This window comes from Caballeronia udeis (assembly GCF_044909315.1).
Lineage (GTDB): Bacteria > Pseudomonadota > Gammaproteobacteria > Burkholderiales > Burkholderiaceae > Caballeronia > Caballeronia udeis_A.
Genome location: NZ_JBIYEB010000032.1, coordinates 55078 through 112748, shown reverse-complemented (window position 1 = coordinate 112748; position 57671 = coordinate 55078). Strand labels below are relative to the sequence as shown.

Sequence of the window (57671 nt, the reverse complement as noted above, 5' to 3'; positions counted from 1 at the left end):
CTGTGAACGTCCTCGCGAAGACAGACCCCAAACCCGTGCCCCTACTGCATACAAAGTGGCGACCTAAATCGCCACGTTGACGCCACTAGTCTAACGTACGCCGACTGTCCGCTGCGCAGCACGGTGACCATGGCCGCTGATGGGTCGGCTAGGTCGAGCCCGGACTATTGATCATTGTGATCATGCCGCCACCATGGCCAACATGCTTATACCCGCTTCTTACTACCCGTCGTTCACCTGCCGAATCTTGGTTTGAGCAAGCTGGATTTCAGGTCGCCGCTTTTGTGGCACGAGTCGAATCAAGCGACGCTCCGCGCGACTACCCTCTTCAGCGGTCTTCGCCTGGTTGACGCCTGCTGTCGCGCCGTTGATACCGCATATGACCAACGCTCTATTAGTGACGATAGTCCTACGGGGGGCAGATGTTTTTCAGCGCCCCATTCAGCCACGAGTCGGCTCTGACAGGCCCCCAGCTCGAACCATCAAACTGTTGTGTTGCTACGACCTCACCGGTAACGTCGAGATACCTCGTTTCTATGCGCGTCATTGTCAAAAGCTTGCAATTCAAAATCTGCAGTGAAACAGCTTGATTGAAGGAGATCTGTTGCTGATACGTAGGTGGCAGCCTTGTGCTAACTCGGCTTGGAAAGGCTTCCTTTTCCAGGAAACTAACGAGTCCGTCCTTATATCGTAGCGAATCGAAATCCATGTAGATCAGATGTGGCGTATCAACCTGCTTTACCCAGTTCTCAGCATGGCCGACACCGGCGTCGCATAGCAAGCACAGGCTAATGATTATCTTCTTCACGTTCTCACTCCAAACTTACAAGGGCAGCAAGCGCGACGCTCGGATCCCCGCAATCAAACGCACAACAGTTTACTTCTTGGTCAGAAGCTGAGCTTTCGCCTCCTCGGTCAGATCCGCAATCCAAGGAGGAGTTTTGCCACTACCAACTCTCGTCGGCAATGGTCAAGAGTTCGATGGACGCGATCGCCGCGCGGTCGTCGGTTACCGAGGTGCATGCGACGTTCGAACGTTTGTCTGAAAGCCCGAGGCAACGTCCCTTTGTGGCCACTATGCGCCTGCGCGGTAAGAGCCTACCTCCAGCGCATCGCTGCACCGCTGCCAGATGTGCCCGATCATCGGGCTTTGATAATTCAGTCCCAATTCATCCGTGAACAGCGCGAGGGCATCCGATTGACGTACTGTGTTCGAAGCGGACAGGTGCTCGCGAGACAACTTCAGCGCTAGTTGACCAAGCATCAGCCGATCAAGCCAGCTGGCCGACGTCTTGTTTCTAGCCAACCAGATGCGTGCCGATTCGACGACGTGTTCAACTCGCCACGTTTTCGTCAATGCGTGGGATGCAAGCGCACTCGCCACCAGATAACAAAGCAAATGGGTTCGCGCCGCTGGGCTAATCGATTGTCTTGAGTGTGGCATGTTTGATTCATACTCCGGCGAAGGTGACGCAATGACGTAGACGCATATTATCGACACTCGCGCGCGCGATCCACGACGACCCGCGCAACAATGACGGCCAGGAACTGAATTTATCGTCGCTCGTCCCGACACTTCCCATTCGGCGGGCTTCTCGCGAAAATGCCTAGCTGCGGTCGACCCGAGGGTGAAGAGTACAGGCAAGGCCATGAGCGTCCGTAGACGACCGACTGCCGTCGACCGAAGTCGTTCGGCGCCAGACTCCACCAATGTTTCGTACGCGACCGCTTCCAAGTAATATCATAGGGACCGAATTCCCGACAGCGGCGACTCGCAAAAAGGCTCAATGATGATATCGGAGTCCCACTACTGGAAAAAGCCCCTGCTACGTGCTGCCACGTGGCTGGAACGCTTGCGCATAGAAGGCACGAATGAAGAGCGCATCCTCGTGCGCGTCGAGCGTGAGCTATTTGTTGGCTTCTACGCAATCCGCAAACTTCTGGACACCTTCAAAATGTCGCCAAGTACACGAACGATGATGCTTGAGATGGTTTGGTCCCCGTGCATCAAAACGGTTGACTACATGAATGCGCATCGGATTGGTGAGCTGTTCGATCTGGACGTTACGCATACAGAGCAACGAGACCTTGCGTTCGTCTGCAATCAGTTTATTCACAGCTACATCTTTGTACCTGTTCAGCATGCAGACGGGGCTCTGGCAGGAGCGTACGTGGCCTCGGACAAAGCGAGAAATGAAAAACTATATTTTGTTGAACTCGCTCAAATTCTCGCGGCTTTCCGAACTGTGGGTAGAGATTACCCCACCCAGCAACACATGCGGCGGAATGAAAGAACGGAACAATGGGAAGAGGTAGCAGAGTGAACCGAATACGAGGACGAACGGCATCGATATATTCGCGGTCGAGGAGGGATCGATGATCACCACGCCTTGCGTTGTACTGCAGGAATTGTTGCTCCTTCGGCGAAGCCCGTCGCAGGTTACCGATAGTTTCCGAGAACTGAAACACGACAAAGATCTGGTGCCGCGAGTGCTAGAGCTGACACAAGAGATCTTGGACTATTTTTTGAAATACTGTGCCATTTCCAACCGGGTGCAGGGGATGCGCGACAAGGGCATTGACGTTCGTCTTCGGTACGATATGAATTTAGACGAGAAGGAAAATGATCGCTTTGTTGGTATCCAGATAAAGTCCTTCGATGACATCAGACGAGGCGACGTGCTGAAAGAGCTGAAAGCTCAGTACGTCGATGCGTGCAGCGAACATGAGGGAGCGCTAGAACGCTACTACATCCTGCTGTGCACTGACAGGAAGACTCATGGAGTGCAGATTGCTAATGTAGCGTCAGAACTCGGAAAACTTCCCCGGGTTCGAGTAATCGAGCCCGAGCATTGTCATGCCTTTCTAAGACTCCGAAGCGACACCGTGTCTGCGACCGTCGAGCGTCTCGTTCGTGAAGAGGATATTGTGCGCAAGCTTGCACGAAACGAGGTCGCCGACCTGTCGCCGGCAAAGCTTGTGTTCGTCCTGGATATGCTCGTGCGTTTTTACAATACTGGAGAACCCGCCGTAACCCCAGAAGAACTAATTGACAGTGTCACAGATAGGATTGAGTCGCTCAACGGCGAAGGTTTCCATACGATTGATAGTCCGCACATTGATGTCATTTACCATGGAATGGAGGAGACCGATTTCATAAGAGAGAGCGCATACGATTCGCAAGTGCGCTTTGACTTCGAGTCGTATCGAGCGGTCAACGCTTTGTTGACCGATGCTACGCTCCGATATCAGTATGAAGGCGACGATTTATTTCATTATCTATTCGAGACGCTGTCACCAAGTGCACTCGGTAAGTCCGTAGAAGATTGAACTATGTGAGGGGTGCAGTGCAAGTTCTGATGGCGGAACTTTGCAACTCGCACTCGGCTATGGAACTACGGTATCGCGCGAGAACAGTATAGTACGGACACGCTAACGATTTCGAAGGCGGCAACGGATGAACTATTGGCGGTCGGTAACGAGCTGCCCGAGCTCTCGGCTCTGCCCCGTCATGTTCCTTCGCCAGTCCATGAGCTGATTCTCCTTCCGCGAGCTTCGTCCGTATCATCGCCTTTTGCTCCGGAGTTGGCCCGTCCCTGAGTCCTAACTTCTTCTCCACTGCCTTTGCCCCTGCAAGGCCCGCAGGCGTGCGCTCGATGATCAAATCCCGCTCGAACTTAGCGACCATCGCCAGCATCGTCATGTGTATTCGATTATAAATTTTTCTTATACAGTTATTCCGGCTCTTCGAAAGTCGCCGCACGCCCTGGCAGATTCATCTACCGCGTCATCGATCCTAGCGTAGCTCACACGGGTACACCGTAGCGAGCCATGGCTCGGAGCCGCGCGGACTGGCTCAACAGAATTAATCGTTGTTGAGCCATGTGGTAATATTGAGCTACTAACTCAAAAGATCCATATAAAACCATGCACAAACGCTACTACGGGCGAATTTCGACCACTGATGGACAGTCGTCAGCGAGCCAGTACGAGGACGCCAGACAGCACGGCGTACACGAGAAGGACATCTTCATTGACGAGGGCATTAGCGGCTACCACGTTGCACCAGAAGATCGGGAGCAGTGGCGTAGGGTCGAGCATGATCTCCGGCACGGCGGTGTCCTGGTCGTCCGCTGGCTAGATCGCATCAGCCGCCGATACGACGAACTACACCGAACGATGCGCCGACTCATGGAACAGGGCATCCGCGTTGAATGCACGCTCAACGGGATGTCGTTCGACGGACGGGAGAAGGACGCGATTCAGAAAGCCATGCGCGACGCCGTGCTGGCATTCATGGCGGCACAGGGCGAAGCGGACTACACGAACCGGGTGGAGATGCAACGGCGCGGCGTGGCGATTGCGAAGGCTGCGGGAAAGTACGTGGGCCGTACGCGGGCGCATGACTATGCTGCGATCAAAGCGTGGCGCGCTGAGAACGGCGCGAGCATTAGGGTGACGGCCGAACAGTTTGGCGTTGGGATCGCGACGATAAAGCGAGCTTGCGCGGAGAGCGCATAAATTAGTGCGGCATGCTCGACTATATTCTCAACAGGTTCAACCGGTTTCGGTATCCCGCAGGCCTGTTAAAAGCGTTCCTTTGCGGCCGTCTCCCTCGGATTGCGCATGCTCATGGACCAGCACCAACCTTAGAACGCCGTCGACATGCGATTCAGTGATCGAATGCGAACTCTGAAAAACTGAGACAACTTGCGGCTTACCCGCTTGGCGTAGCTGTTACTGCATAATTGTGGTCTTATTCGTGACATCACGAAAAGAAGAATGCATGCTCCTCTTCAGAAAACATATGCTGCGGAGTTATGACACACTGGCGCCTTTCCTCAAGAAGAATTCGATCAAACTCATTTTCTCGTGAATCATCCTCTCCATTTACCGTCACCGCCTCCCAATGGGGCCTAAAATAAAGTTTCCCTATGATCAACGCGAATGCGCGTGGCGTAAGCTGCCGTTGGAAAGCCCATCGATCGTCGCCGAACGTACCAATGTGCAAATGCGAAGCAGGATGCAGTCCCAGTTTGTATTGACCGACGTTGTACTCGTAGCGAAGAAGTGGTCTGCCGTAGTTGAGCGGCACCTCTTCAGCAAAGGTGTGATATGCCTCTTCATCAATGTCTCCGCGCAATAACAACTGATGTAGCAGGTCCAGTCGCGCTTGGGCCTTTGCGCCGAACGGAGCTGGATAAAATGCATAGCGAACGTCATCGCTGGTCGCGAAGCTAAACTGAAAATAAGAAAAATCTGAAAGCTGGAAATTGAACTGCCCAAGCCGAAGGCCTGCAAAGTAGACGTCTCCGTAAGGCAGTTCTGTATCAAGCGCAAACTTGTTGAAGCTCGGATTCACCGGAAGGGATCGCGGAGCAACCATTGGTCTAGCGATTCCCAAGTCTTTAAAAAACGCATGAGCGCCAATCAGCGATTGATGAAATTCGCGCTCATTCACTTTTTTCCACTCCCTCGCTCCAGGTTTGCGCGTCGTCTTCCGTGAACCCAAGCTCTGTCATCTGCTTTACGTAATCAGAGTGAAGTCGCTTGGCTTTCGCTTGGCGTCCGCTCAGGTCTCGCTGTATCGTTTCGACGTTCGCGACGTCTGGCCACGAAAAATGCAAACGAGGCGACAGATTAATGGCAGTCTCAATTTCATTGAATAGCCCGTCGGCAGTTGGAATCAATCCACTGACGCGCAACCAGCACTTGGTTCGTGTGAAAGCTGTGAACAACCGATTCCGGGCGCGACGGCCTCGCAGGTCCGGAGCAACCGCGTCAATGCCAGCTACGAACACCGCCGCCGCCTCGTTGCCCTTTGCACGGTGGACCGTACTTAGCGTGATGCGGCCTTCAGAACGGAACGTAGAAGCCGCAAATGGATTATTTAAGACGTCGTGCGTGCCAACGCCGTGTGCACTAAAGCGCTCCGCCAAGGCACCGTGGTATGTCTTTGCGTTCATGTCATCGAGACAGATGATCAATATGTCGTCCGCCCGAAGTCCTTGGCTCATCAGCGAACCAGCTTCCGCGACGATCCAGTCAAGCTCTTCCGAAAATTTCGTTGCCTTACAAAGCTTAATTATTTCCGCGGGATTCTCATATTGAAGCACGGCTAATGGGCTATTTTCTTGAGGCCTTACTAATACCGTGTCCGACCCTGTAGAAAAATCACCCTGTTCGACAACGTATCCGACATCTTCGCAATGCTCGCGGTCTTGCAGCATTTGGACAATCTGAGGTCCATAAATCCCTAGCCCAATGGCGTGACTGCAGACCAATACATTTAATGGATTCCGATACGACTTGTAGAGAACGAGATCGTTGCTGAGGTACTCGCCCAAACCAAGTTTCTGGGCCGAACGATCAAGGTCAACGCGAGGAGCTCCATCATCATCAATACCAAAAAGCTCCTTGGGTGTTCGCATGCGAGGCGCAAAAATCGACTGGAACTCATCGTACGCCCAAATTATGGTTTTTTCATCTCGATTGCCCTTGGTGATTTGAAAAAGAATATGAAAAAAGCTGTCAGGCAGGTCCTGAGCCTCGTCCACCAACACAACGTCGTATTTGTGCATGAGAGCGGCTCTACCAACGAGGTCCGCACAGATGGCATCAAAGCTCATTGGTGCTGCGCGATTAAACGTCCTCGCTGTTATCCCGTGATCAAGGCACGCATTGTAGTAAACGCCCGGTTCGCGACGGCCGCCCCAAGCATGCAAGACATGCAGTTGCTCCCAATTCGGATCGGAATCACGGAAGTGACGATAAAAACGCGTAATTTGTTTGCGTATGATCTCGTACAAACTGCGCGTGTAAAAGGTGAACAGAATCTTCTTATCGGGGTTTGTCAGCAAAATATGGGCGGCTTTCCACGCGAGAATTATCGTCTTGCCCGAACCAGCAAGACCGCGAATCCGTTGCGGACCCAATGCGACCGTTAAGGCAGCCCTTCGCTGATGCGCGTCGAAGTTAGCGATTTCGTCCTCAAGCTTTCGAAGGACTAAGGCTTTCGGCTTTGAATCATCGAGATCGGTCTCTCTAGCCGGTGCCTTCGATAGCGCCTTTACACCTTCGATAACAGAGCGTGCTTCGAGAAAATCATCGTTCGCTAATGGGCGTATTTCAATGGACGCTATAGCTGCACGAAGGCCGTCTAAAGATCCGACTGCGATGTTTTCACCAGAGTAATTTTCAACGCCGAAGTCGTGCGGCAAAAACAAAATACTTGTTATATTGAGCTTTAACGCGTTTTTCCCACTTCTGAGGCGCCGACTGGCCAACAGCTTCGCAAACAATAAATTATGGAATTCATCTAGCAAATAATCTTGCTTTGCAATATCAAATGCGGTATCGGGAACCGATACTACCACTGCACCTTTTTCCGGATGTAAGATAAACACCGCCGGTTGGTACAACTCTTCCTCGTAGTCTCTGAAAAGCGGAAAATCATAGTAAAGAACGGCGTTTTCCAGCCGCAACGCCTCCGCATTCCTTTGCAAATCGTCAATGAGTAGCCGCCCAACAGGGTCGGACTTGAGACGAGCAGTTGATACGACCTTTTCCATGGGTTTCCTCGTGCAACTAGGTGACTTGCTCGCCAAGCTAACTCGACCACCAAGCATTTGTACTGTTGCAAATATCTCGCTGAATGCGACGCTCAGTTATTTTACCTACCATGCCCCGTAATTCGGAAGCTAAGATGCGCGCGAAGCATAAAATGGTTGCCCCCTTGATCCGGAATCCATTGCGCAGCGAACCCCAGGCACGCAGCACTCTGTCCGCACGACGCTTACGCGCATACGCTCCTAATCGCCCCGAACCCCCGCAGTCCACTCGCACAGGGTTTGGGCCGACGTCGCGAAAAAATTGGACACCTGCAGGACTGCCTCCGCTGCCTCCATTCAGTTTCTGACGGGCGTGAGCCAGAGACACGCATAGATGGCCCTGGTCGCCGTCGACTCGTGCTTAAACGACCGGCCGATGACAGACAGATTTGCCCGGTGCCCGCGCGCCCATCAATAAATTGCGAATCGTGCTACCCGGGTCGGCGACTCAGTTTCCTCGAAGACGCGGGTATGCAGCCTACAAATTCCCGACTTCCTTGAGGTAAATAAACATGGGAATGAACAGACCGACGTTCCGGCCGACAAGAAATCGGACGATTGACTATCTCGATCCTCGACTTGCGATCCCACGCCGAGCGAACACGACAGAGTGTCTTGCAGTCGGCTTCATGCGAACTTGTCCGAAGCAACGCAAGACAACTAAAGAAATTCCACGTCGCACCGATAACTAATTCGTTGTGCGAGCAGTCCGGAGCGGGCGGAATTCGTCGTAGCCAGGACCTACAAGTCTAGAAAGAGCGGAAAGAAAAAGGGAGCCGAATGGAATATAGGAAGTTTATTTCCGGGGAAGCCGTAAAGGGGGTCACCGCAGCATGCGCGGGTGCTGCACTCTTTTGGATTGGACAACAGTGGTTGACGAGTGATCTCGAATATCACCAGCAAGCGCGAAACAGCTATCTTTCCGCATCGCTTGGGCAGCAAGGGCTGTCAATGGCGTACGCGGGCAAACCGCTAAGCAATGCCAGCATCGTCGATTTTTCGATATACAACCGTACCTCAAAGCAATTCAACAACGTGGATTTAATGTTCTCGATCATCGATCCGAAAACTCCCTTCACGTTAATCTCCAGCGGGATCATTACACCGTCGGGAATTCCCCAGCCCGAAATTATTGAGGAAATCCCAACGAAGGAACCATGGATTAAAAATTTTAAGATCAAGGCGTTTCCAAAGCAAAGCGCGGGCGAATCCTACGACGCCGTCTTTGTATTCGACGGGGACAAGGCACCGCAGATGTCTGTAGTTAGCCTTTCGAATGATGTATCTATCGGACATTATCGCGACTGGAAGGACGCAATCGAGTTTGTTCTTCTTTTCGGGCTACCTACCATTATTCTCATTTTCACGATCTCAAGCCTAATAGATTATTTTACCGAGCCAAGTCGGCATCGAAAGCTAGTTAAGCGGTTTGCGCACCACGCCGTCGAACTTTCGGAAGCTGGAGCGCTACGAAATAGCGATCCAGATGCTATCGCAGACGCCGGGGAGATTTATGCTTCATTTGCCCGCCCGAAACCAAGCAAGGTATGGTCAAAAATATTTCCGGCCCGTAAATTCGATTACTGAAGGCGATCAGCGGCAAAGCCGCATGCAAGGTTGTCGTGTGAACAGAGTGCCTTGGGTTGGTCGGCCGCGATCACCAACCCTTCGCCATACGGCTCGTGCGCGTTGCCCGCGCGGCCGCATGCATTTCCTTTGGAGTATGCGACGCCAGCCCTCTGCCGTCGACGTTTCTAGAAACCTATGCAAGATCGGACGGCGCGATATAATGCCTTCGCGCCGTCATCTGCGTCGGCGTAAAGGGGTCGAACGTGCAAACGTTTTTGATCATGCGGTGAATGATTCTAAAAACTCTGGATCACCACTCCATCCGCACAGCGCGTAGACAGGCAAACGCGCACCTGACTGGATTCTGCAGAAATGCAGGTGGTTTAGCAGTCGCTCCATACGCGAGGACGCTGCGCTTTGCGCTATTTAGTCCGCCCGGTAGCATGCACCTACCCGAAGCCCGGCCAGCCTGATCCTGCGCCGGGTTTTCGTCACTTTAGCACTGCTTCCCGTTCACCGGTCAGCGCCCAAATACGGTAAGCGGTACAGCAGCGTCGTGCGCACTGCTTCTGGAACTCAGCCACAAATTTCGCATGGCAATTCAGGAGGAGCATTCACGCATACAAAGCACCCGCTACAATTGTCCTATTCTCCGAGGCCAGTAACGAACGTTCGTTTGACGTATTACATTCCAGAATAGGCACACCTCTCGTATCGGGACAATTAATGTTCGACGTATTCAATGAAGAAATTGAAGTCCTGATCAAAGATGGACTGGCAAATCTTTACTGGTATAAGAGCGACCTGCACAAGGCATGGCAGCGCTCTGGGGTGACGGTACCCGTCATTGAGCGCATCAAGACACTCCGGGATGAAGCCGGAAAAGCATTGACCAAACGCGGCCAAATGGACGCGCTGTATCAGCATCTGCGCAATGACGAGTACAACCGCCGCCTCGAAGTCTCCCGAAACTTTGTTCGTCTCCTCATCGAGCAAGAAACCTTCACGCCGCAGGACAGTGGTCACCAAGTCCAGAAAGCGCAGCTTGCAGCACTGCGGCTCAAGGACTTGCAGGCAAAGCAGAACAAGGAGCAAGAAGCAAAACAGGCAGCGCGCAGTACTTCGGCCAAGGTCGCCATAGACAACTATGAAAGCAAGCTAGCTCGCCTTCAGCATCGATTTCTGGCCGCGCATAGCCTCGCGGCTCAAGAAAAGGGCTACGAGCTTGAGAAGATCTTCACCGAATTGATGAAAGTCAGCGACATCCCGGTTGTCGAGCCGTTCCGAATTACCGGTGAGCAATTCGACGGTGCGATCAAGTACGAGGGGCGATTCTATCTAGTCGAGTTGAAATGGACCGCAGCGCAGACCGATCCTGCGCAAGTAGCCCACTTCCATTACAAACTGTCTGGCAAGATGGACGGCCGTGGCCTGTTCATTTCCATGTCTGGCTTTACAAGCGGCGTTCTCGCTACGCTTCCCACGGGGAAGGGCCTTACGATGATGTTGCTCGACGGCGTGCACTTGGCAAACGTATTGACCGGCCACTATCGCTTTCAACAGCTTCTCGACCATGCTATCCAAAACATCACACTAAAGGGCAACGTCTACTGTAGCCGAGACCTGCAATAGTTAACCGCAATCTACGGCGACGCATAAAGTCTCGCCTGCCCGAGATCGAGCTTTTTATCCTTCAACGTTTTGATAGTTGTTTTGCGAGTTCAAAAAACAAAAGCCGCCGAATCCTTTAAGATTCAACGGCTTACATGAATTTCTGGCGGAAAGGGTGAGATTCGAACTCACGGTACGCCTAAACGTACACTGGATTTCGAGTCCAGCGCATTCGACCACTCTGCCACCTTTCCATTTACTGCAACCGCTTTGCTGCGTGTTACCAGCTCTTTGCGGCCTTCGCTGAGCGGGTCGATGCTCAGCGAAGAGAAAGATTATAGACGACTCGGAATCGATTTCCAACCCCTTTTCGTGAGCCTGTTACAACACGACGGCTCAGTGCGCCTTCGGTACTTCCAGTTTTTCTACGCCGCGCATGTACGGCCGCAATACCGCCGGAACCGTCACCGATCCATCCGCGTTCTGGAAGTTCTCGAGCACCGCAACGAGCGTGCGCCCGACCGCCAGCCCCGACCCGTTCAACGTATGAACAAATTCGGGCTTGCCCTGCGCATTGCGGAACCGCGCCTGCATCCGGCGGGCCTGGAACGCCTCAGTGTTCGAACAGCTCGAGATCTCGCGATAGGTGTTCTGCGCCGGCAGCCAGACTTCAAGGTCGAATGTCTTCGACGCCGAAAACCCCATGTCGCCCGTGCACAGCGTAATCACGCGATACGGCAGTTCAAGTTTCTGCAGGATTGCTTCGGCGTGTCCAACCATTTCGTCGAGCGTCTCGTAGGATTTCTCGGGCGACACGACCTGCACCATTTCCACTTTATCGAACTGATGCTGGCGGATCAGGCCACGTGTATCGCGGCCATACGAGCCTGCTTCCGAGCGAAAGCAGGGTGAGTGCGCAGTGAGCTTCACCGGCAGCGCAGCGGCTTCGAGAATGCTTTCCCGGACCGTGTTCGTCAGCGAAATCTCAGACGTCGAAATCAGGTATTGCGTGACCGTGTTTTCTTCTCCGCCCTTCTCCACCCGAAACATGTCGTCAGCGAATTTGGGTAGCTGCCCCGTGCCGACCAGAATCTCCGGATTCACGATATACGGCGTGTACGCTTCCGTGTAGCCGTGCTGCTCCGTGTGAGTGTCGATCATGAACTGGGCAAGCGCGCGGTGCAGCCGCGCGATCTGACCGCGCAGCAGCGTGAAACGCGCGCCGGAAAGCTTGGCGCCGGTCTCGAAGTCGAGGCCGAGCGGCGCACCGACATCGACGTGATCCTTCACTTCGAAATCGAACGAACGCGGCGTGCCCCAGCGGCGCAACTCCACGTTTTCCGTCTCGTCGCGGCCAACCGGCACGCTTTCGTGCGGCAGGTTCGGCACGCCGAGCATCAGGTCCGCAAGGCGCTTCTGGATGTCGTCGAGCTGCGCCGACGACGCCTTCATGGTGTCGCCGATACCGCCCACTTCCGCCATCACGGCAGCGGTGTCTTCGCCACGGCCTTTCATTGCACCGATCTGCTTGGACAACGTATTGCGCCGCATCTGCAGTTCTTCGGTCCGCGTCTGGATCTCGCGACGTTCGGTTTCCAGTGCCGCGAACGCAGCGACGTCGAGGGTATAGCCGCGTTGGGCCAGGCGCTGGGCGACAGCGTCGGGGTCTTTGCGCAGAAGTTGAATGTCGAGCATGGCAGGGCCGGTTCTTAGTAGGTGCGAATCCGCGATTTTAGCTCAGCACCGAAGGGTTATTGGCGTGCTGTGGCCGCGTTAGCCGTTCGGACTGAAGTTCGGGGCGTTTTCCGTTCCAGAAAACCCTGTCTTGAAATTAGTCGCCACTCTATTCATCAACAATGCCGCTACACGCGGCCGCGATCATTTCTTCCCGCCTTTGTTTTCGCGCCGCCATTGCGCATCCATCTCGGCCAGCCTCGCCATCTTCTCGCCGATCTTGCCTTCCAGCCCGCGCGGCGTCGGCTCGTACCAGTGCGGATCGCGCATGCCGTCCGGCAGGTACGTTTCCCCTGCCGCGTACGCGTCAGGTTCATCGTGGGCGTAACGGTATTCGTGCCCGTAGCCCAACTCCTTCATCAGCTTCGTCGGCGCGTTGCGCAAGTGCACGGGCACGCCGCGCGACTGATCCTTGCCCACAAACTGCCGTGCCTCGTTGTAGGCCTTGTAGCCCGCATTCGATTTCGGCGCGACCGCCAGATAAATCAGCGCCTGCGCCAGCGCCAGTTCGCCCTCCGGCGTACCCAGCCGTTCATAGGTTTCAGCGGCGTCGAGCGCAATGCGCCCGGCACGCGGATCGGCGAGACCAATGTCTTCCCATGCCATGCGCACGATGCGCCGCGCCAGATAACGCGGATCAGCACCGCCATCCAGCATTCGACAAAACCAGTAAAGCGTCGCGTCCGGATTACTCCCGCGCACCGACTTGTGCAACGCGCTGATCTGGTCGTAGAACGCGTCGCCGCCCTTATCGAAACGACGCAGATTCTCGGCAAGCGCGCTGCCCAGCAACGGCCCGTCGATATTCGTCGACTTCTGCTGCGCCGCCGCCCGCGCAACGATCTCGAGGTTATTGAGCAGCTTGCGGCCGTCGCCGTCGGCGGAACCGATCAGCGCATCGCGGGCGTCGTCGGTAAAAGTCAGGCCGCCCAGTTCACCCTGCGCCCGGTCCAGCAACTCGGTGAGTTCGCTTGCGTCGAGGCTTTTCAGCACATAAACGGCCGCCCGCGACAGCAACGCGCTGTTCACCTCGAACGATGGATTTTCGGTCGTCGCGCCCACGAATACGAACAAGCCCGATTCCACATGCGGCAAGAATGCATCTTGCTGACTTTTGTTGAAGCGATGCACTTCGTCGACAAACACCAGCGTCTGATGCCCGTTCGCCCGATGAATCTGCGCCAGTTCGACCGCCTCGCGAATGTCCTTCACGCCTGACAGCACCGCTGACAGCGAGATGAATTCAGCGTGAAACGCCGCCGCCATCAGCCGCGCGAGCGTGGTCTTGCCCACGCCCGGCGGCCCCCAGAGGATCATGGAATGTGCTTCGCCGGATTCGAACGCGACACGCAGCGGCTTGCTGGCGCCAAGCAGGTGTTTCTGGCCGATAACCTCGTCGATAGTGCGAGGACGCAGACGCTCGGCGAGCGGAACATTGGCACGGTTTTCTTCGAACATGGCGCTCTGGAGGGTTTCCGAATAAGTCTGGGTAAAACTTGGATAGTGCGCAGCAAGAGCCAAGACAGCGATAATCGTGCGCTTTTCGAGACAGACGCCGTCACTGCTTCAAAATCGACGTTTCGCCTCGACGAAACGCAAATCGAGCCGTAACGGGTGACGCAATGGGTGATTATGACAGCCGCGGCAAACTCGAAGAAACGCGCATGAACCGGGCCAAGCCCTACAGATAAGGACGAAACGCGAATGGGACAAGGGAATACTAAGGGGAATACTCCGGAGAACATTGCGGGCACGGCCGGCGAAACCGGCGCAGCGACCTATGCGCCGCTCCTGCCGGTCCCCGCCGCGCGCCGCGCGTTCGGCACGTCGGACGCCTTCGCATTGTGGTTTTCACTCGGCATCGGCTTGCTGGTGGCGCAGGCCGGCGCGCTGCTCGTGCCGGGCATGTCGTTGCCGCATGCACTCGCGGCCATCGTGATCGGCACGGTGATCGGCGTGGTCTTGCTGGCGCTCGCGGGCGTGGTCGGCACGGACACTGGCCTTGCGGCCATGTCGTCGCTGCGCCCCACGCTGGGGCTGCGCGGCGCGTCCGTGCCCGCGGTGATCAACGCGGTGCAACTGGTCGGCTGGGGCTCGTTCGAAATCATCGTGATGCGCGATTCCGCCGATGCCCTCGCCAAACAGTCATTCGGCCTCTCCATGCCGCTGATCTGGACACTGATCTTCGGCGTGCTGGCAACAACACTCGCAATCACCGGCCCGCTCTCCTTCGTCCGGCGCTTCTTGCGCACATGGGGGATCTGGCTGCTGCTCGGCGGAGCGGGCTGGCTGACCTGGAATCTGCTGGCGAAACAAGACTTTGGCGCGCTGATGAACCGGCCCGGCACGGGCGACATGCCGTTCGGGGCCGGTATCGACCTCGTGGTTGCCATGCCGCTCTCATGGTTGCCGCTGATCGCGGATTACACGCGTTTCGGCCGCAGCGCGGGCGGTACGTTTCGCGGCACGCTGTTCGGCTACGGAATCGCGAACATCTGGTTTTATGCGCTGGGTGCGTTCTACGGTCTGGCGGCCGGTGGCGGTGACGCGCTGCTGACCGTTGCACTGGCTCAGGCGGCGGGCGGGATTGCGCTGCTGCTGATTCTCATGGATGAGATCGACAACGCGTTCGCCGATATCCATTCGGCCGCCGTTTCCACCGGTACTTTCTGGGCACGGGCGAGCGTGCCGTTGCTGTCGGCGGCATTCGGCGCGTTATGCACGCTGGTCGCGCTGCTCGTGCAGATGGGCAAGTACCAGAACTTCCTGCTGCTGATCGGCTCAGTGTTCGCGCCGCTATTTGGCGTGGTGCTGGTGGATCACTTTATCGTGAGAAAACGTCGTGTTGAAATCTCCGCGCTCACCGATCCGCGCGGTCCGTACGGCTTCTCGGGCGGTTGGCACGTGAGCGGTTTTATTGCGTGGGCGTTGGGAATCGCGGCGTATCACGCGATCAATCAGTGGCTGCCGAATCTGGGCGCAACGCTGCCGGCGCTCGTGGTGGGCGCACTGGCTTATCTGGCGTTGGTCGCGGGTCGCCGGGAGCAGCGACAATCGTCAGCGACTTAAGCGGCGCTCAGATGAGCGTCTGGGCGTGAGGACCGTCATCTCCTCACGCCGGCATAAGCAGCGTGTGCCGGGTTAGCCGTTAATGACATCCGCGCCCTTCGGCACGATGAACTTGAACTGATCGGCTTTCAGCGGCGGGTTCTTCTCGATATTCGAGAACGTCAGCAAGGTGACGTTGCCGAATACGTCATGCAATTCCATCGCTTCGAGATTGCCGTTCTTGAAGCCGATACCGACCTGCTGGAATTGGGTGTCTTGCGCTTTCGGCGTCAGTTCCAGCCAGTCGATGCCATCCTTCACGCCCGCGTCGCGCGACGTGAAATTCTTGTCGAGGTCGTTGCTGCCGAAGAGGATCGCGGCCGGACTCGCGCCCAGCGCGTTGCCCAGCGGCCGGATGGTGACCTGGTTCAGGTCTTTGTCGTAGACGTAGAGCTTGTCGCCGTCTGCCTGCAATACCTGCGAATAGGGTTTGTCGTACGACCAGATGAATTTGCCCGGCCGCGCGAACGTGAACGTGCCGCTCGACGTGCCGCCAAGCCGCGCGGCCATGCCCTGCGTAGCCGATGCCGCCTTGCTCGGCGCCTTCACCTCACGCTGGACGAAGTCGCCATGCGCTGAGTGAACCTGCGCGATAAACGCCTTCAACTGTTCGGTGCCGCTCGCGAAAGCCTGCGACGCCAACAACAGCGAAGCGCCAAAAACGACGGCTTTAACGGTGTTGCTACCCGACCTCAGCGTTGCTCTCAACGCCGATCTCAAAACTGACTGCATATAAAAAACTCTCCAGAAAGCCTTATTCAGCTTCACGCGCGGGCGTGAGGATTTCGCGATTGCCGTTCGATGACATCGCCGAAACGAGCCCCGAATTTTCCATTTGTTCGAGCAGCCGTGCTGCCCGGTTATAACCGATCCGCAGATGCCGCTGCACAAGCGAGATCGATGCACGCCGGTTCTTGATAACGATTTCGACAGCCTGGTCATAGAGCGGATCGGCTTCGCCTTCTCCACCGCCCGCACCTGCACCACCTGGCGCACCGTCCTCGCCATCGCCCAGCACGCCGCCTTCAAGAATGCCTTCAATGTAGTTCGGCTCGCCGTGTTCCTTCAGCTTGGCCACCACGCGGTGCACTTCTTCATCCGACACAAACGCGCCATGCACGCGCACGGGCAACCCTGAGCCAGGCGGCAGATAAAGCATGTCACCCATGCCCAGCAGCGATTCCGCGCCTTGCTGGTCGAGGATGGTCCGCGAATCGATCTTCGACGACACCTGGAACGCCATCCGCGTGGGCACGTTGGCCTTGATCAGACCGGTGATCACGTCGACCGACGGCCGCTGCGTGGCAAGAATCAGGTGAATGCCGGCCGCACGCGCTTTCTGCGCAATCCGCGCGATCAGCTCTTCCACCTTCTTGCCGACCACCATCATCAGGTCGGCGAGTTCGTCGATCACGACCACGATGGTCGGCAAGCGGTTGAGCGGTTCCGGTTCGTCCGGCGTCAGGCTGAACGGATTGGGGATCTTCTCGTCGCGCTTGGTGGCTTCGTCGATCTTGTTGTTGAAGCCCGCAAGATTACGCACGCCCATCTTGCTCATGAGCTTGTAGCGGCGTTCCATCTCGGCGACCGCCCAGTTGAGCGCGTTGCCGGCCTGCCGCATGTCAGTGACGACCGGACAGAGCAGATGCGGAATGCCTTCGTAGACACTCATTTCGAGCATCTTCGGGTCGATGAGGATCATGCGGACTTCGTCGGCGGTGGCTTTGTACAACAGCGACAGGATCATCGCGTTGATACCCACCGACTTGCCCGAGCCCGTGGTACCCGCCACCAGCAAGTGGGGCATCTTCGCGAGATCGGCGCAGATGGGCTTGCCGCCAATATCTTTGCCGAGACCCATGGTCAGGGGAGAAGCGGCATCGGCATAAACCTGCGAACCGAGGATCTCGGACAGACGCACGGTCTGGCGGCGCTGGTTAGGCAACTCCAGCGCCATGTAATTCTTGCCCGGAATGGTCTCGACCACACGAATGGAGACGAGTGACAGCGAGCGCGCCAGATCCTTCGCCAGCCCGACAATCTGCGAGCCCTTCACGCCCGTGGCCGGCTCGATTTCGTAGCGCGTCACGACCGGCCCGGGATACGCGGCCACCACCCCCACTTCCACACCGAAATCCTTCAGCTTTTTCTCGATCAGACGGGACGTGTATTCGAGCGTATCGGCGGAGATGGTTTCCTTCACTTCCGGCGCGGCGTCAAGCAAAGCCAGCGGCGGCAGCGTGGAGTCGCCGGGGAGATCGGTGAAAAGCGGCACCTGCTTTTCCTTCTCCACCCGCGCCGATTTGGCCGGCGCGACCGGCGGCACGATCATGACCGGCTCCTGCTCCTCGATCTTCACGCGCCCGCGCACCACCTTGCCTTCGCGCTTCTCGGCCGCGGCTTCACCGAGCTTGCGGTCGCGGCCGGCCTCGCGGCGCATTCTCGCGCCGGTGATGGTCGCCATGATGGCGTCGCCAGTTTTTTCGCAGACGGACAACCATGAGAAATTGAAATACAGCGACAAACCGATCGCCAGCGCGACCAGCAGGAACAGCGTCGCGCCGGTGAAACCGAGCGCGTGGGACACCCCGTGCGCGACCGCCTCGCCAACCACGCCGCCCGATGCATATTGACGCGGCATCTGCACCTTGAGCGACCACATGCGCAACGCCTCGAGACCGTCGCTGGCGGCCAGCACCAGCACGAACGCGAACGCCTCGGCCAGCCACGTGCGGTCCTTCGACGGCGCTTCGTCAGCGTCAGCCGCTTCGTGATTCGTAATACGCCGATAATTCGCGATGATCTGCCGCACCAGCAGCACGACCCACCAATAAGCCGAGAGCCCGAACAACAGCAGCAAGATGTCTGCTGTCCACGCGCCCACGCGGCCCGCCCAGTTAGCGATCTGGTCGACTTGCGCGGCGTGGGTCCAGCTTGGGTCGTGGCGGCTGTAGCTCACCAGCGCCATGAGCAGGAACACGCCGAGCGCGACCTGCAAGATCCATCGAATCTCGGTAAAAAGACGCGACATGCGGTGCGGCAATGCCTGCGCGCTTGGAGAATAGGTAGCTTTTGCCATTGATCCGTAAGGCTTTCTGACCCGCCACATGGGGTGCGCCGGGTCAACAGGTTTAATGACGCATTGTAAACGCTGCGTTGCGATGCTCGGGCAAAATTGGTCTGCGGTTTCACCCTGTAACACTCGTGTTGCAGGGTGCGGGCCCCGGAGCGTGCTATGGCGGCCATTGAAAGGATCACTCGGCGGGCCTTCTTCACGGCCTTTATAATGGCGAACTCGCACCTAACTACAGGTCACCGGCACCAGTGCGTGGCATGCGGTTCGCCGCCACAAGCGACTTTCACCCGTCCGCGCGCTCAAGCCGACATGAATCGTTAACAGATCAAAGCCGATCAACGCAGATCAAAGCGGATCAACGGTTCGGCCCTAACCACAACGGATTGCTCTCATGTCTTCGCCCAAACACGCAAAAGTGCTGATTCTTGGTTCCGGCCCCGCCGGCTACACCGCCGCTGTCTACGCGGCGCGTGCCAACCTGTCGCCGTTGCTTATCACGGGGCTGGCGCAGGGCGGTCAACTCATGACCACCACCGACGTCGAAAACTGGCCCGGCGACCCACTGGGTGTACAAGGTCCTGAGCTGATGCAGCGCTTGCTGGAACATGCCGAGCGCTTCAACACCGAAGTTGTGTTCGATCACATCCACACCGCCAAGCTGACCGAACGGCCTATCCGCCTGATCGGCGATTCGGGCGAGTACACCTGCGACTCGCTGATCATTGCGACGGGCGCATCGGCGCAATATCTGGGCGTGCCTTCGGAAGAAGCGTTCATGGGCAAGGGCGTGTCCGCTTGCGCCACGTGCGACGGATTCTTCTACAAGAACGGCGAAGTCGCGGTGATCGGCGGCGGCAACACGGCCGTGGAAGAAGCACTGTACCTGGCGGGTATCGCCAAGAAGGTGACGGTGGTTCATCGGCGCGACAAGTTCCGTGCCGAGCCGATCCTGATCGACCGCTTGCTCGCGAAGGAAAAGGAAGGCCTGGTCGACATCAAGTGGAACCACGTGCTCGACGAAGTCACGGGTGACGCTTCCGGCGTGACGGGCCTGCGCATCAAATGCACCGAAACAGGCACGACCAGCGACGTCCCGCTGCAAGGTGTGTTTGTCGCGATCGGCCACAAGCCGAATACGGACCTGTTCGTTGGCCAGCTCGAGATGAAAAACGGCTACATCATCACGACCGGTGGCCTGCAAGGCAATGCGACCAGCACGAGTATTCCGGGCGTGTTCGCCGCTGGCGACGTGCAGGATCACATCTATCGCCAGGCTGTGACCAGCGCCGGCACGGGCTGCATGGCCGCACTCGATGCCCAGCGTTATCTTGAAAGCATCAACGAAAATCCCGCCGTGCACTCGATGAGCGCCGAAGCGGAACGGTAGGCGGCTGGACGCGCGGCGCGGCGGGTCGAACGACGACACGAAGTTCCGCGCCGCCTGAATACGCCCCGGTTTGCCGGGGACAAAGAAACGCCGGTCGCGATCCTCTGGATCGGCCGGCGTTTTCGTTTTGAGGGGGGTGAAAACGGCTACGAAACTATCCTCCGCGCCGATTTTTCCTCTGCCCATGTTAAAAAGGGTTTCCGGAGCGGCGTGATTCGTGCGTGATTCGTATTTCGCCGCCGTGCATCTTCTTCTGCCGTGCAATGCCCAAGAACCTGCCCCATCCGAACGAACCCAAGCTGAAACGCCAGCGCGACGCCGCGTCGGCGCCCAATACCGCTGCCGCTGCGCCGAAGGCCGCTGCACCGACGGTGGAGGAAGTGTCGGCGGCCTTGAAACGCGACGGTCTTGCGGGGCTCGGCGCGTTGCGCAGCTCACTCGAGGCCGCTGCGGCCAAACGCAAGATACAGTGCGCCGCCGCGGTGGTGGCCGAGCGCGAAGCCGTTGCGGACGCGGATGTGTTCCGTCGTTCCATCGGTGAGGTGGAACCGCTGAAAGTGCCGCCCCGCGTGCCGCTGCCGCGCGTGCCACCGTCGCCGCTGCCGCTGCAGACGCGCCTTGACGAAGAAGCCGTGCTGCACGAAGCGCTCTCCGACGAATACGACCCCGAAAGCCTGCTCGATACCGACGACACCCTCTCCTATTGCCGCCACGGCGTGCGTCAGGAAGTGGTGCGCAAGCTCCGGCGCGGCGCGTGGATCGTGCAGGCGCAACTCGATCTGCACGGCATGCGGCGCGAGGAGGCACGCGAGGCGCTGTCGGAATTTATCCGTGAATCGGTGAAACGCGGGCTGCGCTGCCTGCGCGTGATCCACGGCAAGGGATTAGGGTCGATCGGACGCGAACCGGTGCTCAAGGGCAAGGTGCGCGCGTGGCTCGTGCAGAAAGAGGAAGTGATCGCGTTCTGTCAGGCGCGGCCGCATGACGGCGGCGCGGGCGCCGTGCTCGTGCTGCTGCAACCGGGCAGTTCGCCGCAGTATCACGGTCATCCGCAGGACCGGGGTCCCCGGTCCCACGGCGATCACGATCCGGACCACCGGCGCGACCAGCGAAAGGGGCCGTAACCGTGCATCCCAGGCTCACGCTGGCCATCTCCATCATGGAGGCGTTCGCGATCTTCGCGTATGCGATTTCCGGCCTGATTGAAGCGAGAAAGCGCCGGCTGGATGCCGTGGGAGCCTTTCTGGTGGCGCTCGCCACGGCTTTTGGCGGCGGCACGATGCGCGACGTGCTGCTGTCGCGCCGGCCGTTTTACTGGGTCCTGCATCAAGACTACGTGATCGTCATCTTCATCATGGCGATTTTTGCGCCGTTCCTGCTGCGCACGACCACGCGCCTGTTCGACCAGCGCGCGCTGCTGATTGCAGACGCCATCGGACTGGGCCTTTTCAGCATTTCCGGGACCTCGATTGCACTCGATGCAGACATGCCCGCGTTCACGGCAGCCATGATGGGCGTGGTGACGGGGGTGTTCGGCGGCATCATGCGCGACGTGCTGTGCAACGAAGTGCCGCTGATCCTGCGCGATTCGCGCCCCTACGCGGTATGCGCGTTCGCGGGTTGCTGGCTGTATCTCGGACTCGACTGGCTGGGGCTGGAAGGGGTGTACAACGTGCTGATATCGACCGCATTTGTCTTGATCGCACGGCTGGTCACGCTCAAACTTGACGTCCGCTTGCCGCACTGATCCGCGCTCGCGGCGGGATCGCGGCAGACGCCCGCCAACACGCGCCAGCGAAAGCCGCCGGCTATTTGCTACAATCTCTCCTCGATTTTCGCCTTATTTCGGGCATTGCATTTACGTCAACTCCACCCCAACGGTCGATCGACCCGCAGACTGAACATGAACATCGAGCAAGCGCGTTTCAACATGATCGAACAGCAGATCCGCCCCTGGGATGTGCTGGACCAGGACGTCCTGAACCTGCTGTCGATCGTCAAGCGTGAAAACTTCGTTCCGGCCGCGTACCGCAACATCGCGTTCGCGGATCTCGAAATTCCGCTGGCCGCCGGCCAACACATGCTGTTTCCGCGAGTCGAAGCGCGGGTGCTGCAGGAACTGGCCGTGAAAAAGCACGAAGTCGTGCTCGAGATCGGCGCCGGCTCGGGTTACATGGCGGCGTTGCTCGCCGCACGCGGCCGTTCGGTCACCAGCGTGGAAATCGAGCCCGAACTCGCGAAACTGGCCGAAGAAAACCTGGCGGCGAACGGCGTGTCGAATGCACAGGTCGTGCTCGGTGACGGCGCACTCGGCTGGAAAGAAGGCGAGCCCTACGACGTGATCTGCGTCTCGGGCGGCCTGCCGGTCATGCCCCAGGAATTCCTCGATCAGCTGAAGATCGGCGGCCGGCTGGCGGCGTTTGTCGGCAATGCGCCGGTCATGAAAGCGCAAATCATTACGCGCGTGGATGAAAAGCAATTCCGCGTCGCCGATATTTTTGAAACGCTGATCCCGCCGCTCAAGAACGCCGTGCAGCCGTCGCGCTTCAAGTTCTGACGCGACCCGGTTTCAGGTTCGGACTCGCGCTCACTTTTTAGCGGCGAGTCCGAAGCCGGATGCTTTATCAAGTTGCATCACGCTTCATCAGGTTTCATCACGTTGCAAGCTGCACGTTTGTTTGTGCGGGTAGCACCGGCGGGCCATCCGCTCGCTGTCGCTAACCACTTTCACCGGAATCCCATGCAAAATCTGTCCGCACCCGAACTGGCCGAATGGCTCGCCGATACATCGCGTCCCGCCCCTGTCCTGCTCGACGTCCGCGAACCGTGGGAAATCGAAACCGCCAAGCTCGCCAACATTGTCGCCATACCAATGCGCGATATCCCGGCGCGCAGTGAAGAATTGGACGACGAAGCGCAGATCGTCTGCATCTGCCACCACGGCGCCCGTAGCGCGCAAGTCGGCATGTTCCTTGAGTCCCGCGGCTTTACGCACGTGTTCAACCTGTTCGGCGGTATTGACGCATGGTCGCGTCAGGTCGACCCGGCCGTGCCCACCTACTGATCCGTCCGCGTTCGCGCCGCCGTTTTAGTCGTTCTACCCTTCCGCTTTCCCCTTCCGGACGAATCCCATGCGCCCGATGTTCACGCTCGCGCTATGCAGCATAGGTGCCGGGTTTGCATGCTCGCCAGCATCGGCCGTGAGTCTCAATCAGCTCTACGACGAAGCGCTTGAAACCGACGCGCAGCTCCAGAGCGCGCGTTCCGGCCTCACCGCCGACAGCGAGCAACTGCCTCAAGCGCGCGCGAAACTGTTGCCGCAACTCTCGGCCTCGGTGACCGCCACCGAGCAGCGAACGGAACTCGGCGGCGGTTTCCCTGCATCGACGGGCAACAGCAACGGTTACACCGTTTCGCTGACGCAACCCCTCATCAACGTCGCGAGCTGGCAAGGTTATCAACAAGGCCAGATCGCCCTGACATCCGCTCAGGCGCAGTTCGCGGCGGCCCGTCAGGACCTGATCGTGCGGCTCGGCCAGGCGTACTTCGACGCTCTTTCGGCGCAGGACAGCGTCGCGATCGTGCGCTCGCAAAAGGCGTCGATTGCCGAGCAGCTTGAATCGGCGAAACGCTCGTTCGATGTCGGCCAGTCGACCAACACCGATACCAACGAAGCCCAGGCCAAATACGATTCTGCGATCTCGCAGGAAATTGCGGCGCAGAACGATCTCGAGGTGAAGCTGGCGGCGCTGGAGCAGATCGTCGGGCATCCGGTGACGCGGGTGGATGGCCTCGCGCGGGGCGTAACGCTGCCACCGCCCGTTCCCGCCGACATGCAGCAATGGGTCGACCTGGCGCGCGACGCAAACTATCAGGTCGTGCTCAAGCAACTGGCGGTTGCGAACTCGCAGCGCGAGACATTGAAAGCGAAGGCCGGTCATTATCCGACACTAGATCTGGTCGCGAGCTACGCGAAGAGCAGTCTGGGCGCCGCGGGCGCCGGCAACTTCGGCGGGAATTTCGGCGGCGGTTTTGGCAGTGGCGCAAATACGCTTGTACCGGGCGTGCCGGCAGCCGCGGCCGAACTGGGCAATTACGGCGCGTATTACACCAATGCGACCGTCGGTGTACAGCTCACCATTCCGCTGTACGAAGGTGGCGCGACGCAAAGCCGCGTGCGCCAGACGCTGGCGCTGGAAGACAAGGCGGAAGCAGATCTGGACACAGCGCGGCGTTCGGCGGCGTTATCGGCGCGACAGGCGTTTTTGGGGGTATCGAGTGGACTTGCACAGGTTCGCGCACTGGAAACCGCTGAACAATCGGCGCGGACGTCGCTTGAATCGAATCTGCTGGGATATCAGGTTGGTGTGCGGATCAACATCGACGTACTCAACGCACAGGATCAGCTCTTTTCGGCACGGCGCGATCTGGCGAAGGCCCGCTATGACACGCTGATCAATTCGCTGAAGCTGAAGGCGTCCACGGCCAGCCTGACCGACAGCGACGTGCTCTCGCTCAACATGCTGCTCTCGCCTACCGACGATACCGCGCTGACCGCATTACCGGTGGTGCCGAGCGTGCCGCATCCGGGCGCAGCAACACGTAAAACGAACGCGGTTGGCCGCCGGCCAATGCCGCAATAAAAAACCGCGGGCTTCTTGCGCATCAGAAAGAAGCCCGCGGTTTATTCAAAGCCCGTAAAAAATCAAACCACGTTCATTGCCAGTGCGCTCTCGCGATAGTGCAGGCTCGCCTTTTCGCTATCGCCGAGTTGCTCGTGCAAACGGGCCAGCGCGCGATGCGTACGAATCTTCAACGGTTCGTTGTCCGCAAGCTTCAATGCCGACTCCAGGAACGCCTGCGCCTTGCCCCACAACTGCTGATGCAGGCACAAACGCCCAAGCGTGAACATCAGGTCCGCGTCTTCGGTGCGCTCCTTCTGCCATGCTTCGGCGCGCTGGATCAACGGCAATGCGTCGCCCGGCGATGCACAATCCGGATACCGCCGCAGCAGCCGCGCGTCCCAGTTGTGATTCAACGCTTCTTCAACAATCTTGCGCGCGTCGTTCCTTCTGTCCAGCGCAATCAGCAATTCGGCGGCAAGATCGGCCAAGCGCGGCGATTGCCGTTCGGTCGCCGATAACGACTGCCAGAACTCCAGCAACGCGTCCGGATTGTGACGCCGGTCACGCAGCAGATTTTCCGATGCGACCTGACGCAAACGCACCGCGACCGCCGGATGTAGCGCCTCGCGTTTCTCCAGCGTCTTGACCAGCTTCAGCACTTCGCCCCAGTTCTTCAACTGCTGCTGCGCGCGCAACGCAATCTGCTGCGCATGCAGCCGCCGGCCGCCTTGCGCCTGCATCTCGGTCAACGCGACCAGCGCGCCGTCGGCGTCACGGCCATCGGCACGCATGTCGGCGGTGGCCATCAAACGCGCGTCCTGCCAGTCGCTGTCCTGCACCTTGGCGAGCCATTCGTCGCGACGCGCGTATTCGTGCATCTCGTGCGCCGCCTTTGCACCGATCAGCCCGGCGGCACCGGTGTTTTCACCGACGCTCAGGGAATCGCGTGCCGACTTCTCCGCCTTCGAAAAACGTCCCGCATACAAATGGCCGATGGCGTCGCGCAACGCGGCATTCGCCTTCGCGAGCCGCGAGCGGGTCCGGTACGCCGACACCCGTTGCGGCATTTTCAGCACGCTGCGAATGGCGCGAAGCACGGCGTAGATCACGATGAACGATACGACCAGCGCCACCACGAACAGATTCAGCGATATATCCACCCGATAAGGCGGCATGACCAGCAGCACCTGCCCACCATCGAAGACGCCGACGAGCGCCAGGCCCGCGGCCGCCGCGAACAGCAGCACAAACCAGATGAGTCCGCGCATCGTCATCATCCGCCTCGCTTGAACTGGTGGACCGCCGCGAGACTCGCATTCAGGTCAGGCACGGTAACCGCGAGCGACGCCTGGTCGACTTGCTGCAGGAGCGTGCGAACCGCCTTGACCTTGCCCGACGACTGATCGAAATACCGGCCGAGCGCGGTGTCGGCGGCATGAAGATCCGACTTGAGCGAGGGTTCGCTGCGCGACAAAAGCGACAGGCGCGCCGACAACAAACGCAGCTTCACGTTTTCACGCACGAAATAACCCTGATCCGGCGATGCAAGCATCGCGTCGGCGTTATCGATACGACGCACCGTCACCAGGCTCGACAACTGCTGCCCAATACCGCCGGCAAGCTGCTGCAGCCAAACTTTCCAATACGGCTGGCCGGTCGCGGCTGCGATGGAGGCGGTGTCGCGCGGGGTATCGGCATGAGCCGTCGGCTGCGCGATCGGCGCTTCGCCCGCCAGCGGCAGGGAGTCGATCTGATCGATTGCGGTATCCAGCTTGATGGCAAGGCCGGTGAGATCGGTGGACGGGGTTGCGCGCAGCTTCTCCATGTCCTGCGCGATGGCCTTGCGGATTGTCACGATCTGCGGACCCGTGGTTGCAGCCAGGCGCGTGTCCGCGCTTTGCAGTGCGTACAACGCAAGCTGGACGTTACCGGTGAGCTGCAACTGCTGGCTCGCGCTCGAGAGGATCTGTTCGACTTCAGCCAGCGTCCAGTCGTCACGATTGCTCGCCAGATCCTGGTATTGCTGTTGCAGCGCCTGGCTTTGCGCCTGCGCGTCGGTGAGTTTGCCCTGGAACTGGATGATCTGCGTATTGAGCGCCTGCACGGAACTGGCGGCCTGATCGGCCTGGGCGCGCAAGGCGTCCGTTTGCGTGTCGTTCGCCTGCAGACGTTGCGCGAATTGCGCGTCGCGCTGATCGAATTTGCGGTTGAGCATGAAACCGCCCACACCAGCCACCACGACCACGATCAACAGCACCAGCCACAGCAGCGCGGTGCCCGCGCCGCCGCCGCGCTGTTTTGGCTGCGACTCGTAGGGCGTGAACGGCGTGTTCGGCGGCAACGGCGGGGTTGACGGGGTGGACTGCGGGGCGGTTTTACTCGAATCGATCGAATCAGTCATGCGTGATTGAGCCGGTTGGTGAGCCGGCGTTGAGGCCGGCCTGGAACCCGTCGGCGCGGACTCCTGGTTGGTTTGACTGGATTGGCTGAACGGCGCTGCCGTCGAGGCCTTGTATCCATGTTCTTGCGCTTTTGCAACCTGCGCGTCCGGTTCTTGTTGTTTCGCTGTGTGTTCCGTTGCTTCCGTTGCCGAGGCGAAGATGCCGCTGAGTGCCTGCACGATACGCTCGTCGCCGGCGCCGGACACCGTAATCCTATCAAAACCCGCTTGCCGCGCGGCTTCGGCAATACGCGGATGCGGGCTCACGAGCGGCACATGCTTGAGCGTCAGGGTTTCATCGACGGTGAGATGTTCGCGGGCAAGCTCTTCAAGATTGCGTACGCCTTCCGAGCTTGTCAGCAGCCACGCGTGGGGAGCGCCTGCGAGCAGGGCGTGGATGCGCTCCCAGTCGCGCATGGACGGTTCCGGCACGATCCGCCGGTACGCCGCCACTTTCTCGACCTTCGCACCCGCTGCGCTCAACGCGTCCGCCAGCCACTCGCGGCCACCGTCGCCGCGCACGATCAAGACGCGTTTGTCCTTGAGACCGCCAGGGCCGAAATGCGTTTCGATAGCGGCATACAGCGCTTCGGAATCGTAACGGGGGTCCGTGGGTGTTTCGGTCACCGTTGCGCCGGCCGCCGGGCTGACGATGGTATAGGCCGGTGGCGCCACACCTTGCCGCGCGAGCGCAGCCACACTGCCGGGTCCGACCACGCCAATCGCTACATGCGAAGGCCACGCGGAACTGAGCGCGGTAAAGGCGTGATCAATGGCATTCGGCGACACGAACACGACCAATGCAAACCCAAGCTCAGCGGGCGCATACAACTCGCCGAGCGCCGCGCGCAGCGGGGCGACGTCGGCTACCGGACCGATATCGATAAGCGGAAACTCGATTGACTCGAAACCGGCGCCCTGCAGCAGCGCCAGCAACGCGGCAGACTGGCCCGAAGGACGCGTGACGACAACAGCCGGTCGCTGCGCCGGCCGTCCCGATGAATAAGCGGACCCCTGAGCGCTCGCCATCAGTCGGCAGGCGAAGCAGCGGGAGCAATGCCCGGGCCGCTCGCGGTACTCAACTCACGGACGATGTCCATTGCGCCCTGTGCTTCGAGTTCGGCCGAGACGCGGCGGCCGAGATCCAGCGCGGCCTGCACGTCAGCGCCCTGCGAGGAACCTTCGGCGCGCAGAACCCGCGTGCCGTCGACAGTCGATACACAACCACGCAAATGCAGCACGCCGTCGCGCCAGTCCGCATACGCGGCAAGCGGCACTTCGCAGCTGCCGCCGAGCGAGCGCGACACCATCCTCTCGGCTTCGACGGCGGCGGCCGTCGCTTCATGATGCAAGGGTGAAAGCCAGGCGGCGAGATCGTCTCGGCCGGCACGGATTTCAATGCCCAACGCGCCCTGTCCCGCGGCCGGCAAGCTGGTTTCCACAGGCAGGCTGACACGAATCCGCGACTCGAGGCCAAGGCGTTTCAAGCCGGCGGCGGCAAGAATGATCGCCGCGTAATCGCCGCGATCGAGCTTGGCGAGCCGGGTATCGAGATTGCCGCGCAACGGGCGGACGTCGAGATGAGCAAACTGCATGCGCAGCATGGCTTCGCGGCGCAGGCTGGAGGTCCCCACGATGCTGCCCTCATGCAGTTCCTCGAGCGACGCATAGTGCGGCGAGACGAAGGCATCGCGCGGATCTTCGCGTTCGAGGATCGTGCTCAGCGTGAAGCCCTCCGGCAGTTCCATGGGCACGTCTTTCAGCGAATGCACGGCCAGGTCGGCGCGGCCGTCGGCAAGCGCAGCTTCCAGTTCCTTGACGAACAGGCCCTTGCCGCCGACCTTCGATAACGTCCGGTCGAGAATCTGATCGCCGCGTGTCGTCATTCCAAGGATTTTGACGTCGCAAGATGGATATAATTTGTGCAGCGCAAACCGCACATGCTCGGCCTGCCACATGGCTAGACGGCTTTCCCGCGAGGCAATGACCAGAGTGTCGGGCGGTGGCGTGGAAGGCGTCTCGGAGTTCATTGCAAAGTCAATCGAATGACGGGATGGATAACAAACAATGGTAGCACGCACGCCATTGCCCAATTACAGTCGGACCCCGCGCCCGAGCGCCGCAGCACGGGCTTCGAGCGAGGCGGCAGGACGGAGACAGCAAGGTTGTGCCGCATCGCACGGCATCGCCGGGGCCCGCATTTTATCGCGCCGCCACGGTAGAAGACCTTCGCCATCTCGCGTTCCATCCGCTGCGTAGTAATGAAGCATGGCAAAGCAGTCGAACGTCGCACCGGCCGGCGGTCTCGCGCCCTTTCATCTTTTCTGGCGCCGGGCCGCGCCGGTATCCTGTCTCTGGCTTTCAAGAGGAATTCAACGTGACGTCTCCCGGATCGGCGCGCAACGCCCGCCCCCGCCGCAACGCTGTATCGAAGGATGCTTCTTCCGCCACGCCCGCTACGGCGCCCGCCGTTCGTAGCCGCGCGGCCACTGTCAGCAAGGCGTCTAAGACCGCCGCCCCCGTGAAAACGGCAGCGGCCGGGACTAGCAAACGCGTGACGAACGGCCGTGCTGCCGCCAACCCCGCGCCCGCGGAAACCCTGAAGAACGGTAAAGCGCCCAAAGCCTCGTCCCGCACGCGCGACGACAAGGACCAGCCGCTCTTTGAAGACATCCGCTATCTGGGCCGCCTGCTGGGCGACGTGGTGCGCGAGCAGGAAGGCGACAAAGTATTCGATGTCGTCGAAACGATTCGTCAGACAGCAGTGAAATTCCGTCGCGAGGAAGACAACGAGGCATCGCAGACGCTGGAAAAGCGCTTGAAATCGCTCTCGCCCGAGCAGACGGTGAGCGTCGTGCGCGCGTTCAGCTATTTCTCGCATCTCGCGAATATCGCCGAGGACCGGCATCACAACCGGCGCCGGCGGATTCACGCGCTCGCCGGTTCCGCCCCGCAGCCCGGCACGATGGCTTATGCCATCGAGCGGCTAAAGGCGAGCCCGAATGCGAAGTCGGCGAAAGCTACGCTGCAAAAGTTTTTCGATAACGCGCTTATCGTCCCTGTCCTCACCGCTCATCCGACCGAAGTTTCACGCAAGAGCATTCTGGACGCGCAGCACGAAGTCGCGCGGCTGCTGGCCGAGCGTGATCAGGAACTGACCGCGCGGGAACGGTCGCACAACGAAGCCATGCTGCGCTCCCGGGTTACGTCGCTGTGGCAAACGCGGATGCTGCGCGACGCCCGCCTGACCGTCGCCGATGAAATCGAAAACGCGCTCTCGTATTACCACGCGACGTTTCTGGAAGAGATCCCCGCGCTGTATGCCGATATTGAAGCCGCGCTGACCGAGCACGGCCTGCCGGCGCGTCTGCCGCCGTTCCTGCAAATGGGCAGCTGGATTGGCGGGGATCGCGACGGGAATCCGAACGTCACCGCGCCCACGCTCGTACACGCCATCACGCGCCAGGCCACGGTAATCTTCGAACATTATCTCGATCAGGCGCACAAGCTCGGCGCGGAGTTGTCGGTGTCGCATTTGCTGGCCGGCGCGAGCGACGCGCTGAAGACGCTCGCGGATGCGTCGCCGGATTCGTCGCCGCATCGCACCGATGAACCCTACCGGCGCGCGCTGATCGGCGTGTATGCGCGGCTGGTGGCGTCCGCCGACGCGCGGCTCGGTCAAGGCGTGGTCCCGGCGCGCAGCCGTCACCCGGCGAAACCGTACGCATCGGCGGCGGAATTTGGCGCTGACCTGAACGTGCTGATCGAATCGCTCGCCGCGCATCACGGCGAGTATTTGTCCGCACCGCGCCTGTCACCGCTGGCACGTGCGGCTGAAGTGTTCGGCTTCCATCTGGCGAGCATCGACTTGCGCCAAAGCTCGGATATCCACGAAGCGGTGATCGCGGAACTGCTTGCACGTGCAGGCGTTCAGGACGATTACACCGCCCTGCCGGAAGCCGACAAGGTCAAGTTGCTGCTGAACGAACTTGCCCAGCCACGGCCGCTGCGGCTCCCTTATTTCGATTACTCCGACCTCGCGAAGAGCGAACTCGGCGTGCTCGAAACGGCGCGCGTGACGCGGGAGAAGTTCGGCACGCGCTCGGTGCGAAACTACATCATTTCGCACACGGAAACGGTCAGCGACTTGCTGGAAGTCATGCTGCTGCAGAAGGAGACGGGCTTGCTGCAAGGGCGTCTGGGACATGCCAAAGACCCAGCGCACGATGGCCTGATGGTGATTCCGCTGTTTGAAACCATCGCCGACTTGCGCAATGCACCGCACATCATGGGCGATTTTTTTGCGTTGCCGGGCGTGGACAAGCTGGTCGAACTGCAAGGCGGTGAGCAGGAAGTGATGCTCGGTTACTCCGACAGCAACAAGGACGGCGGTTTCCTCACGTCGAACTGGGAGCTGTACAGGGCGGAACTGGCGCTGGTGGCTTTGTTCAAGCAACACAAAACCACATTGCGGCTTTTTCACGGACGCGGAGGCACGGTCGGCCGCGGAGGCGGTCCGACCTACCAGGCAATCTTGTCGCAGCCGCCAGGTACTGTGGACGGCCAGATCCGCACGACCGAGCAAGGCGAAGTGATCGCCAGCAAGTTCGGCAATGCGGAGATCGGCCGCCGTAACCTCGAACTCGTAGTTGCAGCCACGCTCGAGGCATCGCTTCTGCCGCACGAGAACACGCCGCCGCAGTTGCCGCTGTTCGAAGCCACCATGCAGACGCTGTCTGATTCGGCAATGGCTGCGTATCGCGCGCTGGTGTATGAAACGCCCGGATTCAAGGAATATTTCTTCGAATCGACACCGATCTCGGAGATCGCCGAGTTGAACATCGGCAGCCGCCCGGCATCGCGGAAACTGCAGGACCCGAAGCAACGCAAGATTGAAGACCTGCGGGCTATTCCATGGGGTTTCTCGTGGGGCCAATGCCGCCTGCTTCTCACAGGATGGTATGGCTTCGGCAGCGCGGTGACCGATTTCCTCGATGCATCAGCGGACCCAGCCGAGCGTACCCGTCGTCTCGATACGCTCAAGAAGATGCACAAGACCTGGCCGTTCTTCGCGAACCTGCTGTCGAACATGGACATGGTGCTGGCGAAGACGGATATTGCGGTGGCATCGCGGTATGCGCAGCTCGTCACGGATAAAAAACTCCGCAAGCACGTGTTCGGCCGGATCGTCGCGGAATGGGAGCGGACGTCGAGCGTGTTGTCGGAAATCACGGGGAACAACGAGCGGTTGGCGAATAATCCGTTGCTCGCGCGGTCGATTAAAAACCGCTTCCCGTATCTCGATCCGCTGAATCACTTGCAGGTGGAGTTGCTGAAACGCCATCGTGCCGGGGATGACAACGTGAGGTTGGGCCGCGGGATTCATTTGACGATCAACGGGATTGCGGCGGGGTTGCGCAATACGGGGTGATCCACCAGGCAGCAACGGGAATGCTTGATCGAAAAAGCCGGCTTGTGCGTTGCACAGCCGGCTTTTTCATTACTTCGTGGCAGGGTAAATCACCGGGTTCGTGGCGCACTTGACTTGATATGTCGCGGGCTTCCACAGCAAGGTAGCCGACCGTGTCGGCAGTTTGCTCGCCCCGCCTCGTCCATCGATACAGGTTTTCGTCAGTATTTACTTGCCAACCGCGACGCTACAATAACCACCGTCTTGTACCAGTACAGGTTGAACAGTTATTCTGGTATCTAAACCACCTGAACCGCTGTCGGATTTTCCAAAGCGCGTATTGAGCCTCATGCCCTTGTCACCCACTGCCCCCGCCGCCAGCAAAAACAACGACGCCCCGCCACCACTCGACGCCACCCCGGCTCATGCGCTTGGCGACTTCATTCGCGCGCATCGGGAGCGGCTGTCGCCGATGGCCGTCGGCTTGCCGCCCGGCCCGCGCCGCCGCACGCCCGGGTTGCGGCGAGAAGAAGTCGCCCAGTTGTGCGGCGTCAGTCCAACCTGGTACACGTGGATAGAACAGGGACGGCCCGTGTCCGCGTCCGCCGATGCGCTGGCGCGCATTGCCGTGGCATTGCAGTTATCGCGGGCCGAGCGTGCCTATCTGTTCGAACTGGCCGCCCAGCGCGATCCCGCCGAGCCCGATCCCGCGGCGCAGGACGCACCGGCAGCGCTGTTGAAATCGGTGGAATTGATCGATGCGCCCGCCTACGTCCTCGACCGGCAGTGGAATGCGTTGCGTTGGAACGCGCAAGCGGCGGCGTTATTCGCCGGCTGGCTGGACGGAGCTCAGGACCGTAATCTGCTTGGCTTCACGTTCACAGCGCCTGGCGCGCAGAGCTTGATCGTGGATTGGGAGACGCGCGCGCGACGGCTCGTGGCGGAGTTCCGGGCGGATTCGATCCGCCATCTGAACGATGCTCCCACCCGAGCGCTGATCGATTCGCTCAGTGCCGCAAGCGATGCGTTCGCGCGTTTTTGGGCGTCACAGGACGTCGGCGAACGGGAAGGCGGTGCGCGCGAATTCAATCATCCGACGCGCGGGCGCCTGGTGTTCGACCAGATTACGTTCAAGCCGGCGCATAGGGAAGATTTGAAGCTGGTGATCCTGGTAGGTGCTGACGCGGCAGAACGCCCCCGCGAATAGCTCGGCGACGCTTGGACTCTGCGGGCCGGCCAGAAACGATGACCACCGCCAAACGCCGCCGCAAATGGTGTGAGGCGCAGGAATCCGGGCCGTCGGCGCGCTGCTCGACCGATAGCGATAGCCGAAAAAAATGCCCGGCCTTTACGGTCGGGCAAATCCGCATCTCCCCGGCAGGGCCGGAGGAGAACGGGGACACATGGTGAGCTGCGCACGGTTGCGCCGCGAATCTCGCGCGCCGTAAGCGGGCCCGTATCCGTAATACGCAGACAAACGCGAAACGGATGCATCCGGATGCAAAAAAACCAGCGCGGTTCATATCGATTGTTTCTGAAAGATTAATCGCGCGCCTACCCGACCGGTTCCATGACGACAACACTCCCCCACGACCCGACCGCCGACACCCTCGTGCAATTGCTCGATCGCGTCGCCATTGAAGACGCCGCCGCGTTGCGCACGCTCTACGAGCTAACTTCGTCGAAACTGTTTGGCCTTGCGCTTCGTATATTGGTGAAGCGCGAGTGGGCCGAAGAAGTTTTGCAGGATGCGTTCGTCAATATCTGGCGATACGCGGGCGACTACAAAGCCGGCCTCTCCGCGCCGATGACCTGGATGGCGGCGATTGTCCGCAACCGGGCCCTCGATTATTTGCGGCGGCAAAAGGCCAACGGGGCAAGCGCCGAAACAGAGTGGAGCGATACGTTGGACGATACGTTGCCGGCAAATGAGGCAGATCCCTCCGAGCAGATGTTGATGAGCCAGGAAGCGCGGCAACTCGCCATCTGCATGGAGCGGCTCGAAGCCAGTCAGCGACAGGCCGTGGCGCTGGCCTATCTGCGTGATCAGAGCCACAGCGAAGTGGCCGACGTCCTGAAAGTACCGCTTGGCACGGTGAAGTCGTGGATTCGGCGCGGCCTCGAAAAACTTAAAACGTGCCTGGGAGGTCTGTGATGGATCTGCATCGCTACGCAGGCCTGGTAGACCAACTTGCAGCCGAGTACACGCTCGGCGTGCTGCGCGGGGGATCGCGCAGACGGTTTGAAGCTATCTCCCAGCACGATCCGGCCATTCGCCTGGCGGTGGAAACCTGGCGTTTGCGGCTGGCGGCAATGACCGAGATTGGTCCGGCGGTTGCGCCGCCGCCGGAGATCTGGCCGGCTATCGAGCGACGCTTGAACCTGGTGAACGCCCGGCGCGAGGCGGCTGCGGCCCGGCCGATTCCGTCTGCAGCCCCGGTTACCCGACCGAAGCCGGGCTGGTTCGAGAATCTCTCGTTCTGGCGCGGCTGGTCGATCACCGCCACAGCCATTGCAGCGATTGCGCTGGTCGTGTCCATTCGAGAACTGTCGACGGTCGCGCCCGTTCCTGCGCCGGCGCCCGCACCGCAAGTGGCCCAGGAACCGCGGATTGGTTATGTGGCAACGCTTGCCGATGACAAATCCAACGCGAGAATGCTGGTGACCTGGGACGACCGGACCTCTGAAGTCACCGTTCGACGCTTGAGCGGCTCGTCGGATCCCTCCGATAAATCCATGCAGCTCTGGGGCCTGCCCAAGGAAGGGCACCCGGTGTCGCTCGGCGTGCTGCCCGTCGGGGGAACCGCGCGCTTCAAAGCGGCGTCTGTGAATGCGTATCCGGTGTTGGCGGTGTCGGTGGAGCCGATCGGCGGGTCACCGAATCCGAATGGGCCAACCGGCCCGGTCGTCTATACGGGTAAGGTCATTCCGGCAGCTTGACGGTGGTCGTTTGACCCTGCGTAGAAGGGGCGCCACCTGGCGCCCCTTCTACGCGTTCGATGGTTGCCCGTTCTCATTGCCTGTAAAATCGCCAGTTCCGCGGGTTTCTATCCGGATCGCGCTACGCCCGGCCGCCTGCCATCGACTTTCCGTCCTCTTACGAACATCACTATGACGTCCCAACTGCACAAAAAAGGCGAAGCCTGGTCGGCTCGCTTCAACGAACCAATGTCCGATCTGGTCAAGCGCTACACGTCATCGGTGTTCTTCGACAAGCGCCTCGCGCTCGTCGATATCGAGGGATCGCTCGCGCACGCCGCCATGCTGGCCGCGCAAAAGATCATCGGCGATGCGGATTTCCAGGCCATCCAGCAAGGCATGACGCAGATTCGCGGCGAAATCGAACGCGGCGAATTCGAGTGGAAACTCGATCTGGAAGACGTCCACCTGAACATCGAAGCACGATTGACGGCGCTTATCGGCGATGCCGGCAAACGCCTGCATACCGGCCGCTCGCGCAACGACCAGGTCGCGACCGACATCCGCCTGTGGCTGCGTGGCGAAATCGACACGATTGGCGAATTGCTGGTCGCGCTGCGCCGTGCGCTGATCGATATTGCCGAGCAAAACGCCGAAACCATCATGCCCGGCTTCACCCACCTGCAAGTCGCTCAGCCCGTGACGTTTGGCCATCATCTGTTGGCTTACGTCGAAATGTTCAGCCGCGACAGCGAACGCCTGCTCGATTGCCGCAAGCGCGTGAACCGCCTGCCGCTTGGCGCTGCGGCGCTCGCCGGCACGAGTTATCCGATCGATCGTCACGCCGTGGCGAAAACCCTGGGCTTCGACGGCATCTGCGCAAACTCGCTCGACGCCGTGTCGGATCGCGACTTCGCCATCGAATTCACCGCGGCTGCCGCGCTGATCATGACGCACGTATCGCGCTTCTCGGAAGAGCTCGTGCTGTGGATGAGCCCACGGGTGGGATTCATTGACCTGGCTGACCGCTTCTGCACCGGCTCGTCGATCATGCCGCAGAAGAAGAACCCGGACGTGCCGGAACTGGCGCGTGGCAAGACGGGGCGCGTGAACGGGCATCTGATTGCTTTGCTGACGCTGATGAAGGGCCAGCCGCTCGCGTACAACAAGGACAATCAGGAAGACAAGGAACCGCTGTTCGATACCGTCGACACCGTCTCGGATACCCTGCGTATCTTCGCCGAGATGGCAGCGGGTATCACGGTCAAGCCGGACGCCATGCGCGCAGCCGCGTTGCAAGGTTTTTCGACGGCGACCGATCTCGCGGACTATCTGGTGAAACGCGGCCTGCCATTCCGCGATGCGCACGAAGCGGTAGCGCTGGCCGTGCGAATCTGCGTGGACCGCGGCTGCGATCTGGCCGACCTGACACTCGACGAAATGCGCGCGGAACTGCCGAACGTGGCGCGTTTGATTGGTGAGGACGTGTTCGAATACCTCACGCTGGAAGGCTCGGTTGCGAGCCGCAATCACGCCGGCGGAACAGCGCCGGAACAGGTTCGGGCGGCGGCAAAGGCGGCTCGCGCGGCGTTGGGGTAAATAAGGCGGCCGGCGAAGCACATCGCGGGACCGATCGTAGCTGATTTGGCTACGATCGTAGCCGATCTGGCTACAGTCACCCTCGGCAATTGCTCAGCATGCATTCAATTCCGTTGTTTCCGGTACGCCCATGATCACCCGTCCCAAACTCAACTGGTTCCGCATGCTGTTCGTCTGGCGCGGGTCCGTGCTGCCGCAACTATTGCCACGCCTCGCGTTGATCTTCATGTTGTCCATCGCTGCAATCGTGATGCACGACCATGTCCGAAGTTATCCGGTCGGACTCGGTACGCCACCGTTCGCACTCGTTGGCATCGCGCTCGCCGTGTTCCTGGGCTTTCGCAATAGCGCAAGCTATGAGCGCTGGTGGGAAGGCCGCAAGCTATGGGGTTCGTTGCTGATCCACGGCCGCTCGCTCGCGCGGCAGGCGCTGACATTGCCGCGCGCTGTGAAAAACGAAGACACGCACGAGTTCATCGCGGGAATTGGTGCACTGGGTCACGCACTGCGCCACGAAATGCGTCGCACCGACCCACTCCCCGACCTCGCCACGCGCCTTCCGGCAACGCTTTATCAGCGGGTCGTTCAGGCGCAATATCGCTCGTCACTGATCTTGCAATGGCTCGGCGAATGGTCGAGCACGCGCGCTCGCGAAGGTGCACTCGATGGCTACGGTGTGCTCGCATTCGAGCAAAACCTGAACGAGTTGTCGGCCGTGATTGGCGGCTGCGAAAGGCTGGCGTCGACACCTCTGCCGTTCTCGTATTCGGTGATGATCCACCGGACCGTGTACCTGTTCTGCGTGATGCTGCCGTTCGGGCTTGTCGATGGAGCGGGTTTTCTCACGCCCTTGTTCGCGCTTCTGGTCGCGTACGCGTTCATGTCGCTGGAGGCGATCGCGGCGCAGATCGAAGATCCGTTCGGTCTCGAAGAAAATGACCTGGCGTTGACCGCGTTATGCGACTCGCTGGAAACCGCACTCCACGATATGGCCGCCGATCCGGCGTTCGCGCGACCACCCAAGGCCTTGCCGGAACCGGGCGTGACCGAGCGCTGGTTTATCGTTACCTAAGAGGCCAAGCGTTGGATCAGTCCGACCACCAATGACAAAGGCCCGCATTCGCGGGCCTTTGTCATTCCTACGTTCTCACGCTGTCACATCAGCGCTCGAGCGCCACGCAATCGACAAAATACTCGATACGCCCGTTGATCATCTCACCAACCAACCCGTGGATATCCGTATGGAAGCCCGGGAAGCGTTCGTTGAACTCGCGCGCAAAACGCAGGTAGTCCACGATCGTCTTGTTGAACCGCTCGCCCGGAATCAGCAACGGAATGCCCGGCGGATAAGGCGTCAACAGGATGCTGGTCACACGCCCTTCGAGTTCGTCAATAGGCACGCGATCGATCTCGCGATGCACCAGTTTCGCATAGGCTTCGGACGGCTTCATGGCCGGCTCCATGCTCGAGAGATACATCTCGGTGGTCAGCCGGGCAATATTGTTGGCCCGATAGACGCTATGAATCTGCTCGCACAGATCCCTTAATCCCATTCGCTCATACGACGGATGCTGCGCAATGAAATCAGGCAGCACACGCCACAACGGCTGGTTATTGTCGTAGTCGTCTTTAAACTGCTGCAACTCGGTCACCATCGAATTCCAGCGACCCTTCGTAATGCCGATCGTGAACATGATGAAGAACGAATACAGCCCGGTCTTCTCCACGATAATGCCGTGCTCCGCCAGATATTTCGTCACGATCGCGGCCGGAATCCCGGTCTCGCCAAACTCGCCATCCACGTCCAGTCCAGGCGTGATGATGGTCGCCTTGATCGGATCGAGCATGTTGAAGCCTTCGGCAAGCGGCCCGAAACCGTGCCAGCGGTCGTTCGGCTTCAACACCCATTCTTCACGGTCGCCAATGCCCTCTTCCGCCAGCGCTTCCGGACCCCACACCTTGAAGAACCATTCGTCGCCATATTCGTCGTCGACCTTGCGCATGGCACGGCGGAAATCGAGCGCTTCCGCAATCGACTCCTCCACCAGCGCCGTGCCGCCCGGCGGCTCCATCATGGCCGCGGCCACGTCGCAGGACGCGATGATCGCGTATTGCGGGCTCGTGGACGTGTGCATCAGGTACGCCTCGTTGAAGCGGTGCTTGTCGAAGGTGCTGTTCTCGGAGTCCTGGACCACGATCTGCGACGCCTGCGAAATCCCCGCAAGCAGCTTGTGCGTGGAGTGCGTGGCGAACACCAGCGCACCCGTACGCGGACGCCCCGCGCCGATAGCGTGCATGTCCTGGTAGAAGTCGTGGAACTCGGCGTGCGGCAACCAGGCTTCGTCGAAGTGAAGCGTGTCGAGCAAGTCGCCCAGCAGGTCCTTGATCATCTCGACGTTGTAGATCACGCCGTCATAGGTACTTTGCGTGATGGTCAGGATGCGCGGTTTGGCTTTCGGATTCTTCGCCAGCGCTTCACGCGCGAACGGATTCGCTTCAATCTTCTTGCGGATGTTTTCCGGCTTGAATTCGTCGCGCGGAATCGGTCCGATAATGCCGAAGTGATTGCGCGTCGGCGTCAGGAAGACGGGAATCGCGCCTGTCATGGTGATCGCGTGCAGGATCGATTTGTGACAATTGCGGTCGACCAGCACAATGTCGCCGGGCGCAACGGTCGCGTGCCAGACGATCTTGTTCGATGTCGACGTGCCGTTGGTCACGAAGAACAAATGATCCGCGCTGAAAATACGCGCCGCATTACGCTCGGACGCCGCGATCGGCCCGGTGTGATCGAGCAGTTGCCCAAGTTCATCGACGGCATTGCAGACGTCCGCCCGCAACATGTTCTCGCCGAAGAACTGGTGGAACATCTGCCCAAGCGGATTTTTCAGGAACGCCACGCCGCCCGAATGCCCCGGGCAATGCCACGAGTACGAACCCTCTTCCGCGTACTGCACGAGCTCCTTGAAGAACGGCGGCGCCAGCGCGTCGAGGTAGACCTTCGCCTCGCGAATAATGTGCCGCGCGACGAACTCCGGCGTGTCCTCGAACATGTGGATGAAGCCGTGCAGTTCGCGCAGGATGTCGTTGGGCAAGTGCCGCGACGTGCGCGTTTCCCCGTACAGGAAAATGGGGATGTCGGCATTGCGCCGACGCACCGCCTGCACGAACGCGCGCAGCGCGACAATCGCGGAGGCCAGTTCAGGCGTGTCGCCTTCCGCCACCACGACGTTGTCCACGTACGGCAGCAATTCGTCGTCGTCGATCGACAGGATGAAGCACGACGCACGGCTCGATTGCTGCGCGAACGACGTCAGGTCGCCGTAACTCGTCAGCCCGAGCACCTCGACGCCTTCGCGCTCGATCGCTTCGGCAAGGGCGCGGATGCCGGAACCCGAAATGTTCTCGGAGCGAAAATCTTCGTCGATGATGACGACGGGAAAACGGAACTTCATGCGGCGAATCTCCAAATGGAACGACCGCTGGCCGAGTTATGCGTGCTCGATTCCAGCGGTCTTTCAAAAAGCGTTGCAATGACGTTTCGAATAATTGAGAAACGTCAGGTCTTCGGCAGTGTTACGCCGATTTGCCCTTGATACTTGCCCCCACGATCGGCGTACGAGGTCTCGCAAATCTCATCGCTTTCAAAGAAGAGAACCTGTGCCACGCCTTCGTTCGCGTAGATTTTGGCAGGCAAAGGTGTCGTATTCGAGAATTCGAGCGTCACATATCCCTCCCATTCCGGCTCGAACGGCGTCACGTTCACAATGATCCCGCAGCGGGCGTACGTGGATTTGCCGAGGCAAACCGTCAGGCACGAGCGCGGAATCCGGAAATATTCGACCGTGCGCGCAAGCGCGAAGGAGTTCGGCGGGATGATGCAGACATCGCCCTTGAAGTCGACAAACGATTTCTCGTCGAAATTCTTCGGGTCGACAATCGTGGAATTGATGTTGGTGAAAATCTTGAATTCGTCTGCCACACGAATGTCATAACCGTAGCTGGAGGTGCCATAGCTCACGATCTTGCGGCCATCTTCAGACACCCGCACCTGATCGCGCACGAACGGCTCGATCATGTTGTGCTCTTCGGCCATGCGCCGGATCCACTTGTCGGACTTGATGCTCATAGGGAACGCTACCCAACGAAAGAGGCGGCCTCAGAAGTGCCGCCGGGCTTGAAACAGGGCATGGCCGGAGACTCGGGATAGATGCAGAAGCACGCCGAAGCCAGCCAGACCAGACGAGAAGCGCGTATTTTACTTGATGTGCCGGCTGCACGACGCGGCTATGCCAACAGGCCGGGTCGCGCACCCCAACAGCCTGATTTCATTGAAAGATCACTGCTTGATCACACCGCACGCGAGCGCGGGACCGGCGCCATGCGGCACGATGGCGTAGGCGTCCGCGGCGTCGCGATGCAGCACGATGGCCCGCGACAACACCGAACGCACACCGTCGAGCGACACATCCGGCGCGACGATGAAACCCGTCGCCGTGCCGTTCGCGTCGGCACGAATGCTGGCGAGGTCGCCTTCCACCTTGGAACCGGAATCGCTGCGCTCGGACGCGGGTGCGAATACGGGGCCGCCGTCGGAGGAGGCCGCGATGATGCAGTCGCCGCGCTCATGGATCTGCAGTGCATGCTCGCTATTGGGCGGCATGCCCGACAAGTTGTAAGACACCTGGACGCCGTCTGCACGCTCGATGAACGTGACCGTGCCGGTCGCCGTATTGCCGCCGGTAGGCTGCAACGTGGCGTCGGCACGTTTTTCGTGGTTCTGGAACAGGAGGCCGCAGCCGCCGAGCAGCAAGACGCTGACCAATGCGCTGACAGTCGTGCTCAAACTCGGCACCAGGCTCGGGACCGGGTGTCTCGCGGCAGGGAGTCTGCGCGATTCAGGCCCGTCGAATCTTTGTTTCATGCGATCCTCATGGCGACCCGCGACCACCCCGTGTGTTCACCTGGCCGCGCCAATCAAGGCGACATGATACCGCGACACGCGCCGCCAAAATCGCGCACGCTCCTCAAGCCGTCTAAGTGTTTTGCACTACGATGCTGGGGAACATCGACGTCATGTCGCGCTGACGTTCGGCAATCGAAATAGCGACCTTGCGCGCGATCGATCGATACGCCTCGGCAATCTTGCTGTCCGGTTCCGAGATCACCGTCGGCTGGCCCGCATCGGTCTTCTCGCGGATCGCAATATCGAGCGGCAAATGGCCGAGCACCGGCACGCCATATTCCTTCGACATCCGCTCCCCCCCGCCCGCTCCGAAGATATGTTCTTCGTGGCCGCAGTTCGAGCAGATATGCGTGCTCATGTTCTCCACGATCCCCAGGATCGGGATGCCCACTTTCTCGAACATCTTCAAGCCCTTCTTGGCGTCGAGCAACGCGATGTCCTGCGGCGTGGTAACAATCACCGCACCCGTGACCGGCACTTTCTGCGAGAGCGTGAGCTGGATGTCGCCGGTGCCGGGCGGCATATCGACCACCAGGTAGTCGAGGTCTTTCCAGTTGGTCTGGCGCAGCAATTGTTCGAGCGCCGACGTGACCATGGGGCCGCGCCAGACCATGGGGTTGTCCTGCTCGATCAGGAAACCGATCGAGTTGGCCTGGATGCCGTGGCCGGTGAGCGGATTCATCGTCGTGTTGTCGGGCGATTCCGGACGGCCCATGATGCCAAGCATCATGGGCAGCGACGGACCGTAGATATCGGCGTCCAGCATGCCGACCGACGCGCCTTCCGCTGCCAGCGCCAGCGCGAGGTTCACGGCAGTCGTGCTCTTGCCGACCCCGCCCTTGCCCGACGCCACCGCAATGATGTTCTTCACGTTCGGCAGCAGCTTCACGCCGCGCTGGACCGCATGCGCGACCACTTGCGACGACACCGTCACCTGTGTCTCACCGACGCCCGGCACGCTGGCGACCGCGTTGGACACGAGCGCGCGGATGGCGTCGAACTGGCTCTTGGCCGGATAACCCAGCACTACGTTCACCGTGACATTGGCGCCGTCCACGGTGACGCCGCGGATGCTTTTCGTGTCCGCGAAGGTGCGATTGGTATTGGGATCGATCAAGCCGCTGAGCGCGGTATCGATCTGGGCGCGATCAAGACTCATCGAAACTCCAGGGGAACGCTTTTTGCTGTGGCGGATCGAATGTTCCGCACGCAAACTATGAAATTGAAAGGAATTGTTGCACCACGTTGCGCCGCAGCACAGGGCGATGCACTATCCGACGCTGCCATGATTCGGGGACGCATCGTTATAATCGCTTGAATCCTTGGCCGTATTGTAGTGGCAGCCGTTACGACTCGCCGGAAGACCCTACGGGGACCGTTCCGCGCTGTCGGAGCCGGCTTTGTCTGAATTGGTACCCTGGAGAATTGATAATGAACTCGAAAATGATGACCCGCTTGACCGTAATCGCCGTAGCCGGTGCGCTGGTCGCCGGTTGCGCCACCCAGCAAGGCAATAACGCCGCCGTTGGCACGGGCATTGGCGCGGCGTCGGGCGCGGCGCTTGGCGCAATCTTCGGCGGCGGCAAGGGTGCGGCCATCGGCGCGGGTGTGGGCGCGGCGGCTGGCGGCATTACCGGCTACAACTGGCAGGCCATCAAGGGCAAGCTGACCGGCGCAACGAAGGGCACGGGCACGCAGGTGACGGAACAGCCGGACGGATCGCTGAAGGTCAACATCCCGAACGCGATCTCGTTCGACACCAACAGCTACGCTATCAAGCCGGGTTTCGCACCGGTGCTCGATCAGGTTACGCAAACGTTGACTCAGCATCCTGAGCTGATCGCGCAAGTGGTTGGACATACCGACAGCACCGGCCAGCCGGCTTACAACCAGACGTTGTCGCAAAACCGTGCACAAAGCGTGGCATCGTATCTGGCCGGCCACGGCGTGGCGCCGCAACGTCTCTCGGCGCAAGGCATGGGCCAGACGCAACCTATCGCCGACAACAGCACTGAGCTCGGCCGTGCGCAGAATCGTCGCGTGGAAATCTACCTGCGCGCTACTGCTCAGCCGGGTCAGGTTCAGTAATACGGTTGATTTACAAGGGGGAATGACGCGGTAACCAGGCCAGGGATTCGATTCGTTTCGCGGCGGAACAGCAGACACGCAGCAGATCCAACGCGAACATGAAAAATATTTGAAACTTTGCCCCTGCAGTCCGTGTCTGTCTTATCGGTAGGTGGCTGGCTTTGCCGCCACGTGCCATTCTCCTCTTGTCGTTGTTGCTCCGGGGCCGCTAATCGCCCCGGTTTTTTTTCGTCTGAAATTTGGAGGGGCAGACCCTCCAACACCAGCCGTCTTCCCCACCGCTCCATCCCCGCCGCTGCCCGACTGAGAACGGCGGACCCTTGGCTGGTAGAATCTTCATTCGCTTTTTCACGCCATCACCGAATTCTTTAACCGCAGGCCAGCCGCCTTATGTCAGCACCGTCAGCACCCACCTCGTCACCATCCGCACCCGCAGCGGCGTCAGCCACCCCTGTCCAGCGCCGGATTCTCGTCACGTCCGCGCTCCCGTACGCGAACGGTCAGATTCATATTGGCCATATGGTCGAATACATCCAGACGGATATCTGGGTGCGTTCGCTGCGAATGCACGGTCACGAGGTTTATTACGTCGGCGCTGACGACACCCACGGCACCCCCATCATGCTGCGTGCCGAGCTGGAAGGCATCACGCCGAAGCAGTTGATCGAGCGCGTGGGGAAAGAGCACAAGCGCGATTTCGACAGCTTCGGTATCTCGTTCGACAACTACTATTCCACCGACGCCGAAGAAAACCGCGTGCTGTGCGAATCCATCTACGAGTCGCTGAAGGCGGCCGGGCTGATCGAGGCGCGCGATATTGAGCAAGCCTACGACCCGGTCAAGGAAATGTTCCTGCCCGATCGCTTCATCAAGGGCGAATGCCCGAAGTGCGGCGCGAAGGACCAGTACGGCGACAACTGCGAAGTCTGCGGGTCCACGTACCAGCCGCTCGATCTCATCAACCCGTATTCGGTGGTGTCGGGCGCGACGCCGGTGCGCAAGACCTCGACGCATTATTTCTTCCGCCTCTCCGACCCGCGCTGCGAAGGTTTCCTGCGCGGCTGGGTCAGCGGACTCGCGCAGCCCGAAGCCACGAACAAGATGCGCGAATGGCTCGGCGACAAGGGCGACGCGAAGCTTGCCGACTGGGATATCTCGCGCGACTCGCCGTATTTCGGTTTCGAAATCCCCGGCGCGCCGGGCAAGTATTTTTACGTCTGGGTGGACGCACCAGTCGGTTATTACGCCAGCTTCAAGAATCTGGCGGATGCGCGCGGCATCGACTTCGAGGAATGGATCCGGCCGGGATCGAAAACGGAGCAGTATCACTTCATCGGCAAGGACATCCTGTATTTCCATACGCTGTTCTGGCCTGCAATGCTGGAGTTTTCCGGCCATCGCACGCCGACGAATGTGTTCGCCCACGGTTTTCTCACCGTCGACGGCGCGAAGATGTCCAAATCGCGCGGCACGTTCATCACGGCGAAAAGCGTGATCGATACCGGGATCAATCCCGAGTGGCTGCGTTACTACTTCGCCGCGAAGCTGAACCACACGATGGAAGACATCGACCTGAATCTCGAAGATTTCCAGGCACGTGTGAACAGCGATCTGGTCGGCAAGTACGTGAATATCGCGAGCCGGGCGGCAGGGTTCCTGATCAAGCGCTTCGACGGCCGCGTGCTGGACAGCGCGATGAATCATCCGCTGCTGCTGCAATTGCGCGCAGCCGTGCCGCAAATTGCTGCGCTCTACGAGTCGCGTGAATACGGGCGGGCGTTGCGCACGACCATGGATCTCGCCGATGCCGTCAACGCGTTTGTCGATACCGCGAAGCCCTGGGATCAGGCCAAGGACGAAGCCAACTCCGCTGCCCTGCATGAAACATGCAGCGTGAGCCTGGAGGCGTTCCGCTTGCTGTCGCTGGCGTTGAAGCCGGTGTTGCCGCTGCTGGCGGAATCGGTGGAAGGGTTCCTCGGCGTCGCGCCGCTGGTCTGGGCCGATGTTTCCACACCGCTTCGTTCCTCGCAGCCGATCAACGCGTACAAGCACTTGATGACCCGCGTCGACCCGAAACAGATCGCCGCGCTGATCGCCGCGAACCTGGAATCGATCGCTCCGGGGCAGGCGGTTGCTGCCGCGCCTGCGGCCGCTTCTGGTTCTGCATCTGCTGCAGTGTCAAAGAAGGCCGCAAAGGTGAAAGAGCCGGAAGCGGAAGGCGTGATTTCCATCGATGACTTCGCCAAGGTCGACCTGCGAATCGCGAAGATTGTGAATTGCACCGCGGTCGAAGGCTCGGACAAGCTGCTGCAACTGACACTGGATGTTGGCGAGGAAAAAACCCGCAACGTGTTCTCCGGGATCAAGTCGGCGTATCAGCCGCAGGACCTGATCGGGAAGTTCACGGTCATGGTCGCAAACCTCGCCCCGCGCAAGATGAAGTTCGGGCTGTCGGAGGGCATGGTGCTGGCCGCGTCCGCCGACGACGAGAAAGCCGAACCGGGTTTGTACATTCTTGAACCGCATAGCGGCGCGAAGCCGGGCATGCGCGTGAAGTAAAAGTATCGGGCGGGCGATGGCTGATTCATGGTTGATTGATCGCCGCGCCCGAACCGAAGGCCAAAGGGCCGCGCCAACTCACGTTGGACGCGGCCCTTTTAACGTTCATGCGGCGCGTAAGCTACTTCCCCTCCGACGGCCCGTTCCTTCGCGACCACGAATCGAAGCGCCGCGTATAAAGCAGATCGAGACCCTGGAATGTGCCGCCGTACGCCGATATTGACCAGAATCGCGACAGGCTCAGCGTCGCTTTGATCGCATTGCTTGCCGACTGCAAACCCTGTTCATAGCCGAGCACGAGCCGCTCATTGATGGCCTTCGACAACATCACGACTTGCGGATCGGTCAGCCCAACCTCACTCGTTCCGATAGAAAACTCATCCAGACCGAACGTCTGCGCAATCCGCTTGCCCTGTGAGCTCCCCAGCAACGCGAGCGCATTCGTCATCGCGCTCTGCTGACCGATATTGTTGCCCTGATCGGTACCATGCCCGAACAACAGCCACGATAACTTCTCGTTATCCGGCACGTTCGGCTCCGAAATCAGCTTTGCGATTGGTGACTGCACCGTGCCCGTCACCTGCACGCCGGCCTCGATCTCCTGATTGCGCCGCATCGCCAGAATATTGATGCCGGGATTCGCAACCGGTCCGTTGAACGTGAAAAAGCCGTTTTCAATCCCCAGCTTCCGCCCGAACGCCGTATAGGTGGACCCCGGTGTCACGCGCACATTGCCGACAGCCCGCAGCGGCATGTTCGGCGCGCTCATGGCCGTGATGGTCCCGGCCAGGCCGAGATCCGCACCCGCGCCGCGAAAGCGGAATTTCTGGCCGAGATTGATATCGATATTCGCACGCGGCGCAAACGCGCCCACGGGCTTCTCGCCCGTCTCCACAACGTGCTGGTCCTCGCCCTTCACCGTACCGTCAGGACGCTCGATCACGACGTCGTCGCCAAGCGACGGCGCCGATTGCTCGGGCAGGTCGAAGAGCGCGTGATCGACAGTGAATTTGCCGTCGATCGCCATGCCGCCCTGCAGACCTGCGTTCGCCACCGATGCACTGCCCGACAACTGCAACTGCCGGTCAGGCGATGCAAACAGCTCAAGCTTGTCAGCAATAATGCTGGCCGTCAGGTCCGGCTGTTGCTGATCCAGCCGCACCTTGCCGGTTGCCCGCAATGTGCCGCTCGCGCCGTGAAACTCGACCTGCTGCAGATCGACAAGATTCTCCGACAACGCAATCCGGATCACGCCGTCCTTTAACTGCACGCCCTGGTCGATGACCGTGACCGACAGCCCGTCGCCGGTGAGCATGCCGGACACCGTCGGTTTCGCAACGATCCCCGCGATGGTCAGCTTCAACCCGAGATGGCCATCGAGCAGATAAGTCGGCCCGAACAACCCGCCAGTCGTGCGCAGCGTCGGAACATTGGCGTCGATCGCTCCGCTCAGCGGCGCTTCGTCCGCGACCGTGAGCACGCCGTCGCGCGCCACCAGGTTCGTGTGGACGTTCGCATCGATCACGCCGATCCGCGTCGCCTGCGCGTGCAGCGTCGCGTTGAGGCGGTTGCCGCCGGTAAAGTCCGCGCGAGCGGTTATGTCCGTGATGCCGAGCGCCGCGACGCCGCGAGCCGCGTCGATGGACACGTCACCCGAGCGCCGCTTCAGTTGCACGTAGCCCGTCGCGGTGGCGCCGAGCGCGAAATTCCAGTCGCCGTCGAAGACCAGATCAGTCTTGGTGGGTGGCGGCCCGCCCTCCAGTTCCTGGCGGATTTCAAACAGCCGCGCCACCGAGAGATTCGTCAACTGGCCGGCCGAACTGATGCGCCCGCCATCGAGCGCGAACGATTTCAAGTCGAGCACGGCGCCTTCCGCCGATACGCGCGTCGCGCCCAGCACGACGTGGTTCGGCGCGTAGCTCACGGTCAGCGGCGCGTCGAGATTGACGTTCGGCGTGCCCTTGTTGGACAAGCGCGTGACCGTACCGTCCCAATGCGCGCCGTCGCGGGCGTCGGTCAGGCGGCCGTTCGCGGCCACGGTCAGGTTGACCGCATTGCCGTGCACCTTGCCGACCGCGGACGCGTTGAGCGTATGGTTGGCGCGCGTGCCGTTGAGGTTCGCGTCGAGGCTCGAAAGATCCACCCCTTCCGCGCTGACATCGCGAGCCTGAAGGGTGAATACCAGCGCGCCGTTCGCGCCGTCGCGAGCTTCGGCCCGGCCTTCCGCATGGCCAACGCGGTTCGCGCCGAACACCACGCTGTCCGCCTGATAGTTTGCCGCCAGGTTCGGATGCGCGAACGAACCAGTGACATCGCCGTCGGCTTTGACGAGCCCTGCTAGTCCGAACCCCAGCCGCTCGAGCTGAGGTGCATCAATACGAAAACGCAAGCGATCGCCCGGTGCGCCGAAACTGCCGTTGAGATCGACGTCGTTGCCGGCAATCGAGAGCGTCGCCGTGCTCGGCAGGATGCGCGTTCCCACGACCTGGATCGTGCCCGCGCCGGTGAGCGGAAGGTTGTCGTAGACGCTGTCGCCGAGCTTGAACTGCGCCTTGGTCGTCAGCGTTGGCGCGAGTACGCCCACGGCCGACAGCGTGCCGTTCACGCGCGCCTCGATGGGCCCGGATTTCACCGCCGGCTTCGCTTTGGAAGCACCTTTCGCCGGAGGCTTCGTGACCAGTGCGTCGGTCAGCAGCAGCGGATTGAAGTCGATGAGCTTCGCCTTCAGGTCGTAGCTCGAATGCGTGTCCTTCTGCAGCGCGCCGCTCAACTCTATGCGCCCCTTGCCTACGCCCAGTTTCACGCCATCGAACGAGGTTTGTTTCGCATCGAGCGTGACCTTGCCCTGCGCGTGCAACGCCGCTTTCGGGTCATTGAGATCCAGCGTGATCGTCTGCGTATCGCCGGAGAGATGGATGCCGATCGGGCCGGCAAACTGGGTCGGCCGGATGGTCGATTCGATCGCGTTCAGATCGAGTTTCGCGACTTTCAGGTCGAACCGGCCCGACGCGCCCTTGAGCGTTCCGCCGCCCGTGACGGTTGCGTCCTTCAGCAGCCGCACGCTCAGGTCCGAAATGGTTTGCTCCGATGCATCGAGCTTCACGTTCGCGCGAGCATCGATCAGGGGAAGCAGTTGCTTGTCGACCGAACCCGGCTTCGCGTTCACGATCGATACCGGCCCGGTCACCACGAGCGTATTCGGCGTAGCCGGATCGGGTTTCAGTTCGGCCCGCACCGCGAGATCCGCAAACGGCGCGCTCGGGTTGAACGCCTGCGGATTGACGTGATCGATGGTCACCAGCGCGCGCTTGAGCGGCACGTCGCCGAACGGCGCTGCCTCAACGTGCGCCTGACCCTTGAGCTTCAGGCCGCTTGCGTTGATATCGGCGGCGAGGTTTTCCAGCGACCCCGTCAGATGCGCTGCGACCTGCACGGCCTCGCCGCTGACTTCGCCCGAATAACCGGCATCGCCGGTCAGCGGGAACGGGCGCGCGCCGCCGTCGAGTTTCAACGCGGCCGTGACCGCGCCGAATGGCGTATCGAGACGCTGGATGCGCGCCTCGTGATGGCGGCCGTCGCTATGCCCGTCCAGCGCGAGCCGCGAGAATTCTGTGGTCGTCGCGCCTTCATGAATGCGGAGCTTGTCGAGCGTGACGTCGCTGACGGAGAGCTGGACAGGCAAACGTAAATCGGTCGGCAACTCGACTTTGCTGTTGTCTTTCGGAGAAGGCGCGATGCGGGCATCGACCGTTCCGACATGCAAATAGTCGATAGTGAAACGCAACGGCGCACGCGTCAGTTCCCATCGGCCGGAAGCGCTGTCCACGGCAATATCCGTCCCCTTGCCGTCGAGACTTTTCCAGTGCACGTTGCGCAATTGCAAGCCGGTTGCAATCGCGCCGCCGTCGAGCGTGCCGCTCAGCCGGCCGCCAAGCAACGACGTCGCCGCCTGCCACACGTAGCGCGTCCCGCGCTCGCTGTTGAGCGCGTACAGGATCATCGCGACACCGAGCGCGAAGCAGAGCACAAGCACCAGCACCACGCCGCCGAGCCATTTGGCCAGGCGGCGCCAGCCGCCGCGCCGTGGCTTCGGTGCAGGCGCTCCATTTTCAGACGCGCCGTTCCCCCGGTCCTCGGAAGGGGCCGGCGGGTCTCGGGGAGATTGGCCGTTCTGGTCGCTCATGCTTGAAGGAACAATCGAAATAATCCGGGCAAATTCATCAAAAGGCGATCCCGAGCGTCAGGTACGGGCGGATATCGCGATTCTTGAAGCCATACGCAATGTCCACGTTCACCGGCCCGACCGGACTGCGCCAGCGCACGCCCACACCCGTGCCCGGCTCGAATACGCGCTCTTTCCAGGTGTCGGTGGCGGTACCTATGTCGAAGAACACCGCGCCGCCCCAATCGTGCGAAAACCAGTGCTGGTACTCCGAGCTGCCGGTCATCAGATACTTGGTCGGCAATACCGAGCCATCGACATCATTACCAATGCTCTGATACCCATAACCGCGCACCGAATTCGCACCGCCCGCGCGGAACAGCAGCGACGCGGGAACACCGCTCGAACTGCCCGCCGTGAACACCCCGCCAAACTCCGCGCGGAACACGAACAGGTCGCGCTTGCCCAGCGGCAAGTACTGCAGCAGGTTCGTATAAACGCGGCCAAAGGTTTGATCGGTGAGCAAACCCTTCACCGCGACGTCCGCTTCGGCGCGAATCAGGTTGCCCGAACGCGGAAACAGCGGATCGTCCACATTACGGCGCACCCACTGCCAGGACGGCACAAGCGCGCGGCTGGTGGTCGGCGGCCCAAGATTCTGCGTCAGCCGGTCGGCATAGAACAGCAGCGAAAACGTGGTGTCGATATTCTGCAGCGAGCGAGTGCGCTGCACGCCCACGCGTGCGCTATAGATGCGCGTGTCGGATACATTCGTGTTCGTGTACGAAGCCAGCACGCTGTTCACCCAGGTGCGGCCGTCCGGCGGCATCGCGAGCTGCACCTGGCCGTATTGCTGGGTCTGGTCCAGACGGCCGGATATGGTGAACGGATAAGCCTTGCCGAAGGTATCGAGATAGCTGTACGCGCCCTGGATATGCGGACCGGTATCTGTCGCGTAACCCACGCCGTAGCGCACGCTGTTGTACGGATACTCGCTGACCTTCAGGTGCATCGGCGTTTCGTTTGGCTTGTTGACGTCGTTGTCCGCGTCGATGGCGACCGACGCGTAATACGGCGTGTTCTGCAACTGCCGCTGCAACTCGTTCACCCGTGCGACGTCGTAGGTGTCGCCCGGGTGAATCCGGTTCACATTGTGGATGATCTTTTCCGGGTAACGCCGCACGCCGCTGATGTCGAGCTGGCCGAACGTGAAGGTCGGGCCGCTATCGAACGTCACTGACAAATCCGCTATGTGCGTCCGCGGATTCACGCGCGCCTGGGATTGCGAGATTTTCGCGCCAAGATACCGGCGGGCCTGCAAGGCCTTGAGCGCGGTATTCTTCGCGTCGTCCCACGCGCTCTGCGAGAACGGATCGCCTTCCTTGATCGAAAATGCGAGGCGCGCGGTGTTCTCCTGAGCCGGGTCTTCGGTCGTGATCGCGCCCTTGAATGTCAGCGAAACCGAGGCGACCTTCGTCTGCGGACCGGGATCGACGCTGATCGTGACGGATTTTTTGTTGCCGTCATGTTTCACGTCGGTCCGCACGATCGGCGTGAAATAACCGTCGGTCGCGACCAGATCGCGGACTTCCTGTGGCGTCGCGGTGACCAGAAAGTCGAATTGTTCGTCGCTGATGTCGTCGCGTTTCTTGAAACGCGATAAATCCAGATGGTCTTTCAACAGCGACCGGACACTGCGCGGCGCGTCGATATCGACGTCGTATTTCGCCTGCGCGGGCTGTGCGATGGCAAACAACGCCAGCGCGTGGAACAACCAGACGGCACGGCGCACGAATGACCACGACCACGCACGGGAAGGCGCCTTCGACGACGCGATAACCGGCGGCTGAAGCCGCCGATTATCGGCTTGCCCGCGCTTGAAGCGCAGCGGATCAAACAGGCGCCCCGCCAAACGTGACCTCCGGGGTTGAATTGAGTGGGATTGCGTGGGCGACGTGGCACGGGACGACCGCTGCTCGGTACCGGCGCGGTGCCAGCCAAACGCCGGGCGTCGTTCCAGCAGGCGCTATTTCACCACACTGGCGCGGCGGGCTGTCCCAAAAAACGCCGGGTTGGCCGATCGGACAACGTTCAAGCCGATCGTCGCGCGCTTCGACCCACCGGCTCCGGAAAATGCCGGAGGTGCGCCTTGGACGGCTCTCTGCCGCGCTTGTTCCTCGGGTGTTTCAATAATTGACAGGGTTTTACCATTGCTATCGGGACGGTTCCGCCAGACCGGATGGCCGATGTCTCCGCTTATCCGCGAGCTTCGGGCGGGCTTGGGACGTCTTCGGACGTGGCGGGACGTTGTTAACCGCTCCGCTCCCTGATGCTTGCGGTAAAATTGCAGCCAATCACGGCGGCGTCTCGCTTAAACCTGCGCCGCGCCCGTTTTCGAATCGCTCTGAGCCAACGGAAGTCGAATCATGTACCTGTCGGACATCACCCAGTTCATCAATCAGATGAAAGAGCAGAAACCGTCGCTCGAAGCAGAACAGCGCCAGGGCCGTGCGCTGTTGTGGGACAAAAAGCCTATCGACCTCGACGAGCGCTCGGAGATCAAGACGTCGCGAGTCGAACAAACGCCCTACGTCTATTACCAGAACTTCTGAACGTGAGTGCCGCCCGCGAGGCGCAGCCGGCTCCGGAGCGTTCGGGACACCCTGGGCGTTCGGGCAAGGATGATCGCGCCGCGGCGCTTGCCGCGCCCGCGAACGATTCCACGCCGAACACCATTGACGGCGTGGCGTTCGCGCATCTGTATGGCGAACCGCTCTGGAAGCTGCCCACCGACCTGTATATCCCGCCGGACGCGCTCGAGATCTTTCTCGAAGCGTTCGAGGGTCCGCTCGACTTGCTGCTGTACCTGATCCGCAAGCAGAATTTCAACGTCCTCGACATCCCGATGGCCGACGTGACACGCCAGTACCTGGGCTACGTCGACCAGATTCGCGAATCCAACCTGGAACTGGCGGCGGAATATCTGTTGATGGCGGCCATGCTGATCGAGATCAAGTCGCGCATGCTGCTGCCGGTGAAAAAGGCGGATACGGGCGAGGAAGCGGAAGATCCGCGCGCCGAACTCGTGCGGCGCCTGCTGGAATACGAGCAGATGAAGCTCGCGGCGCAGCGCCTGGATCACCTGCCGCAACTGGGCCGCGACTTCCTGCGGGCAGAGGTGTATGTCGAGCAGAGCTCGGCGCAACGCTTCCCCGACGTCGATGCAAACGACCTGCGCGCCGCCTGGGCCGACGTCATCAAACGCGCCCGCCTGGTCGAGCATCACAAGATCTCGCGCGAGGAATTGTCGGTGCGCGAGCATATGAGCGTGATCCTGCGGCGCCTGCAGAATGCCCGCTTCATGGAATTCGGCGATCTTTTCGACTCGTCGCGCGGCGTGCCGGTCGTGGTGGTGAATTTCATCGCGATGCTGGAACTGTCGCGTGAAGCGCTGATTGAAATCACCCAGGCCGAGCCGTATGCGCCCATCTACGTGAGACTCGCGTATTCGCCGGCTTAAGCCTTCCGTGGCGCAAAAGTGGCGTAGGCCCTTCCCCTTTCTTTCCCCTTGGAGCAGTGTTTTCAAAGCTGCCCGCCAGGAGACACCTGCTAGATGAAAGTCATCAGCTCGATCCATGAACTGCGCGACCAGTTGCGCGGCCAGAACCGAACCGCCTTCGTCCCGACCATGGGTAACCTGCACGAAGGCCACCTGTCGCTCATGCGGCTGGCGCGCCAGCACGGGGACCCGGTAGTCGCCAGTATCTTCGTGAACCGGCTGCAGTTCGGGCCGAACGAAGATTTCGATAAATATCCGCGCACGCTGCAGGATGACATCGAAAAGCTGCAGTCCGAGAACGTGTACGTGCTGTTCGCGCCGACCGAAGCCGACCTGTATCCGGAGCCGCAGCAGTATCGCGTTCATCCGCCGACTAACCTGGGCGACATCCTGGAAGGCGAATTCCGGCCGGGTTTCTTCCAGGGCGTATGTACGGTCGTGATGAAGCTGATGTCCTGCGTGCAGCCGCGCGTGGCCGTCTTCGGCAAGAAGGATTATCAGCAACTGATGATCGTGCGGCAGATGTGCCATCAGTTTGCGCTGCCCACGGAAATCATCGCGGCTGAAACCGTGCGCGACGCCGACGGTCTGGCGCTCAGCTCCCGCAATCGCTTTCTGCAAGCGGCCGAGCGCGCCGAGGCGCCGGTTCTGGCAAAAACGCTCAATCGCGTGCGCGACGCGTTGCTGGCGGGCAATCGCGACTTTGCATCGGTAGAAAAAGAAGCCGTGGAGTCGCTCGTGCAGCGTGGCTGGCAGCCCGATTACATCGCGGTGAGAAAGCGCGTGGACCTGCTGCCGCCCGGCCCGGCCGATACCGCGGCCCCGCTCGTGGTGCTGGCCGCCGCCAAGCTGGGCACGACCCGCTTGATCGACAACCTGGAAATTTAAGAGAAAATTGAGCGAGAGACGCATGCAGCGAACGCTTTTGAAATCGAAGATTCACCGCGCCACGGTCACGCATTGCGAACTGCATTACGAAGGTTCGTGCGCTATCGACGAGGATTTGCTGGAAGCCGCGAATCTGGTTGAAAACGAGCAGATCGATATCTGGAACGTGAACAACGGCGAGCGCCTGACGACCTACGCCATCAAGGGCGAGCGCGGCAGCGGCATGATTTCGCTGAATGGCTCCGCCGCGCGCCGGGCGCAACTGGGCGACCTGGTGATCATTGCGGCGTTCGCGCTGGTCGATGAGGCCGAACTGAAGGCAGGATGGAAGCCGGATCTCGTGTTCGTCGACGAAAAGAACCGTATCAAGGGAAACCGCGACCACGTGCCGACGCAGAACTGGACCTGAATCGGGTCTGGTCTGCTGCGAAAACGCAAAAACGCCGGTTGGCTTTCATGGAATTGAAGCCAACCGGCGTTTTTTTGTGCCCGCAAGGGTCGCCTGCGTCCACATCCTCTTCTACTTCTTCGACACCCATTCAATAATCGGTTGCCACTGCTCGATATCCTTCTCCACCCGGCTTTTGGCGACGTCCCAGATGGTGAGCCCGTGCGCCGCGACCTGCACGTAGTTCTGCGTATCGCGGATAAAACCCAGCACCGGCAGGTCAAGCCCTTCCACAAACCGATGCAGTTGATCCGCTGATTTCGTCCGGGCATCCACCCGCATACCCACCACGCCAACCTCGATGGTTCCCTTGCGTACCGCCTTCTCCTTCTGCAGCCGTTCCAGAAATTCCTGGGTGGCGAGAATATCGAACATGGACGGCTGCAGCGGCACGATCACCTTGTCCGCCAGATCCAGCGCCAGCGCGAGACGGGTGCCGTGAATCCCGGCGGGCGTGTCCACAACGGCCTTTTCCAGGCCCCTGGGCGGCTTGGACGGCGCGTCTACGTTGGTCTTCCACTCTTCTATCTTCGGCAGCGTGTCCGGGCGCAAGCCCAGCCAGCCGTGGGCCGACTGCTGCTTGTCCAGGTCCGCGAGCGCGACCCATTCGCCGTTTGCCGCAAAATAACCAGCCAGATTCGTAGACAGCGTGCTCTTGCCCACGCCGCCCTTCGGATTCGCTACCACGATCACCGTCATAGATTCAATCCACGCGTTGTCGGCCGCGCCCGACGCCCTGACACCCCCGGCGTGCTGTAAGCGCTGCATTAAGTGAAAAGTTCGAGCCGTTGATACTATCGGATTTGCCTATTTCAATCCATGCGCGTCAACAACGCCGCTCAACTTCAAGGACTCCGCAACATGGCCACACTGCGCCCCGAAATCACCCTCGACTCCCTGCGGGAACGCCAGCGCGGCCGCCTCCCGGAGCTGCTCGGCGTCGAAGTCGTATCGCTGGAAAGCGGCACGCTCACCGGCAAACTGACCGTGCGGCCCGAAGTGCTCGCGCCAAACGGCTTCCTGCATGCGGCGACCGTGATCGGTCTCGCCGACACCTGTTGCGGCTACGCCTGCATCGCTCACTTGCCCGAGGGTGCGAAGAATTTTACGACCATCGAAACGAAGAGCAACCACGTGGGCACGGCGCGCGAGGGCGTCATCACGGCCAAGGCAACAGTCGTCCACCTGGGCCGAAGCACGCAAGTGTGGGACGCGATCGTGACGAACGGCGAGGGTAAGACCATCGCGTTGTTTCGATGCACCCAGATGATCTTGTATTGAAATTGAATGCGTGCGGGAATCGCGCGCTTCGTTCAGGCGAACATCGAACCGATGGCGTCAAGATCCAGCGATTGCCCGAGCGTATCGGCGAGGCGGTCAAGCGAAGCCTCCCGCAACGCCGGGTAATCAAGCGCGGCGGCATCGCGCAGACCCGCCCATTCCAGTAGCGCCGCGCAGGCTTCGGGAGTATCGAAAATGCCGTGCAGATAGGTGGCGGCGATCTGGTTATCGGCGGAAATCGCGCCGTCAGGACGCTCGCCGTCGAGCATCACCGCAGGCCGGGCGAGCGCTGCGCCCGTCGTGCGGCCCATGTGGATCTCGTAGCCTCGCACGGGAGCAGGCTCGGGGCTCTCCGGGCGCTCAGGGCTTAAGGTCAGCCGGCCGGTCACGTTGTCGAGCAGCTTGTCCGCCGTCAGCGTGGTGTCGAGATCGAGCAGGCCCAAGCCGTTCACGCAGCCGGCAGGCCCTTCTAACCCCTGCGGATCATCCACGGTGCGGCCGAGCATCTGCATGCCGCCGCAAATGCCCAACACCTTGCCGCCGTACCGGAGATGGCGCTCGATCGCGCGATCCCAGCCATTTTCCCGCAGCCACGCCAGGTCGCGCTGCACGCTTTTCGACCCCGGCAGCAC

At 60.3% G+C, this 57671-nt stretch carries 44 protein-coding genes and 1 tRNA gene (1 of these 45 running past the window's edge); 25 read left to right on the top strand and 20 right to left on the bottom strand.

Annotated elements, in window-relative coordinates; genetic code table 11:
* Positions 1–409: 409 nt before the first annotated feature.
* A complete protein-coding gene (locus ABH944_RS36260) occupies positions 410–808 on the bottom strand; it encodes a hypothetical protein (RefSeq protein ID WP_404612512.1) in 399 nt (132 codons plus the stop codon).
* A 979-nt stretch (positions 809–1787) separates the two neighbouring features.
* Here ABH944_RS36260 and ABH944_RS36255 point away from each other — a divergent pair.
* Both ABH944_RS36255 and ABH944_RS36250 read left to right on the top strand, forming a co-directional pair.
* Positions 1788–2324: a hypothetical protein gene (locus tag ABH944_RS36255; RefSeq protein ID WP_404612514.1), complete on the top strand. Its 537-nt coding sequence runs from the start codon at positions 1788–1790 to the stop codon at positions 2322–2324.
* 52 nt (positions 2325–2376) lie between these two features.
* Entirely contained in the window at positions 2377–3330 is a 954-nt protein-coding gene (locus ABH944_RS36250) for a hypothetical protein (protein WP_404612516.1), read from the top strand.
* 1 nt (position 3331) lies between these two features.
* Here the strand turns inward: ABH944_RS36250 and ABH944_RS36245 are convergent, their stop codons facing one another.
* Positions 3332–3703 (bottom strand): hypothetical protein, encoded by a 372-nt coding sequence (locus ABH944_RS36245; RefSeq protein WP_404612518.1) that lies wholly within the window; start codon positions 3701–3703, stop codon positions 3332–3334.
* Between the two features lie 224 nt (positions 3704–3927).
* Between ABH944_RS36245 and ABH944_RS36240 the strand changes: the two genes are divergently transcribed.
* Entirely contained in the window at positions 3928–4521 is a 594-nt protein-coding gene (locus ABH944_RS36240; protein WP_404612520.1) for a recombinase family protein, read from the top strand.
* A 247-nt stretch (positions 4522–4768) separates the two neighbouring features.
* Here ABH944_RS36240 and ABH944_RS36235 read toward each other — a convergent pair whose 3' ends face one another.
* Both ABH944_RS36235 and ABH944_RS36230 read right to left on the bottom strand, forming a co-directional pair.
* Positions 4769–5461 (bottom strand): DUF2290 domain-containing protein, encoded by a 693-nt coding sequence (locus ABH944_RS36235; RefSeq protein WP_404612522.1) that lies wholly within the window; start codon positions 5459–5461, stop codon positions 4769–4771.
* On the bottom strand, positions 5454–7571 hold the full coding sequence (locus ABH944_RS36230; protein ID WP_404612524.1) for a DEAD/DEAH box helicase: 2118 nt from the start codon (positions 7569–7571) through the stop codon (positions 5454–5456). Before ABH944_RS36230 ends, ABH944_RS36235 begins: the two co-directional genes overlap by 8 nt.
* An 819-nt stretch (positions 7572–8390) precedes the next feature.
* Here ABH944_RS36230 and ABH944_RS36225 point away from each other — a divergent pair.
* Both ABH944_RS36225 and ABH944_RS36220 read left to right on the top strand, forming a co-directional pair.
* Positions 8391–9197: a hypothetical protein gene (locus tag ABH944_RS36225; RefSeq protein ID WP_404612526.1), complete on the top strand. Its 807-nt coding sequence runs from the start codon at positions 8391–8393 to the stop codon at positions 9195–9197.
* Between the two features lie 708 nt (positions 9198–9905).
* Positions 9906–10811 (top strand): restriction endonuclease, encoded by a 906-nt coding sequence (locus ABH944_RS36220; RefSeq protein ID WP_404612528.1) that lies wholly within the window; start codon positions 9906–9908, stop codon positions 10809–10811.
* Between the two features lie 143 nt (positions 10812–10954).
* On the opposite strand, the gene ABH944_RS36215 is transcribed toward ABH944_RS36220, so the two are convergent.
* From ABH944_RS36215 to ABH944_RS36205, 3 genes are all read right to left on the bottom strand, one after another.
* Positions 10955–11044, bottom strand: a tRNA-Ser gene (locus tag ABH944_RS36215).
* Positions 11045–11186: 142 nt separating this feature from the next.
* Positions 11187–12485, bottom strand: a complete 1299-nt coding sequence (gene serS / locus ABH944_RS36210; RefSeq protein ID WP_404612530.1) for a serine--tRNA ligase — start codon at positions 12483–12485, stop codon at positions 11187–11189.
* 183 nt (positions 12486–12668) lie between these two features.
* A complete protein-coding gene (locus tag ABH944_RS36205; RefSeq protein ID WP_404612532.1) occupies positions 12669–13982 on the bottom strand; it encodes a replication-associated recombination protein A in 1314 nt (437 codons plus the stop codon).
* A 246-nt stretch (positions 13983–14228) separates the two neighbouring features.
* Between ABH944_RS36205 and cytX the strand changes: the two genes are divergently transcribed.
* Positions 14229–15593, top strand: coding sequence for a putative hydroxymethylpyrimidine transporter CytX (cytX, locus tag ABH944_RS36200; protein ID WP_404612534.1), 1365 nt, complete (start codon positions 14229–14231; stop codon positions 15591–15593).
* Between the two features lie 72 nt (positions 15594–15665).
* Here cytX and lolA read toward each other — a convergent pair whose 3' ends face one another.
* Together lolA and ABH944_RS36190 are read right to left on the bottom strand one after the other, a co-directional pair.
* Positions 15666–16364 (bottom strand): outer membrane lipoprotein chaperone LolA, encoded by a 699-nt coding sequence (lolA, locus tag ABH944_RS36195; RefSeq protein ID WP_404612536.1) that lies wholly within the window; start codon positions 16362–16364, stop codon positions 15666–15668.
* A gap of 22 nt (positions 16365–16386) precedes the next feature.
* A complete protein-coding gene (locus ABH944_RS36190) occupies positions 16387–18711 on the bottom strand; it encodes a DNA translocase FtsK (RefSeq protein ID WP_404612538.1) in 2325 nt (774 codons plus the stop codon).
* 388 nt (positions 18712–19099) lie between these two features.
* On the opposite strand from ABH944_RS36190, the gene trxB reads away from it, so the two are divergent.
* The 6 genes from trxB to ABH944_RS36160 all read left to right on the top strand — a co-directional run bounded on the left by trxB (position 19100) and on the right by ABH944_RS36160 (position 24738).
* Positions 19100–20095, top strand: coding sequence for a thioredoxin-disulfide reductase (gene trxB, locus ABH944_RS36185; RefSeq protein WP_097261487.1), 996 nt, complete (start codon positions 19100–19102; stop codon positions 20093–20095).
* Between the two features lie 263 nt (positions 20096–20358).
* On the top strand, positions 20359–21219 hold the full coding sequence (locus ABH944_RS36180; RefSeq protein ID WP_404612540.1) for a Smr/MutS family protein: 861 nt from the start codon (positions 20359–20361) through the stop codon (positions 21217–21219).
* Between the two features lie 2 nt (positions 21220–21221).
* Entirely contained in the window at positions 21222–21842 is a 621-nt protein-coding gene (locus ABH944_RS36175) for a trimeric intracellular cation channel family protein (RefSeq protein ID WP_404612542.1), read from the top strand.
* 156 nt (positions 21843–21998) lie between these two features.
* Positions 21999–22652 carry a protein-L-isoaspartate O-methyltransferase family protein gene (locus ABH944_RS36170; RefSeq protein ID WP_404612544.1) on the top strand — a complete coding sequence of 218 codons (654 nt, stop codon included), beginning with the start codon at positions 21999–22001 and terminating at the stop codon, positions 22650–22652.
* Positions 22653–22835: 183 nt separating this feature from the next.
* Positions 22836–23159 carry a rhodanese-like domain-containing protein gene (locus ABH944_RS36165; protein ID WP_062080895.1) on the top strand — a complete coding sequence of 108 codons (324 nt, stop codon included), beginning with the start codon at positions 22836–22838 and terminating at the stop codon, positions 23157–23159.
* A gap of 67 nt (positions 23160–23226) precedes the next feature.
* Entirely contained in the window at positions 23227–24738 is a 1512-nt protein-coding gene (locus tag ABH944_RS36160; protein WP_404612547.1) for a TolC family outer membrane protein, read from the top strand.
* A 62-nt stretch (positions 24739–24800) separates the two neighbouring features.
* Here ABH944_RS36160 and ABH944_RS36155 read toward each other — a convergent pair whose 3' ends face one another.
* The 3 genes from ABH944_RS36155 to hemC are packed head-to-tail and all read right to left on the bottom strand — an operon-like array spanning position 24801 to position 29190.
* The gene (locus ABH944_RS36155) at positions 24801–25994 is read right to left on the bottom strand and encodes a heme biosynthesis protein HemY (protein ID WP_404612671.1); all 1194 of its coding nucleotides are present in this window, start codon (positions 25992–25994) and stop codon (positions 24801–24803) included.
* Positions 25994–28189: a fused uroporphyrinogen-III synthase HemD/membrane protein HemX gene (gene hemDX, locus ABH944_RS36150; RefSeq protein ID WP_404612549.1), complete on the bottom strand. Its 2196-nt coding sequence runs from the start codon at positions 28187–28189 to the stop codon at positions 25994–25996. Before hemDX ends, ABH944_RS36155 begins: the two co-directional genes overlap by 1 nt.
* Positions 28189–29190: a hydroxymethylbilane synthase gene (gene hemC, locus ABH944_RS36145; protein WP_404612551.1), complete on the bottom strand. Its 1002-nt coding sequence runs from the start codon at positions 29188–29190 to the stop codon at positions 28189–28191. The genes hemDX and hemC overlap by 1 nt, the downstream gene beginning before the upstream one ends.
* Positions 29191–29537: 347 nt before the next feature.
* On the opposite strand from hemC, the gene ppc reads away from it, so the two are divergent.
* The 6 genes from ppc (at position 29538) to ABH944_RS36115 (ending at position 38160) form a co-directional block, all read left to right on the top strand.
* A complete protein-coding gene (gene ppc, locus ABH944_RS36140; RefSeq protein WP_404612553.1) occupies positions 29538–32591 on the top strand; it encodes a phosphoenolpyruvate carboxylase in 3054 nt (1017 codons plus the stop codon).
* Positions 32592–32919: 328 nt separating this feature from the next.
* Entirely contained in the window at positions 32920–33777 is an 858-nt protein-coding gene (locus tag ABH944_RS36135; protein ID WP_404612555.1) for a helix-turn-helix transcriptional regulator, read from the top strand.
* A 363-nt stretch (positions 33778–34140) separates the two neighbouring features.
* Positions 34141–34725 (top strand): sigma-70 family RNA polymerase sigma factor, encoded by a 585-nt coding sequence (locus tag ABH944_RS36130; RefSeq protein WP_404612557.1) that lies wholly within the window; start codon positions 34141–34143, stop codon positions 34723–34725.
* Entirely contained in the window at positions 34725–35510 is a 786-nt protein-coding gene (locus ABH944_RS36125; RefSeq protein ID WP_404612559.1) for an anti-sigma factor, read from the top strand. The genes ABH944_RS36130 and ABH944_RS36125 overlap by 1 nt, the downstream gene beginning before the upstream one ends.
* Before the next feature lie 171 nt (positions 35511–35681).
* Positions 35682–37088 (top strand): argininosuccinate lyase, encoded by a 1407-nt coding sequence (argH, locus tag ABH944_RS36120; protein ID WP_404612561.1) that lies wholly within the window; start codon positions 35682–35684, stop codon positions 37086–37088.
* A 130-nt stretch (positions 37089–37218) separates the two neighbouring features.
* On the top strand, positions 37219–38160 hold the full coding sequence (locus ABH944_RS36115) for a bestrophin family protein (protein ID WP_404612563.1): 942 nt from the start codon (positions 37219–37221) through the stop codon (positions 38158–38160).
* A gap of 88 nt (positions 38161–38248) precedes the next feature.
* Here ABH944_RS36115 and ABH944_RS36110 read toward each other — a convergent pair whose 3' ends face one another.
* The 4 genes from ABH944_RS36110 to apbC all read right to left on the bottom strand — a co-directional run bounded on the left by ABH944_RS36110 (position 38249) and on the right by apbC (position 43213).
* Complete coding sequence (locus tag ABH944_RS36110; protein WP_404612565.1) at positions 38249–40543, bottom strand: Orn/Lys/Arg family decarboxylase; 2295 nt, start codon at positions 40541–40543, stop codon at positions 38249–38251.
* 104 nt (positions 40544–40647) lie between these two features.
* Positions 40648–41217 carry a dCTP deaminase gene (dcd, locus tag ABH944_RS36105; RefSeq protein ID WP_047896066.1) on the bottom strand — a complete coding sequence of 190 codons (570 nt, stop codon included), beginning with the start codon at positions 41215–41217 and terminating at the stop codon, positions 40648–40650.
* Between the two features lie 210 nt (positions 41218–41427).
* Positions 41428–42012 carry a superoxide dismutase family protein gene (locus ABH944_RS36100; protein WP_404612567.1) on the bottom strand — a complete coding sequence of 195 codons (585 nt, stop codon included), beginning with the start codon at positions 42010–42012 and terminating at the stop codon, positions 41428–41430.
* A gap of 112 nt (positions 42013–42124) precedes the next feature.
* A complete protein-coding gene (apbC, locus tag ABH944_RS36095) occupies positions 42125–43213 on the bottom strand; it encodes an iron-sulfur cluster carrier protein ApbC (protein ID WP_404612569.1) in 1089 nt (362 codons plus the stop codon).
* 272 nt (positions 43214–43485) lie between these two features.
* Here apbC and ABH944_RS36090 point away from each other — a divergent pair, with 272 nt between their 5' ends.
* Both ABH944_RS36090 and metG read left to right on the top strand, forming a co-directional pair.
* The gene (locus tag ABH944_RS36090) at positions 43486–44142 is read left to right on the top strand and encodes a YiaD family glycine zipper/OmpA-like lipoprotein (protein WP_097261466.1); all 657 of its coding nucleotides are present in this window, start codon (positions 43486–43488) and stop codon (positions 44140–44142) included.
* 390 nt (positions 44143–44532) lie between these two features.
* Positions 44533–46701, top strand: a complete 2169-nt coding sequence (gene metG, locus ABH944_RS36085; protein WP_404612572.1) for a methionine--tRNA ligase — start codon at positions 44533–44535, stop codon at positions 46699–46701.
* A 121-nt stretch (positions 46702–46822) separates the two neighbouring features.
* Here the strand turns inward: metG and ABH944_RS36080 are convergent, their stop codons facing one another.
* Complete coding sequence (locus tag ABH944_RS36080; RefSeq protein ID WP_404612574.1) at positions 46823–50884, bottom strand: translocation/assembly module TamB domain-containing protein; 4062 nt, start codon at positions 50882–50884, stop codon at positions 46823–46825.
* A 37-nt stretch (positions 50885–50921) separates the two neighbouring features.
* Positions 50922–52655, bottom strand: a complete 1734-nt coding sequence (locus tag ABH944_RS36075) for an autotransporter assembly complex protein TamA (protein ID WP_404612673.1) — start codon at positions 52653–52655, stop codon at positions 50922–50924.
* A 631-nt stretch (positions 52656–53286) separates the two neighbouring features.
* Between ABH944_RS36075 and ABH944_RS36070 the strand changes: the two genes are divergently transcribed.
* The 4 genes from ABH944_RS36070 to panD all read left to right on the top strand — a co-directional run bounded on the left by ABH944_RS36070 (position 53287) and on the right by panD (position 55719).
* Positions 53287–53475, top strand: a complete 189-nt coding sequence (locus tag ABH944_RS36070) for a DUF3460 family protein (RefSeq protein ID WP_197500147.1) — start codon at positions 53287–53289, stop codon at positions 53473–53475.
* A 2-nt stretch (positions 53476–53477) separates the two neighbouring features.
* The gene (locus ABH944_RS36065; protein ID WP_062080927.1) at positions 53478–54383 is read left to right on the top strand and encodes a segregation and condensation protein A; all 906 of its coding nucleotides are present in this window, start codon (positions 53478–53480) and stop codon (positions 54381–54383) included.
* Positions 54384–54476: 93 nt separating this feature from the next.
* Positions 54477–55310 carry a pantoate--beta-alanine ligase gene (gene panC, locus ABH944_RS36060; protein ID WP_404612576.1) on the top strand — a complete coding sequence of 278 codons (834 nt, stop codon included), beginning with the start codon at positions 54477–54479 and terminating at the stop codon, positions 55308–55310.
* Positions 55311–55332: 22 nt separating this feature from the next.
* The gene (gene panD / locus ABH944_RS36055) at positions 55333–55719 is read left to right on the top strand and encodes an aspartate 1-decarboxylase (protein ID WP_047896052.1); all 387 of its coding nucleotides are present in this window, start codon (positions 55333–55335) and stop codon (positions 55717–55719) included.
* A 111-nt stretch (positions 55720–55830) separates the two neighbouring features.
* Here the strand turns inward: panD and ABH944_RS36050 are convergent, their stop codons facing one another.
* Positions 55831–56457, bottom strand: a complete 627-nt coding sequence (locus ABH944_RS36050; RefSeq protein ID WP_404612675.1) for a ParA family protein — start codon at positions 56455–56457, stop codon at positions 55831–55833.
* Between the two features lie 162 nt (positions 56458–56619).
* Here ABH944_RS36050 and ABH944_RS36045 point away from each other — a divergent pair, with 162 nt between their 5' ends.
* Positions 56620–57039: a PaaI family thioesterase gene (locus tag ABH944_RS36045; RefSeq protein ID WP_404612579.1), complete on the top strand. Its 420-nt coding sequence runs from the start codon at positions 56620–56622 to the stop codon at positions 57037–57039.
* A 32-nt stretch (positions 57040–57071) separates the two neighbouring features.
* Here the strand turns inward: ABH944_RS36045 and ABH944_RS36040 are convergent, their stop codons facing one another.
* On the bottom strand, positions 57072–57671 hold the final stretch of the coding sequence (locus ABH944_RS36040) for a cobyric acid synthase (RefSeq protein ID WP_404612677.1). It continues 897 nt past the right edge of the window; 600 of the gene's 1497 nt are visible here — the last part of the coding sequence; its start codon lies off the right edge, out of view; it ends in the stop codon at positions 57072–57074.

What these genes read in the sequence shown, in the direction of transcription:
- ABH944_RS36110 (WP_404612565.1), bottom strand. Translation starts at nt 40,543, where the DNA reads ATGAAGTTCCGTTTTCCCGTCGTCATCATCGACGAAGATTTTCGCTCC.
- hemC (WP_404612551.1), bottom strand. Translation starts at nt 29,190, where the DNA reads ATGAACTCCGAGACGCCTTCCACGCCACCGCCCGACACTCTGGTCATT.
- ABH944_RS36250 (WP_404612516.1), top strand. Translation starts at nt 2,377, where the DNA reads ATGATCACCACGCCTTGCGTTGTACTGCAGGAATTGTTGCTCCTTCGG.
- ABH944_RS36155 (WP_404612671.1), bottom strand. Translation starts at nt 25,994, where the DNA reads ATGACGATGCGCGGACTCATCTGGTTTGTGCTGCTGTTCGCGGCGGCC.
- ABH944_RS36115 (WP_404612563.1), top strand. Translation starts at nt 37,219, where the DNA reads ATGATCACCCGTCCCAAACTCAACTGGTTCCGCATGCTGTTCGTCTGG.
- ABH944_RS36170 (WP_404612544.1), top strand. Translation starts at nt 21,999, where the DNA reads ATGAACATCGAGCAAGCGCGTTTCAACATGATCGAACAGCAGATCCGC.
- panD (WP_047896052.1), top strand. Translation starts at nt 55,333, where the DNA reads ATGCAGCGAACGCTTTTGAAATCGAAGATTCACCGCGCCACGGTCACG.
- ABH944_RS36050 (WP_404612675.1), bottom strand. Translation starts at nt 56,457, where the DNA reads ATGACGGTGATCGTGGTAGCGAATCCGAAGGGCGGCGTGGGCAAGAGC.
- lolA (WP_404612536.1), bottom strand. Translation starts at nt 16,364, where the DNA reads ATGCAGTCAGTTTTGAGATCGGCGTTGAGAGCAACGCTGAGGTCGGGT.
- ABH944_RS36240 (WP_404612520.1), top strand. Translation starts at nt 3,928, where the DNA reads ATGCACAAACGCTACTACGGGCGAATTTCGACCACTGATGGACAGTCG.
- panC (WP_404612576.1), top strand. Translation starts at nt 54,477, where the DNA reads ATGAAAGTCATCAGCTCGATCCATGAACTGCGCGACCAGTTGCGCGGC.
- trxB (WP_097261487.1), top strand. Translation starts at nt 19,100, where the DNA reads ATGTCTTCGCCCAAACACGCAAAAGTGCTGATTCTTGGTTCCGGCCCC.
- ABH944_RS36225 (WP_404612526.1), top strand. Translation starts at nt 8,391, where the DNA reads ATGGAATATAGGAAGTTTATTTCCGGGGAAGCCGTAAAGGGGGTCACC.
- metG (WP_404612572.1), top strand. Translation starts at nt 44,533, where the DNA reads ATGTCAGCACCGTCAGCACCCACCTCGTCACCATCCGCACCCGCAGCG.
- hemDX (WP_404612549.1), bottom strand. Translation starts at nt 28,189, where the DNA reads ATGGCGAGCGCTCAGGGGTCCGCTTATTCATCGGGACGGCCGGCGCAG.
- ABH944_RS36160 (WP_404612547.1), top strand. Translation starts at nt 23,227, where the DNA reads ATGCGCCCGATGTTCACGCTCGCGCTATGCAGCATAGGTGCCGGGTTT.
- ABH944_RS36125 (WP_404612559.1), top strand. Translation starts at nt 34,725, where the DNA reads ATGGATCTGCATCGCTACGCAGGCCTGGTAGACCAACTTGCAGCCGAG.
- ABH944_RS36100 (WP_404612567.1), bottom strand. Translation starts at nt 42,012, where the DNA reads ATGAAACAAAGATTCGACGGGCCTGAATCGCGCAGACTCCCTGCCGCG.
- ABH944_RS36165 (WP_062080895.1), top strand. Translation starts at nt 22,836, where the DNA reads ATGCAAAATCTGTCCGCACCCGAACTGGCCGAATGGCTCGCCGATACA.
- ABH944_RS36230 (WP_404612524.1), bottom strand. Translation starts at nt 7,571, where the DNA reads ATGGAAAAGGTCGTATCAACTGCTCGTCTCAAGTCCGACCCTGTTGGG.
- ABH944_RS36080 (WP_404612574.1), bottom strand. Translation starts at nt 50,884, where the DNA reads ATGAGCGACCAGAACGGCCAATCTCCCCGAGACCCGCCGGCCCCTTCC.
- ABH944_RS36180 (WP_404612540.1), top strand. Translation starts at nt 20,359, where the DNA reads ATGCCCAAGAACCTGCCCCATCCGAACGAACCCAAGCTGAAACGCCAG.
- ABH944_RS36205 (WP_404612532.1), bottom strand. Translation starts at nt 13,982, where the DNA reads ATGTTCGAAGAAAACCGTGCCAATGTTCCGCTCGCCGAGCGTCTGCGT.
- ABH944_RS36245 (WP_404612518.1), bottom strand. Translation starts at nt 3,703, where the DNA reads ATGACGATGCTGGCGATGGTCGCTAAGTTCGAGCGGGATTTGATCATC.
- ABH944_RS36255 (WP_404612514.1), top strand. Translation starts at nt 1,788, where the DNA reads ATGATGATATCGGAGTCCCACTACTGGAAAAAGCCCCTGCTACGTGCT.
- ABH944_RS36130 (WP_404612557.1), top strand. Translation starts at nt 34,141, where the DNA reads ATGACGACAACACTCCCCCACGACCCGACCGCCGACACCCTCGTGCAA.
- serS (WP_404612530.1), bottom strand. Translation starts at nt 12,485, where the DNA reads ATGCTCGACATTCAACTTCTGCGCAAAGACCCCGACGCTGTCGCCCAG.
- dcd (WP_047896066.1), bottom strand. Translation starts at nt 41,217, where the DNA reads ATGAGCATCAAGTCCGACAAGTGGATCCGGCGCATGGCCGAAGAGCAC.
- ABH944_RS36090 (WP_097261466.1), top strand. Translation starts at nt 43,486, where the DNA reads ATGAACTCGAAAATGATGACCCGCTTGACCGTAATCGCCGTAGCCGGT.
- cytX (WP_404612534.1), top strand. Translation starts at nt 14,229, where the DNA reads ATGGGACAAGGGAATACTAAGGGGAATACTCCGGAGAACATTGCGGGC.
- apbC (WP_404612569.1), bottom strand. Translation starts at nt 43,213, where the DNA reads ATGAGTCTTGATCGCGCCCAGATCGATACCGCGCTCAGCGGCTTGATC.
- ABH944_RS36045 (WP_404612579.1), top strand. Translation starts at nt 56,620, where the DNA reads ATGGCCACACTGCGCCCCGAAATCACCCTCGACTCCCTGCGGGAACGC.
- ABH944_RS36190 (WP_404612538.1), bottom strand. Translation starts at nt 18,711, where the DNA reads ATGGCAAAAGCTACCTATTCTCCAAGCGCGCAGGCATTGCCGCACCGC.
- ABH944_RS36135 (WP_404612555.1), top strand. Translation starts at nt 32,920, where the DNA reads ATGCCCTTGTCACCCACTGCCCCCGCCGCCAGCAAAAACAACGACGCC.
- argH (WP_404612561.1), top strand. Translation starts at nt 35,682, where the DNA reads ATGACGTCCCAACTGCACAAAAAAGGCGAAGCCTGGTCGGCTCGCTTC.
- ABH944_RS36220 (WP_404612528.1), top strand. Translation starts at nt 9,906, where the DNA reads ATGTTCGACGTATTCAATGAAGAAATTGAAGTCCTGATCAAAGATGGA.